Source organism: Arthrobacter sp. 9AX (assembly GCF_902506095.1).
Taxonomy (GTDB): Bacteria; Actinomycetota; Actinomycetes; order Actinomycetales; family Micrococcaceae; genus Arthrobacter.
Genome location: NZ_LR733293.1, coordinates 226,837 through 284,271, shown reverse-complemented (window position 1 = coordinate 284,271; position 57,435 = coordinate 226,837). Strand labels below are relative to the sequence as shown.

At 63.9% G+C, this 57,435-nt stretch carries 51 protein-coding genes, 3 tRNA genes and 1 pseudogene (2 of these 55 cut by a window edge); 25 read left to right on the top strand and 30 right to left on the bottom strand.

From position 1 onward, the window contains the following. From BACI348_RS01320 to BACI348_RS21040, 5 genes and pseudogenes are all read left to right on the top strand, one after another. A protein-coding gene (locus BACI348_RS01320; RefSeq protein ID WP_159823601.1) for a glycosyltransferase family 2 protein crosses the window boundary here: on the top strand, positions 1–1,433 show its 3' portion. The gene continues 439 nt to the left of window position 1, outside the view; the window shows 1,433 of its 1,872 coding nt (coding positions 440–1,872); its start codon lies beyond the left edge, outside the window; its stop codon occupies positions 1,431–1,433. Positions 1,434–1,617: 184 nt separating this feature from the next. Next, positions 1,618–2,754 (top strand): annotated as a pseudogene (locus tag BACI348_RS01315) (glycoside hydrolase family 53 protein); the annotation flags it as partial. Positions 2,755–2,882: 128 nt separating this feature from the next. Next, entirely contained in the window at positions 2,883–3,761 is an 879-nt protein-coding gene (gene galU / locus BACI348_RS01310) for a UTP--glucose-1-phosphate uridylyltransferase GalU (RefSeq protein WP_159823600.1), read from the top strand. Between the two features lie 457 nt (positions 3,762–4,218). Next, positions 4,219–4,503 carry a LacI family DNA-binding transcriptional regulator gene (locus tag BACI348_RS21045; RefSeq protein WP_159823599.1) on the top strand — a complete coding sequence of 95 codons (285 nt, stop codon included), beginning with the start codon at positions 4,219–4,221 and terminating at the stop codon, positions 4,501–4,503. Between the two features lie 211 nt (positions 4,504–4,714). Continuing rightward, positions 4,715–5,245: a substrate-binding domain-containing protein gene (locus BACI348_RS21040; protein WP_442858480.1), complete on the top strand. Its 531-nt coding sequence runs from the start codon at positions 4,715–4,717 to the stop codon at positions 5,243–5,245. A 1,423-nt stretch (positions 5,246–6,668) separates the two neighbouring features. Here the strand turns inward: BACI348_RS21040 and BACI348_RS01295 are convergent. Genes BACI348_RS01295 through BACI348_RS01280 form a run of 4 tightly spaced genes read right to left on the bottom strand, consistent with a single transcriptional unit; the run spans position 6,669 to position 10,671 of the window. Next, positions 6,669–7,646: a PDR/VanB family oxidoreductase gene (locus BACI348_RS01295; RefSeq protein ID WP_159823597.1), complete on the bottom strand. Its 978-nt coding sequence runs from the start codon at positions 7,644–7,646 to the stop codon at positions 6,669–6,671. Then, entirely contained in the window at positions 7,636–8,163 is a 528-nt protein-coding gene (locus BACI348_RS01290) for a hypothetical protein (RefSeq protein WP_159823596.1), read from the bottom strand. The genes BACI348_RS01295 and BACI348_RS01290 overlap by 11 nt, the downstream gene beginning before the upstream one ends. Positions 8,164–8,192: 29 nt before the next feature. Continuing rightward, complete coding sequence (locus BACI348_RS01285; RefSeq protein ID WP_201298349.1) at positions 8,193–9,362, bottom strand: zinc-dependent alcohol dehydrogenase; 1,170 nt, start codon at positions 9,360–9,362, stop codon at positions 8,193–8,195. Positions 9,363–9,387: 25 nt separating this feature from the next. Beyond that, positions 9,388–10,671, bottom strand: coding sequence for a Rieske 2Fe-2S domain-containing protein (locus tag BACI348_RS01280; protein WP_159823595.1), 1,284 nt, complete (start codon positions 10,669–10,671; stop codon positions 9,388–9,390). Positions 10,672–10,836: 165 nt separating this feature from the next. Here BACI348_RS01280 and BACI348_RS01275 point away from each other — a divergent pair, with 165 nt between their 5' ends. The 3 genes from BACI348_RS01275 (at position 10,837) to BACI348_RS01265 (ending at position 14,675) form a co-directional block, all read left to right on the top strand. Next, positions 10,837–12,432, top strand: coding sequence for an IclR family transcriptional regulator domain-containing protein (locus tag BACI348_RS01275; protein WP_159823594.1), 1,596 nt, complete (start codon positions 10,837–10,839; stop codon positions 12,430–12,432). A 140-nt stretch (positions 12,433–12,572) separates the two neighbouring features. Continuing rightward, positions 12,573–13,838, top strand: a complete 1,266-nt coding sequence (locus tag BACI348_RS01270) for an MFS transporter (protein ID WP_201298348.1) — start codon at positions 12,573–12,575, stop codon at positions 13,836–13,838. Between the two features lie 270 nt (positions 13,839–14,108). Continuing rightward, positions 14,109–14,675, top strand: coding sequence for a recombinase family protein (locus BACI348_RS01265; RefSeq protein ID WP_159823593.1), 567 nt, complete (start codon positions 14,109–14,111; stop codon positions 14,673–14,675). 158 nt (positions 14,676–14,833) lie between these two features. Here the strand turns inward: BACI348_RS01265 and BACI348_RS01260 are convergent, their stop codons facing one another. After that, positions 14,834–15,547, bottom strand: coding sequence for a hypothetical protein (locus tag BACI348_RS01260; RefSeq protein WP_201298347.1), 714 nt, complete (start codon positions 15,545–15,547; stop codon positions 14,834–14,836). 243 nt (positions 15,548–15,790) lie between these two features. Between BACI348_RS01260 and BACI348_RS01255 the strand changes: the two genes are divergently transcribed. Together BACI348_RS01255 and BACI348_RS01250 are read left to right on the top strand one after the other, a co-directional pair. Beyond that, positions 15,791–16,966, top strand: a complete 1,176-nt coding sequence (locus BACI348_RS01255) for a DUF3500 domain-containing protein (protein WP_159823592.1) — start codon at positions 15,791–15,793, stop codon at positions 16,964–16,966. Next, the gene (locus BACI348_RS01250; protein WP_159823591.1) at positions 16,966–18,363 is read left to right on the top strand and encodes a HupE/UreJ family protein; all 1,398 of its coding nucleotides are present in this window, start codon (positions 16,966–16,968) and stop codon (positions 18,361–18,363) included. Before BACI348_RS01255 ends, BACI348_RS01250 begins: the two co-directional genes overlap by 1 nt. A 188-nt stretch (positions 18,364–18,551) precedes the next feature. Here BACI348_RS01250 and BACI348_RS01245 read toward each other — a convergent pair whose 3' ends face one another. After that, positions 18,552–18,944: a hypothetical protein gene (locus tag BACI348_RS01245; RefSeq protein ID WP_201298346.1), complete on the bottom strand. Its 393-nt coding sequence runs from the start codon at positions 18,942–18,944 to the stop codon at positions 18,552–18,554. Positions 18,945–19,522: 578 nt separating this feature from the next. Then, entirely contained in the window at positions 19,523–20,131 is a 609-nt protein-coding gene (locus tag BACI348_RS01240) for a TetR/AcrR family transcriptional regulator (protein WP_159823590.1), read from the bottom strand. A gap of 78 nt (positions 20,132–20,209) precedes the next feature. Here BACI348_RS01240 and BACI348_RS01235 point away from each other — a divergent pair, with 78 nt between their 5' ends. Then, entirely contained in the window at positions 20,210–22,735 is a 2,526-nt protein-coding gene (locus BACI348_RS01235) for an MMPL family transporter (protein WP_159823589.1), read from the top strand. Between the two features lie 577 nt (positions 22,736–23,312). Here the strand turns inward: BACI348_RS01235 and BACI348_RS01230 are convergent. The 8 genes from BACI348_RS01230 to BACI348_RS01195 form a co-directional block, all read right to left on the bottom strand. Continuing rightward, positions 23,313–24,332: a formylglycine-generating enzyme family protein gene (locus BACI348_RS01230; RefSeq protein ID WP_503487630.1), complete on the bottom strand. Its 1,020-nt coding sequence runs from the start codon at positions 24,330–24,332 to the stop codon at positions 23,313–23,315. A gap of 105 nt (positions 24,333–24,437) precedes the next feature. Then, on the bottom strand, positions 24,438–25,481 hold the full coding sequence (locus BACI348_RS01225; RefSeq protein ID WP_159823588.1) for an ABC transporter substrate-binding protein: 1,044 nt from the start codon (positions 25,479–25,481) through the stop codon (positions 24,438–24,440). A gap of 8 nt (positions 25,482–25,489) precedes the next feature. After that, positions 25,490–26,350: a GntR family transcriptional regulator gene (locus BACI348_RS01220; protein WP_159823587.1), complete on the bottom strand. Its 861-nt coding sequence runs from the start codon at positions 26,348–26,350 to the stop codon at positions 25,490–25,492. Next, positions 26,347–27,558, bottom strand: a complete 1,212-nt coding sequence (locus BACI348_RS01215) for an MFS transporter (protein ID WP_159823586.1) — start codon at positions 27,556–27,558, stop codon at positions 26,347–26,349. The genes BACI348_RS01220 and BACI348_RS01215 overlap by 4 nt, the downstream gene beginning before the upstream one ends. Further along, a complete protein-coding gene (locus BACI348_RS01210) occupies positions 27,555–28,370 on the bottom strand; it encodes an ABC transporter ATP-binding protein (protein ID WP_159823585.1) in 816 nt (271 codons plus the stop codon). The genes BACI348_RS01215 and BACI348_RS01210 overlap by 4 nt, the downstream gene beginning before the upstream one ends. 45 nt (positions 28,371–28,415) lie before the next feature. Further along, positions 28,416–29,261: an ABC transporter permease gene (locus BACI348_RS01205; RefSeq protein WP_159823584.1), complete on the bottom strand. Its 846-nt coding sequence runs from the start codon at positions 29,259–29,261 to the stop codon at positions 28,416–28,418. Between the two features lie 45 nt (positions 29,262–29,306). After that, positions 29,307–30,125: a dienelactone hydrolase family protein gene (locus BACI348_RS01200; protein ID WP_159823583.1), complete on the bottom strand. Its 819-nt coding sequence runs from the start codon at positions 30,123–30,125 to the stop codon at positions 29,307–29,309. A gap of 3 nt (positions 30,126–30,128) precedes the next feature. Next, positions 30,129–30,863 carry an isochorismatase family protein gene (locus BACI348_RS01195; RefSeq protein WP_159823582.1) on the bottom strand — a complete coding sequence of 245 codons (735 nt, stop codon included), beginning with the start codon at positions 30,861–30,863 and terminating at the stop codon, positions 30,129–30,131. 580 nt (positions 30,864–31,443) lie between these two features. On the opposite strand from BACI348_RS01195, the gene BACI348_RS01190 reads away from it, so the two are divergent. Beyond that, entirely contained in the window at positions 31,444–31,854 is a 411-nt protein-coding gene (locus tag BACI348_RS01190) for an IS110 family transposase (RefSeq protein WP_159823581.1), read from the top strand. Between the two features lie 217 nt (positions 31,855–32,071). Here the strand turns inward: BACI348_RS01190 and BACI348_RS01185 are convergent, their stop codons facing one another. Beyond that, the gene (locus BACI348_RS01185) at positions 32,072–32,353 is read right to left on the bottom strand and encodes a hypothetical protein (protein ID WP_159823580.1); all 282 of its coding nucleotides are present in this window, start codon (positions 32,351–32,353) and stop codon (positions 32,072–32,074) included. 112 nt (positions 32,354–32,465) lie between these two features. Here BACI348_RS01185 and BACI348_RS01180 point away from each other — a divergent pair, with 112 nt between their 5' ends. Together BACI348_RS01180 and BACI348_RS01175 are read left to right on the top strand one after the other, a co-directional pair. After that, a complete protein-coding gene (locus BACI348_RS01180) occupies positions 32,466–33,593 on the top strand; it encodes an L-talarate/galactarate dehydratase (protein WP_159823579.1) in 1,128 nt (375 codons plus the stop codon). Positions 33,594–33,610: 17 nt separating this feature from the next. Further along, entirely contained in the window at positions 33,611–34,309 is a 699-nt protein-coding gene (locus BACI348_RS01175) for a FadR/GntR family transcriptional regulator (RefSeq protein WP_159823578.1), read from the top strand. 194 nt (positions 34,310–34,503) lie between these two features. Here BACI348_RS01175 and BACI348_RS01170 read toward each other — a convergent pair. Beyond that, positions 34,504–34,586 (bottom strand) — tRNA-Leu (locus BACI348_RS01170). A 375-nt stretch (positions 34,587–34,961) separates the two neighbouring features. On the opposite strand from BACI348_RS01170, the gene BACI348_RS01165 reads away from it, so the two are divergent. From BACI348_RS01165 to pknB, 7 genes are read left to right on the top strand one after another with little or no spacing between them, the layout of a single operon-like run. Beyond that, positions 34,962–35,705 (top strand): FHA domain-containing protein, encoded by a 744-nt coding sequence (locus BACI348_RS01165; protein WP_159823577.1) that lies wholly within the window; start codon positions 34,962–34,964, stop codon positions 35,703–35,705. Next, positions 35,702–36,184: an FHA domain-containing protein FhaB/FipA gene (locus BACI348_RS01160; protein WP_159823576.1), complete on the top strand. Its 483-nt coding sequence runs from the start codon at positions 35,702–35,704 to the stop codon at positions 36,182–36,184. The genes BACI348_RS01165 and BACI348_RS01160 overlap by 4 nt, the downstream gene beginning before the upstream one ends. Positions 36,185–36,243: 59 nt before the next feature. Continuing rightward, positions 36,244–37,935, top strand: coding sequence for a PP2C family protein-serine/threonine phosphatase (locus BACI348_RS01155; protein WP_159829660.1), 1,692 nt, complete (start codon positions 36,244–36,246; stop codon positions 37,933–37,935). After that, positions 37,932–39,320, top strand: a complete 1,389-nt coding sequence (locus BACI348_RS01150) for an FtsW/RodA/SpoVE family cell cycle protein (RefSeq protein ID WP_159823575.1) — start codon at positions 37,932–37,934, stop codon at positions 39,318–39,320. Before BACI348_RS01155 ends, BACI348_RS01150 begins: the two co-directional genes overlap by 4 nt. Next, positions 39,317–40,777: a peptidoglycan D,D-transpeptidase FtsI family protein gene (locus BACI348_RS01145; RefSeq protein ID WP_159823574.1), complete on the top strand. Its 1,461-nt coding sequence runs from the start codon at positions 39,317–39,319 to the stop codon at positions 40,775–40,777. The genes BACI348_RS01150 and BACI348_RS01145 overlap by 4 nt, the downstream gene beginning before the upstream one ends. Continuing rightward, positions 40,774–42,489 carry a serine/threonine-protein kinase gene (locus BACI348_RS01140; RefSeq protein WP_159823573.1) on the top strand — a complete coding sequence of 572 codons (1,716 nt, stop codon included), beginning with the start codon at positions 40,774–40,776 and terminating at the stop codon, positions 42,487–42,489. Before BACI348_RS01145 ends, BACI348_RS01140 begins: the two co-directional genes overlap by 4 nt. 15 nt (positions 42,490–42,504) lie before the next feature. Continuing rightward, positions 42,505–44,451 carry a Stk1 family PASTA domain-containing Ser/Thr kinase gene (pknB, locus tag BACI348_RS01135; RefSeq protein ID WP_328699898.1) on the top strand — a complete coding sequence of 649 codons (1,947 nt, stop codon included), beginning with the start codon at positions 42,505–42,507 and terminating at the stop codon, positions 44,449–44,451. Between the two features lie 70 nt (positions 44,452–44,521). Here the strand turns inward: pknB and BACI348_RS01130 are convergent, their stop codons facing one another. The 3 genes from BACI348_RS01130 to BACI348_RS01120 are packed head-to-tail and all read right to left on the bottom strand — an operon-like array spanning position 44,522 to position 46,121. Next, on the bottom strand, positions 44,522–45,163 hold the full coding sequence (locus tag BACI348_RS01130) for an anthranilate synthase component II (protein WP_159823572.1): 642 nt from the start codon (positions 45,161–45,163) through the stop codon (positions 44,522–44,524). Further along, a complete protein-coding gene (locus BACI348_RS01125; RefSeq protein ID WP_201298345.1) occupies positions 45,160–45,330 on the bottom strand; it encodes a hypothetical protein in 171 nt (56 codons plus the stop codon). The genes BACI348_RS01130 and BACI348_RS01125 overlap by 4 nt, the downstream gene beginning before the upstream one ends. A 2-nt stretch (positions 45,331–45,332) precedes the next feature. Beyond that, positions 45,333–46,121, bottom strand: a complete 789-nt coding sequence (locus BACI348_RS01120; protein ID WP_159823571.1) for a class E sortase — start codon at positions 46,119–46,121, stop codon at positions 45,333–45,335. Positions 46,122–46,294: 173 nt separating this feature from the next. On the opposite strand from BACI348_RS01120, the gene BACI348_RS01115 reads away from it, so the two are divergent. Together BACI348_RS01115 and BACI348_RS01110 are read left to right on the top strand one after the other, a co-directional pair. Beyond that, entirely contained in the window at positions 46,295–46,546 is a 252-nt protein-coding gene (locus BACI348_RS01115; RefSeq protein WP_159823570.1) for a cell division protein CrgA, read from the top strand. A 12-nt stretch (positions 46,547–46,558) separates the two neighbouring features. Further along, complete coding sequence (locus BACI348_RS01110) at positions 46,559–47,170, top strand: DNA-3-methyladenine glycosylase I (protein WP_159823569.1); 612 nt, start codon at positions 46,559–46,561, stop codon at positions 47,168–47,170. Between the two features lie 186 nt (positions 47,171–47,356). On the opposite strand, the gene BACI348_RS01105 is transcribed toward BACI348_RS01110, so the two are convergent. From BACI348_RS01105 to BACI348_RS01095, 3 genes are all read right to left on the bottom strand, one after another. After that, positions 47,357–47,824, bottom strand: coding sequence for a carboxymuconolactone decarboxylase family protein (locus BACI348_RS01105; RefSeq protein ID WP_159823568.1), 468 nt, complete (start codon positions 47,822–47,824; stop codon positions 47,357–47,359). 591 nt (positions 47,825–48,415) lie between these two features. Next, entirely contained in the window at positions 48,416–49,294 is an 879-nt protein-coding gene (locus BACI348_RS01100) for a rhomboid family intramembrane serine protease (protein ID WP_159823567.1), read from the bottom strand. Between the two features lie 9 nt (positions 49,295–49,303). Next, positions 49,304–49,849: a peptidylprolyl isomerase gene (locus BACI348_RS01095; protein ID WP_159823566.1), complete on the bottom strand. Its 546-nt coding sequence runs from the start codon at positions 49,847–49,849 to the stop codon at positions 49,304–49,306. Between the two features lie 154 nt (positions 49,850–50,003). On the opposite strand from BACI348_RS01095, the gene BACI348_RS01090 reads away from it, so the two are divergent. Then, positions 50,004–50,963 carry a hypothetical protein gene (locus BACI348_RS01090; RefSeq protein WP_159823565.1) on the top strand — a complete coding sequence of 320 codons (960 nt, stop codon included), beginning with the start codon at positions 50,004–50,006 and terminating at the stop codon, positions 50,961–50,963. Between the two features lie 124 nt (positions 50,964–51,087). Further along, on the top strand, positions 51,088–51,963 hold the full coding sequence (locus BACI348_RS01085; RefSeq protein WP_159823564.1) for a glycosyltransferase family 2 protein: 876 nt from the start codon (positions 51,088–51,090) through the stop codon (positions 51,961–51,963). A gap of 16 nt (positions 51,964–51,979) precedes the next feature. On the opposite strand, the gene BACI348_RS01080 is transcribed toward BACI348_RS01085, so the two are convergent. The 7 genes from BACI348_RS01080 to gyrB form a co-directional block, all read right to left on the bottom strand. Next, entirely contained in the window at positions 51,980–52,930 is a 951-nt protein-coding gene (locus BACI348_RS01080; RefSeq protein WP_159823563.1) for a DMT family transporter, read from the bottom strand. Between the two features lie 84 nt (positions 52,931–53,014). After that, positions 53,015–53,090: transfer RNA gene (locus BACI348_RS01075), tRNA-Ala, on the bottom strand. Positions 53,091–53,162: 72 nt separating this feature from the next. Beyond that, positions 53,163–53,279, bottom strand: coding sequence for a DLW-39 family protein (locus BACI348_RS20545; protein WP_236557331.1), 117 nt, complete (start codon positions 53,277–53,279; stop codon positions 53,163–53,165). A 68-nt stretch (positions 53,280–53,347) separates the two neighbouring features. Beyond that, a tRNA-Ile gene (locus BACI348_RS01070) sits at positions 53,348–53,421 on the bottom strand. 97 nt (positions 53,422–53,518) lie between these two features. Continuing rightward, positions 53,519–54,190, bottom strand: coding sequence for a DUF3566 domain-containing protein (locus BACI348_RS01065; RefSeq protein WP_159823562.1), 672 nt, complete (start codon positions 54,188–54,190; stop codon positions 53,519–53,521). Beyond that, the gene (gene gyrA, locus BACI348_RS01060; RefSeq protein ID WP_159823561.1) at positions 54,183–56,861 is read right to left on the bottom strand and encodes a DNA gyrase subunit A; all 2,679 of its coding nucleotides are present in this window, start codon (positions 56,859–56,861) and stop codon (positions 54,183–54,185) included. The genes BACI348_RS01065 and gyrA overlap by 8 nt, the downstream gene beginning before the upstream one ends. Before the next feature lie 58 nt (positions 56,862–56,919). After that, positions 56,920–57,435: the final stretch of a DNA topoisomerase (ATP-hydrolyzing) subunit B gene (gene gyrB / locus BACI348_RS01055; RefSeq protein ID WP_159823560.1), read on the bottom strand. It continues 1,557 nt past the right edge of the window; the window shows 516 of its 2,073 coding nt (coding positions 1,558–2,073); the start codon falls outside the window, past its right edge — the gene reads right to left on this strand; the stop codon is at positions 56,920–56,922.

Sequence of the window (57,435 nt, the reverse complement as noted above, 5' to 3'; positions counted from 1 at the left end):
TGACCAAGGCCCCTTCGGAACCATGGGACGTGGCCAAGAAGACCATCCAGGCGATGCTGGACCAGGACTTTCCACACGCCTATGACGTCTGGCTCTGCGATGAAGACCCCTCCCAAGAGGTGCTGGAGTGGTGTTCACAACGGGACGTGAAGGTATCCACCCGACGTGGCGTCCCCGGCTACCACCAGCCTCAGTGGCCCAGGCGGACCCGCTGCAAGGAGGGCAACCTCGCCTACTTCTACGACACCGTGGGATACCGAAACTATGATGTCGTCGCCCAACTCGACTGCGATCACGTTCCGGCCCGGCACTACTTGGCCGAGATGGTCCGGCCGTTCGCCGACTCCAGCATCGGCTACGTTGCGGCCCCGAGTATCTGTGACACCAATGCGGCTGCGTCCTGGTCCGCCCGCGGACGGGTCCACAAAGAAGGAACATTCCACGGACCCTTCCAGGCAGGGCATGTCGGCGGACTGGCGCCTCTCTGCATCGGCTCCCACTACGCGGCACGGACGGCGGCGTTGAAGGATATCGGTGGAATCGGTCCCGAACTCGCAGAGGACTTCTCCACAAGCTTCCTGCTGAACTCGGCCGGCTGGCAGGGCGCCTTCGCCCAGAACGCCGAGGCACACGGCGAGGGGCCGCACACCTTCGCCGCCAAAGCAGTCCAGGAATTTCAGTGGTCACGCAGCCTGGTCGTGTTGCTCCTGGAAACACTCCCCCGCCACCTGAACCGGTTCCCGTGGCGGCTCCGCTTCCGGTTCCTCTTCGCCCTGTCGTACTACCCGCTGCTGGCGGCGACGACTATCGCAGGGCTGACGCTGCCAGCCATCGCTGCAGTTACCGGCGTTCCCTGGGTCAACGTCAACTACCTGGAGTTCCTGGCACGATGGGCCGTGATCAGCATCTGGCTGGTCCTCATCACCTACCTGGTTCGGCGGTGGGGCCTCCTGCGCCCCCACGACGCCCCCGTCTTCAGCTGGGAAAACTGGCTCTATACCCTCGCCCGCTGGCCCTTCATCGCCCGGGGAGTCCTCGCCGCAGTCATCCAGAAAATCCGTCCCAGGACTGTGGATTTCAAAGTAACCCCCAAATCCCGGGGCACTTTCGAACGACTCGACGGCAAGCTCCTTGCGCCCTATTACGGCATCTCGGTCTTAATGAGCGCCGCAGCGCTGACGGGCGAAGCAACCACCGCCGCCTACGGATACGTCTTCCTGTGCCTGATGGCCGCCGGCTCGTACGCCGTCGTCGCCCTGGCAGTCCCCCTGCTCCACGCCAAAGAGAGCGCTGCCGCGGCGAAGGCTCCGTTCTTCACAGCCGTCAAGGCAACCATCGCTGTCCCCTTGGCCATCACAGCGGCCGTTTGGGCCCCACTGCTCGTCGCAGTCGCCCAATTCCCTCACTACATCCGACCGTTCCTCGCCCTGTAAAGAACTCACCTACCGGACGGTGGTCGCGCTTCCTCGCACAGACCTGCCCGGCGCGCCCGGCCGGACCATCCCATGACCGGAGACCGCTCTTGCCCGACTGTGTCATCAACACATTGCCGGCCCTGCCCGAGCAAATGAGATCCAGGATCATACATTGACGCCGGGCCCAGGGAAAGGGACTCGAATGAGCTCAGCCTTACAGAACTGGTGGCCGTGGCGAACGCACACCATGGTGATCGCCGCATCCGTGGTGATTCTAGGACTGATCGCCGCCACGGCCACCCTCAACCAGCCCACAACTTCCGCTGCCCTGAAAATCCGAGGTGCGGACATCTCCTTTACCCTGCAGGAGGAAAACAACAACCAAAGCCTCACCGACAACGGCCAGGCAGCGCCGATCGAAACCATCCTCGCCCAGCACGGCGCAAATTACGCCCGCCTCAGGATCTGGGTCAATCCCCCAAAAGGCACCAGCGACCTGGATTCCGCACTCACACTGGCCCGCCGCGCCCACGCAGCAGGCCTTCATATCCTTCTCGACCTCCACTACTCCGATTCCTGGGCAGATCGGACCAGCCAACAAACACCCGCAGCATGGCAAAGACTAACCGGTGCAGACCTGCGCAACACCGTCCAAACCTATACACGGGACGTCACAGCGGCATTTGCGCGGCAGGGCACTCCAGCCGACATCGTGCAGATCGGCAACGAGACCACACACGGAATGCTTTGGCCGAGCGGCCAAATTTACAAACAAACCGGAGAAGACTGGCCTGGCTATGCCGACCTGGTCAAGGCTGCAATCGCCGGGGCGAAGGAAGCAAACCCAGCTGGAACTCCCCTGATCATGCTTCACATCGACACCGGCGGCGACCAGGAAGCCTCAACCTACTACTTCGACCACATACAGCAGCAAGGAATCAGCTTCGACCTCATCGGCCTGACCTACTATCCATTCTGGAACGGCCCCCTCGCCGACCTTCAACGAAACCTCAACAACCTGGCCGGCAGATACGGCAAAGACATCCTCATCGCTGAAACGGCCTACCCCTGGACACTCTCAAGTGCCGACAACACCCCGAGCGTCGTGACCTCCCTCGAAGCGCTCCCCGACGCCGCAGCGCATCCACCCACCCCGCAGGGCCAAGCAACATATTTCGCGGCACTGAACCGAATACTCCGCGAGGTTCCCAACGGGCATGGTACCGGGTATCTCATCTGGGAGCCCGGATGGCTTCCCGGGGTTCCCGCAGACGCCCGTACCGGCAACGCCCACACCAACCTCACCTTGTTCGACTGGTGGGGCCACGGTCTACCTGCACTGGACGCTTTTCGACCCACAGGAACTACTACAGGGCATTGACCCCTGTTCGCATCGGCCACACGGGCAAACAAAGGACCGATCCACAGCCTCTACGAAAACGAGACCACCTAGACAAGGAAAGCCTCATGCGCAAAGCCATCATCCCCGCCGCTGGCCTGGGAACAAGATTTCTGCCCGCCACCAAAGCCATGCCCAAAGAAATGCTTCCCCTTATAGACCGCCCAGCCATTCAATACGTCGTCGAAGAAGCCGTCCGCGCCGGCCTCACCGACATCGTCATGATCACCGGCCGGAACAAGCGAGCCCTGGAAGACCACTTCGACCGCGAACCCTTCCTCGAACAATCTCTCGCAAACAAGGGCGATCTTTCGAAGCTGGCAGCCGTCCAGAAATCCTCAATGCTGGCCGACATCCACTACCTGCGCCAAGGCGATCCCCTGGGCCTGGGCCACGCCGTACTCAAGGCACGAAAGCACATCGGAAACGAACCCTTCGCCGTCCTGCTGGGCGATGACCTGCTCGACGAGCAGGACGAAATCCTGAATGAGATGGCAGACGTGCAAAGGCTCACTGGTGGTTCCGTAGTGGCGCTCATGGAGGTCCACCCATCAGAAATCAGCGCTTACGGCTGCGCAGACGCCACCCAGACAGCGGGGAAGCATTTGCGTATAAAGGGCCTCGTCGAGAAACCAAACCCATCGACCGCCCCCTCCAACCTCGCCGTGATCGGCCGGTACGTACTCCACCCCCGAATCTTCGACATCCTCGCCGAAACCCCTCCCGGACGAGGCGGTGAAATCCAGCTAACAGATGCCCTTCAGACCCTCGCCGTCGCCGAAGGGCCGGGCTCCGGGGTATACGGTGTGGTCTTCCGCGGAAGGCGCTTCGACACCGGAGACAAACTCAGCTACCTCAAGGCGATATTCACTCTCGCCCTCGAGCACGTTGACCTCGGCCCCGGCATACGGGAATGGCTGGACGAGTCACTGCTACCCGTCCCGTGACAGCTGGCTGCCTGCGCGCAAAAAGGAAGCGGTCAAACTGGTGCTCTGGCACGAGAAGCTCTCGTTTCCGTCGGTGCATAGCGCGCCGCCGCGTGGCTACAGCAGCTGAGGCCTGAAGGCCCTGCACAAAGGCCTTCAGACGAAGAACCGGCGCGCAGGCCGGTTGTAGCCACGCCGGGCCTGACTGGGCCAACAGGGGTGTGGGCGGAAGGACGCCGTCATTCTTCAGCCCGCACCACCACAAAGAGGATCAAAATTCATGATGATCCGATCTAGAACACTCCCGACCTATAGCGCACGCCGTGTCTCACCCGTCCGGCCTGGGAACCGCGCCAGGATGTGGCATGACGAGCAAGGGCGAACACCGCCGGTGCACAAAGCGGTCCCTCACCTCCTTGCAGACCGACACGAACCATCCAGTTAGGCTGGAGCGACAAAGCATCGAAGGAGCTGAACGATGGCGACACTGCGCGAAGTAGCCGAACTAGCTGCTGTCTTCGTGGCCACGGCATCCCGTGTCCTAAACGGGTCAGCACATCCGGTCTCCTCGGATGTAACGGCAAGCGTGAGAACGGCAACCCAAACCCTGGTATACACACCGAACGCCGCAACACAGGCCCTGAAGCAACAACACAGCAAGATCATCGGAGTCATCGCCAGCGACATCCTCGACCCGTACTTGCCGAACTCGCGCGCGGCATCGAGATCGAAGCCGCCAAGTCCGGCTACGTCACGATTCTGACCAATGCCAACCGTGATGCAGAGCAGGAGCGAACAAAGTTCAGGGTACTGCGGGAACACCAAGCGTCGGGCATCCTGTTCTGCGGCAGCGATATCGAGGGTTCACCGGCACAGCCGAACTGGCCCGTGAGGTCACGTTGCCGTCCGATCCGGAACACGGGTTGTAGCACTTGCACCCCGTGGATTCGACTCGACGAAGATCATCATCGACAATGTTGAAGCGTCATACGAACTCGCACGGTACATGCTGTCACTTGGTCATCGAAGAGTTGCCTTATCGGCGAGGTGCCGGGCCTGACTGCAGTAGAACTACGGACGGAGGGCTACCGGAGGGCGATGTTCGAAGCTCTGGCTCTCCCACATGTCGTCGGTGGAACAGGAATGGCCAGGAATCAGGGCGGGCGGCCATAGGGCAGCTCGTCACAGCGGGGCAGCTTCCGGAAGCGATCGTGTGCGCCAACTATGAAATTGCAGTGGGAGTCCTCGCCTACCTGTGGACCTCCGGATACAAGACTCCCGACGATGTCTCTGTCGGCGGCATCGGCGGCACCCGAGGCGGAGCCGTGTTTGGCCTGACAACCGTGACGCTCCCATTAGTTGACCTTGGCAGCCTAGCCGCGAGCTACATAGCAGATACCAGCGCCTCGCCGTTCGTTCCAGCGGCTCCACGGTTCGGACTCAGCGTTGGCCTGACAACCACCAAAGCCAAAGCGGCTCAGGCCCGCCTATTAGAAGTGGAATAGCGGCTCTTCGCGCCAGTAATCAGGCTCAGTGCCCGCCAGGAGAATCGAGGGAACACTACGGTTCTGCTAAAGGGTCCCATGTTCCCGCAACCCACCCCCGGCCCCGCACGACTGCAGCAGCTGCCCTCACCGAAACACTGGCTTGTCACAGGGCTTGTACTCACGGCAGTAGTGATCGGCGGGGCTGAGCGTGCAGTTCGTTCCCGGACTCAATTCAGCAGAGGTGGCAGTGGTCCAGGAATTCAGCCGGCATCATATGCCTGTGCTGATCGGGCTGGCCCTGGCTCTGAACCTGCTGTTCGGGCCTGTGGCGGGAGCGGTCATCGTGCTCGCTATAAGCCTCTACCTACTGCTTTATCGACGTTCCCCACGCAGGCTGTGCTGTTTGCCCTCACCGTGAGCTGGGGATGGGCGGCTTCTCAGCTATTCAAGATTGTCACCTGCCGGATCCGGCCTGACTCGGCCTCCTTGCTCGACTGGCTCGTGCCGGAGCCGGTGTCGAACAGTTTCCCAGCGGGCACGCAGGACTCTTCCCGTATCGTTGCCGGCCTCCGTAGTGAGCTAAACCGGAGTGGACGGTCCCGTCGATCCTGGAGGTGCCCGAGAAGGTCATGTCCCTTGTTGAGCGGTACCGGGCGGGGTGCGGCCGGGGCATTCACCTGATCCCCCACGGCGGCGTCGCTCTGGGGAACCGACCTTGGTGTATCAGCCAATCCTTTTGTCACCTGCTTCAGAGCCTCCTTCCGCTGGTTTGAGACCCCTTGTTGCGAAGTAGGACGTTGCACGCCGCAAGTCACGCGCCCCTGCCGTCTTCAGCTAAGCAGGAACACCCGTCAATCAAGCTTCCGCTGGCATCCTCTCTGAACTTTGCCTTGTGCCTGCCTTAATCTTGATCGGATCTTGAGGAACAGAAGGGACCATAAAGGCTGCACGTGAAGCAGATGCGGCACTTTGGCCTGTGAGGGACTTCTGTAGCAGAACGGAAGCCAGCCTGAGTCCGGGTAGTGTGCCGCCGTTTGCCGCTCCAATGCGGGACGGCGGCACACTATCGGTCCTCCCAGCAGCGGTGTGCAAGGACCCTGCGAAGGGTTGCACCGCGGGTAGTATGCAATCAGAGGTTCCGTCGTTGTCTTAGGGGCCTTACCAGACCCGGCCTGCCATTCGCCGCACCGGTGCCTACGTGGCCCGCGTGTTCGACGCCAACGGCAATACCACCGGCGTGCTCTTCATTGAGGACATTATCGACGGACTCGTCCAACGCATGAGAATCCGGCCTCTGCAAGCAGTGCTGGGCTGCTCCTTACTCCAATTAGGGCACCCCAACCTGACACCGGGCATGGCTTGACGGAATCACCATTATCGGCGTAGTGAATCAGGCAGGGGAGCCGCCAGGGGGCTTTCGGGCGGGGCTGCGGACCGCCTTTTAGGCGTCCAGGACCAACTTGGGGCGTTTGGAGCGGCTGACGCAGATGAACATGGTGTCGTTTTTCGCGCGCTCCTTTTCGGAGAGGATGGTGTCGCGGTGTTCGACTTCGCCTTCGAGAACTTTGGTTTCGCAGGTGCCGCAGAATCCTTCTTCGCAGGAGGACATGAAGGAGGGGTTCACTTCGAGGACGACGTCGAGAATGGACTTTTCCGGGGGCACGGTCAAGGTACAGCCGGATTTCCGCAGTTCAATTTCGAACGCAGTGTCGGCGGCCGGCTCCGGCGTTTGTCCGCCGGAGCCAGCCGGTGTGGCGGCGGCAAACCGTTCCGCGTGGAAGGCCTCTGCCCCCAGAGTTGCGGTGGTGGCGTCCTGGAGGTCGCTCAGGAGTCGTTCCGGTCCACAGGCGTAGACGGCTGTCCCCGGAGGAGCGTTTTTGATTTCGGCGAGCAGGTCGGCGCGGCCGCGCTCGTCCCGCGGGTAGAGCGCCAGGGCGGCTCCCATGATCTCTTCGAGTTCGTCGACGAACGCCATGGTCTGGCGGCTGGAGCCGCAGTACACGAGGCGGGTGCTCTTGCCTGCAGTCATGAGTTCCCGGGCCATGGCCAGGATGGGTGTGATGCCGATTCCTCCGGCCACCAGGAGGTAGTGGGCGGCCCCGTCTTCGATGCTGAAATGGTTCCGGGGGCCGCGCGCTGTCAGGATGGTGCCCAGCCGGGCCCCGGCGTGAAGCTCCTCGGACCCTCCGCGCCCGTCTGTCTCACGCAGAACCGCGAGTCGGTATTTCCGGAGGTTTCCGGGGTCCGAGCACAGGCTGTATTGCCGTACTAGGCCTGAGGGGAGGACGATGTCCACGTGGGCGCCGGGTTGCCATTCGGGCAGGGCGCTTCCGTCGGGTGGGGCCAGTTCGAGGGACATTACGCCTGTGGATTCCTGGCGCAGCCCGGTGACAACGAGGTCAAAGGTGTCAGTGGACATTGCGGGCTCCGGTGGTGGGGTGTTGGAAGAGTTTGCCGGGAACGGCTTCGCTGGTGCCGCCTTTGAGGACTTCGATGAAGTCGCGTGCGAGGTCTGTTTTCCGTACGGTGACGAGCATGTCGAGTTCGCGGCGGAGGACGGTCATTGAGGTCGAGCCGGATTCTGAGTCCCAGCCGCCGACGCCTACCAGGACGCCTGCGAGCAGGGTTCCCTGCTTGCGTCCTGCGGTGGCCATGGCCGCAACGAACCCGTCCGGGATTTCTTCGAGCCGGGATCCGAGGAAGACCATCATGTCCGTGCTGGCCGTGAGGTCGCTGACGGTTTCGGTGGTGGACTGGCCCGCGGCTTCGCCGATGCCGTGCACGAGCACGCCGTCCGGGTGGCTTGCCGGGGCTGCGACGCGGACTTCCCGCAGGCCGGCGTCCGACATGGAGGAGACGAGGGCGGCTCCTGAGGGCCCGAGAGGGACGAGCAGGATGCGTGCCTTGTAATAGGCACGCGAGGTGAGGTGTGTCATGGGTTTTCCTTAGCTTGGGTTGTCGCTGTTCAGAGCGAAGGACGCACGACGACGTGCGGGCTGCTGGGTCCTGACCGGTCCAGGAGGGTGCGGAAGAGTTCGTCGACGCCGTCGAGTCCGACTTCAACGCTGGGCACGTGTTCCAGGCCGGTGGTTCCGGCGGCAAGGAGCTCGATGCTCCTGGTGATGGCCTGGGGTGAACGCCCGCGTACGCCGACGATCCCGGACGCTCCCCGAACCAGAGTTTTCAGGTTCACTTCGGCCACGGGCGTATCGCCGAGTCCGGCCAGGACCAGCCGTCCCAGTTTCCGGAGGTGTTCTGTGGCTTGGAGGGCTGGTCCACCCAGGCCGACGGTATCGACGATGACATCGAATCCGCTGGCTTCGCCGTTACCGCCCAAAGCTGCGGAGGTCGATGCGGCGTCGTCGTTTACCACGATGGAGGCGCCCATGGCCTCGGCAATCTCCAGACGGTCGCGGCTGGTGCGCGAGTTGCGTCCGAGCACCACGATCTCGGCGGCCCCGGCGGCCCGCGCTGCTGCCACGGCGGCGATGCCGTGGTAGCCGGGCCCGATGATGGCGACGCGGGATCCGGTCGTGGCCCCGCCGATGTTGATGACCCAGTCAACCGCGTTGGCGAAGGGCTGGGTCCAGGCCGCGAGGTTCGAATCGAGGTCCCGGGGCAGCTTGTGCAGCACTGTCCGGGCCGACAACTCCATATATTCGGCGTTGCCGCCGTGAAGGCCGGAGCCTTCATGGAGTCCCAGCATTCCTACCCGGCGCTGCCCGCCCCACAGATCAGCGTCGGGGCAGAAACGGTAGACGTCCGGCTGCCGGCAGGCGGCGCAGGACGCCTGGCCGCAGGGGAGGTATTCCTCGAGCGCCACCCTGTCGCCGACCTCGACGTCCCACGACCACTGCATGACGGGGGTGATGGAGACGATTTCGCCGACGACATGGTGGCCCATCACGGTGGGGTGGCCCAGGCCCTGCTGGTACAGATCCAAGTCCGTCCCGCACAGCGCGGAGGATTCCACCTTGAGCCAACCTGCGGCGCTCGTGGCCAGTCCTGGATCAACCACTTGGACCGTGGTGGTCGAATCAGGCAGCGAAACAGCGGCCCTGACCGCGTCGGGAAGGGACCCTGTCAGCATGGCATCCGTGCCCGGCGACATAAGGACGGAACCGTGGTCTTTCATGTGGAACTCCTGGTTGGGTGTGGATCTAGATGGATACGAAGTCGGTTCCGGGGAGTACCTGGATGGCCTGCTGTGCACCCTCATGGAAGGGCACGGCCTTGGGGAGCAGCATGGACGTCGAGCGGACACGCTGGTCCGCGGTGTCGATGCCCGGGAGCGCCTCGTCCTCCATGGAGTCCAGCGCTGCGAGCAGGCGGCGCCGCGCCAGGATGATGGCGGCATCGGAGGTGCCCAACCGCTCCTTGGTGCGGTCCGCGACGTCGCCCATGCTTTCCTGCAGCGAGAAGTCCTGCGCCGCGATGCCCTCAATGCCGGAGAAGGTCTTCTTCTGCTTCTGTGCCTCACGGTCCATCAGGTAGTCATTGTCCTTGTTGGCAAGGGTCCGGTAGGTCCCGGGGATGTACTTGGCGTGGATGCCATCGCCATTGCGCATCTGCTCAAGTTCGTCCTCGCGCAGGTCGCGGGTCGGGTGGTAGTTCCAGGACCAGGCCCAGCACGTGGTGTCATCGATCGGGACCCAGGCATGCCCGCCCATAGGGTTGTGCGTGCCGAAGGGCGGAATGATCGTGTAGAACGGCATGATCCACTGCGTGATGCGCCAGTAGAACTCTTCCTCGTTCGCGTTGCGCCGGGCTCCGATCAGCAGGCCACCGTCACTTTCAGCGACTTCGAACTTCGGACGCGTGTCAGCCTTGATGTACTCGTTGCCGGCCGTTCCGGAGTGCATGGGGTCGTCGTCCAGGTTGAAACGGTGGGCGAAGGAAACGTGGCTGGAGTCGATACCGCCCTCCATCGCCTGAAGATAGTTGGTTTCCTGGAGGCGCTTGGAAATGAAGCGCTGCCCGTCACCCAGCAGGGCCCACTCAAGCTCCGGCAGTTCGGGCATCTTGTCCGAGGGACCCATGTACGCCCAAAGCACGCCGCCCCGTTCAACCAGGGGATAGGACTTCTGCTTGATGCGGCATTTGAACTTGGAGTCCTCGGGCTCGGACGGCATGTCTGTCAAGTTGCCCTCGACGTCGTACTTCCATCCGTGGTAGGCGCACCGGAGCCCGTTTTCCTCGTTGCGCCCGAAGTACAGGGAAGCGGTCCGGTGGGCGCAGAACTCGTCCAGCAGGCCCAGGCGGCCGGAAGTGTCCCGGAAGGCGATGAGCTTCTCGCCCAGAAGCTGGACGCGCACCGGGGGGCAGTCTGCCTCGGGAAGTTCCTCGGCGAGGAGGGCGGGGAACCAGTACCGCCGGAACAGGCGCCCCATGGGTGTTTCCGGGCCGGTCTGGGTCAGTAGAACGTTCTGTTCTGAAGTGAGCATGTGGGGGCCTCCCGTTGTCAGTCGAATTCCGCTTTCTATCCGATGAGCGCGCACATGCGCGCTAAACGGTCAATCGAGTGTTGCATGCGTCTCATTCGCCGGTCAAGCTGCACGGTGCCGCCGCGACCCGCTGGCCGCATAAGCGAATGGTCTAGATTCGAGAGTGTGAATGCATCAATGCCCGCGGCCGCAGAGCTCGCGGCCACAGATCCCGATTACGTCGACTCGCTGGAACGGGGACTGTCGGTCCTGCGGGCATTCAGTGCGCAGGAACAGGCCCTCTCTGTGGCGGACTTGGCCTCATTGGTGGGTATTACACGCACCGCGGCGCGCAGGTTCGCCCTGACATTGGAGTACCTGGGCTACGCGGGCCTGTCCGCGGAGGGCTACAGGCTGGCGCCGGGGGTGCTCGCCATAGGGGATGCCTACCTGCGCAGCAACCCACTCCCGGATGCCGCGTACCCGCACCTGGAAGAACTGGTGCGGGAAGTCGGTGAGACCGCTTCCCTGACGGTGCTCCACAAGCGCCGCGTCTATTACGCTGCCCGTGTGGCGGCGGACAGGATCGTCACCGCCAACATCACTGTCGGAACCAGCGTTGCCGCGCACAGCACCGCCACCGGGCGTGTTCTGCTAGGCGGCCTCGCTCCCGGGGAACTCGAGGAGTATCTTTCCTCGATGAAGCAGGAACCCGGCGTCGATCCGGGCTACGTTAGGGAGCGGATCGAAGAGGCGCGGCAGCGTGGGTGGACCATGGCGGACCAGGAGTTGACGCCGGGAATCCGGTCAGTGGCCGTTCCCTTGCATGACCCCGAAGGCCGGATCCTTGCTGCCCTGAACATCGCCGCCCATGCCACGCGCGTGGACGCCCAAGTACTCGAAAGCGACTTCGTTCCACTGCTCCAGGCCGCCGCGCAACGGACAACTGCAGCCCTCTGGCCGGCCTCCGGGGCATCTCCCCGCAGCGTCCTGGCGCCACCGGCAGCCCCCGGCCGCGCCGAAGTGCGCCCTTCGGATGTCATCCAATCGGTAGAGCGGGGCCTGTGCATCCTCACCGCCTTCGATGAAAGCCACCCGGCCATGAACCTTGCGCAGCTGTCCGAGCGGTGCCGGCTTCCGCGCTCGGCGGCCCGCCGCTTCGTCCTGACCCTGGCCTCCCTTGGCTACCTTGAACAGCAGGGCCGGAGTTACACCCCCACTCCCCTGGTCCTGGAACTGGGATACTCCTTGCTGTCCGGGCTTTCGCTGGCCGACGTGGCCAAATCCCGCCTTGAGGCACTGGCGCGGAGGCTGGGAGCCTCGGTTTCCATCGGCGTCCTGGACGGTTTGGATGTGCGTTACGTGGCCAGGGCCAGTGCACCGAGTCCGCTGATCGTCAATATCCGCCCGGGCACCCGGGTTCCGGCAGAACGCACGGCCATGGGCCAGGTGCTCCTGTCCCTCCTGCCCGCCGATGCACTCAAGGGCGTCAGGCATTCCGCGGGTAGAGACACAGCAACCAGCGGGCTTGAAGACCTCGACGACACGCTTGCGGCCGTTCGGGAGCAGGGTTGGAGCTACGTTGACCAACTACTCGAAGCGGGCATCCGCGCCGTCGCGGTCCCCCTCCGAAACCGGCGGGGTGAGGTGGTGGCCGCCATGAGCGCCTCAGTCCACGAGGCCACTACTCCGGACCGAGACATGACCACAAATTTCCTTCCCGCGCTGAGAGATGTGGCTAACGAATTCGTGACCGATTTGAGGGACGGCCTGAGCATCTAGACTATCCGCTTTACGCGCAACAGATCACCAAGCGGACAAAAATGTTGCCCTACCTCGCTAAGGGTGGTTATATTCATCACACCCTCAATTTTGTTTCGCGATGTCCCGCGGCAACGACGCCCCTTCAGAATGGGATACACATGACTACTCTCGGCACTGCCCGAATCTCCAACGCCACCGTCGATCCATCCAAGAGCCGCTACCGCTGGGTGGTCCTGCTGCTGTGCTGGTTGGCCTTCACCATGACCTCCGTTGACCGCTCCACCTGGGGTCCGGCATCCATCTTCGTCGGCGAAGACCTCGGCGTGCCGCTGGCCAGCCTGGGCCTGTTCGCCACGTTCTACTACATCGGATACGTCGTTTCGAATGCCGGAAGCGGATTCCTTACGGACAGGCTCGGCGGCCGCCTCCTCATTTCCGTGTCCCTGGTAGGTGCCGGAGCCGCCATGATATTTTTCGGTTCCACCACGTCCGCGGGGATTGGCATGGCCGTCCAGGCCCTCATTGGCCTCTTCGCCGGAGCCGAATACGCCGCCGGCATCAAGTTGATCTCAAGCTGGTTCCGGCCCGAGGAGCTCGGCAAGGCCATGGGGATCTACACTTCCGCGACGTCGCTGGGGGTCGTGGTGGCCAACACCGCCGTCCCCTACCTCATCCAGCACTACTCCTGGCACGCCTCGTATCTGCTTTTTGGTGCTATTTCCATCGCCGCCGGCGCAGTTTGCTACACCATCCTGAGGCCCGGCCCGGTGGTATCCAAGGCCACCCAGAGCGCACAAGGCCGGTCGGGCCTCATCGAATTGGCACGCAATAAGAACCTTCTCCTTCTGGCTCTCGCAGGATTCGGCGGCTTCTGGGGAACCTACGGCTTCATCACCTGGTCCAATGCCCTCATGATCAAGGGGCACGGCATAGACCCCGTAGTGGCCGGCGGCATCGTTGCCATCTATGCAACCCTCGGGGTCCTGGGCAAGCCCCTCATTGGCTGGGTAGCCGACAAATTCAACGGCGCCCGCAGGGTTCCGGCCATGGTAGTGCTCGGTTGCTTCTCGGTGATGCTCGTCGTGTTCGGCCTGCTGGACAACGCCGTCGCCTTCTTCATCGCTGCCCCGCTGCTCGGACTCGGCGCCTACTGCTACCTTCCGCTCATCGTGGCCCTCGTTCCCCGGCTCGTCAGCAGCCGTGTCCTCGGCGGAGCCGCCGGAATGACAAATGCCATGTGGCAGGTCGGAAGCGTTCTGGTCCCCCTCGCGGTGGGCGCCGTCTTCGCCGCCACGGACAACTCCTTTATGGCCGCCCTCATTACGCTCGCTGCCGGCCCGTTCCTCGGCATGATCATCATGTACTTCGTCAACGAACGCCCCGACGACGTTGAAATCGCCGTGACAAGTGAGGGCAAAGCCTAGATTCCTTCACATCGGCCCATCCCTAGTCTTCTGGAAAGGGGTGGGCCCCGGCCTTGCCGGACGAAACCCATGGCGATGAGGGACGGTAGGCAGCAGCTACGTTCAGAAACCGGCATGCTGGCGCTGTGGCCGTTCCTGTTCCCAGGAACGAGCCCCAAAAAATGTAAGGCTCGTGTACACCCCAATCTGACAACGCCTGCGGGCAGATCTTGACTTCCTTGTAGGACAAGCCTGGAACTCAACCTCACAGGCAAGGGGTTGGAGGTTACCGTGAGTGGACAGCGGATCGGGTACGTGCGGGTCGGCACCCTTGACCAGAACGAGAAGCGCCAGCTCGAAGGCCAGATTCTTGACCGGGACTTTACGGATAAGGCCTCCGGCAGGGACATTTCCCGGCCACAGCTCTCCGAGCTTCTACGTTTCGCCCGCGATGGGGACACGGTGGTGGTGCACAGCATGGACCGGCTCGCCAGGAACCTTGACGATCTGCGGGCCCTGGTTCAGGGCCTTACCCGCAAGGGTGTGCGCGTGGAGTTCGTCAAAGAGAGCCTGTCCTTCACTGGCGAGGACTCTCCCATGGCCAACCTCATGCTCTCGGTCATGGGCGCGTTCGCCGAGTTCGAACGCTCCCTTATCCGCGAACGGCAGCGCGAAGGCATCGCCCTCGCCAAGCAGCGCGGAGCCTACAAAGGGCGGAAGCGGACACTCTCGCCGGAACGGGCCGCCGAGCTGGTCCAACGCGCCGGCACCGGGGTTCCGAAAGTCACCCTTGCCCATGACTACGGGATCAGTAGGGAGACCGTCTACCAGTACCTGCGCCACGCCAACCTGGAATGAGACCACTCCCCTGCCAGCCAGCTGGTACAGGAACGCATGATGCATTCTGCCGGTAAACCGGCGCATTCGGAATCTGCCAAGACCGTTGCTTCACTTGCAGGACTTAGTCCCCGAGGACGTGGGTTGCCGCGGGGTCGGAGGCTGCGGGTTGTCAGGGGTTATGAAAGGAGTGCTGCGCGGGCGAAGGCTTGCCCTGGCGCCTTGACGGTGTTTGTTTCGGGACCGAAGGGGCGTTCGAAGATGCCGAGGTTCAGCAGGGCTTCTCGGGCGTTGAGGAGAAGTGCTTGGACGGTGTCCGGTTCGAGTTCGGCTCCGGCGGGGTCGCGCCAACCGAGTGCGCCGAGGCCGAAAGCGACGGCTTCAAGGTAGTCGGCCCAGTTGGTTCGTTTCCCTGCGGCGACTTCGAGCAGGAGTAACAACGTCGCGTCGCGCTCGGAGTCGTGGCGGTGCCGGTGAGCGATGGATCTGACGAGGAAGAGCCACAGGCCTCCGGGATCATCGAACAGCCGCTTTGCGGCGTATGTGAGGACGAGCCTGCCTTTGATTTTGCGGATCAGGCCGAGCCGTTGAGCGCTTTCGCGCAGCTGAAGGACGGGCAGGGTCTGGTCCTCACGGTTGACCTTGCCGATCAAGTCCACGGCCCACCCGAGCTCTGTCATCGCCGCCCGGACCACGACCGGCGGCAACCATCCGGCAGCGGTGAGGGATAGACCGTCAGGCCCGATGCGGCGGGTGAGCCAATGATAGGGGGCGGTCATCGCCGAGGCGATGTCTGCTTCGACCGTTGCGGGGCCGTCGAGGCCCGCGGCGTGCAGGTAGGAACGGAATTCGCGTCGCAGTCCTGGAGGCACGCCATATGCAGCCGTTGGCATCCACATCCGGGCCAATGCATCGATTCCCAAACTGAAGGGCCACTTTCGGGTGTCCGCACCGCTCCGGTTCACCGTCCAACGGCCGCTGTAGCATCGGTCCCTGTCAGCCCATTGGGGACGCCGGGGAAGCACAGAACGGTGTCGACGGTTCCCTGGCTCTGAGCCATCCTGTGCATGATGTTCACAGGAGGTTCACAGTTTTCTGAAAGTTGCCGGACAGCGGACGTCCATAATTTGGTTTGCATGACCACTTCAAACGCACCCTCATTGTCCCGCCGCACGCTCTTGGGCAGCCTGCCCGTCATGGGCCTCTTCGCCCTGGCTGCCTGCTCGTCCACTGCTTCTCCGTCCAGTACAGCGACGGCAAGCACAGCGGCGGCGACGGGCGCCGTGGGTGCTACAGCTACCGCCACGGCAGGTACAACGGCGGCGGGAGCGGGTGGAGTGGCCCGGTTGGCACAGGATTTTCAGGCCACGTTGGGCAGCGATCTGCAGGCCCAACTGCAGCAGGAGTACAGCCTGGCCAATGCCAAGCTCTGGTCTAATCTCCCGCAGGGCCTCCTCTCCGGAGGCATGGGCGGCGGCCCCGGTGGCGGCGGAGGCACTGGGCCCCGCATCGGCCTGAACCTGGCGGACCTTAACGACACTCAACTCGCCGCGTTCAACAAGCTCCTCACCGCAGCCACAGGCACCATCAAGGGCCTGGGCTACGACGAAATCCAGCAGCACCTCAACGCCGACGACTACCTCGCCGCCAACGGCGGCGGCAGCGATTACGGCCGCGCCGGCTACTACATCGCGTTCCTGGGCACCCCGGCCGATACCGGCACCTGGGAGTTCCAGTTCGGCGGACACCACCTCGCCGTCGCCAACACCTACACCAACGGCGTCCTAGCCGGCGCCACCCCCTCCTTCCGCGGCATCGAGCCCAACGGCGCATTCGACTACAACGGCAGCACCAACCAGCCCATGGCCGCCAAAGAAGCAGCATTCGCAGCAGCCCTCACCGCCCTCACCGCGGACCAGCAGGCCACAGCGAACCTCAGCAAGACCTACAGCGACCTCCTCCTCGGGCCAGGCCAGGACTGGGCCTTCCCCACCACCAAGGAAGGCCTGCAGGTCTCCACTCTGTCAGCCGACCAAAAGAACCTGGTCCTCGCCGCGATCGCCGGATACGTCAACGACATCGCTGATGACGACGCCGTGGCCATCCTCAAACGTTACGAAAACGAACTCGACGAGACCTACCTTGCCTACTCCGGCACCACGGCACTGACAGAGCGGAATGACTACATCCGCATTGACGGGCCGTCCGTGTGGATTGAGTTTTCCATGCAACGCGGCATCGTGCTCTCCGGCAACCACCCCCACTCGCTCTGGCGCGACCGCACCACCGACTACGGCGGAACCAAAGCCTGATGCCGCCTGCTCCCGCCCTGGCTGTCGCACCCAAGCCGCGTGCCGCCGTCGTACGATCCCTCCTGGCAGCGCTGCTCATCGTGCTGGCAGCCCTGTCCTTCGGGGCCGCTCCGGCCTCGGCGCATGTCCTGCCATCCTCCAGTGTGCAACTGAATGTGCGGGAGGAAGCGATCGATGCCGTGGTGAAGATCCCCGTCGATGACCTGGAGGATGCAAGCGGCATCGACCTGGGCGACGGGAAAGCCGAAGCGGTGATAGCACACGAGCAAGAAATTACAAGCTACCTGCTCGCACACTTCGCCCCATCAAGTGATGCGGGTCAGGCATGGTCTGTCACCGTCGGCGACCTGAGGGTGACCGACGCGGGAAGCATCTCCACGACCGGCATCTACGAGGAACTCGGCACCACTTTCACGCTCACCCCGCCGGCCGGGAGTGACGCCCGGTCGTTCAACCTGGGCTATGACGTGGTGGTGGACCAAGTGGTGACCCATGTGGTCCTGGTCAGCGTCGCCTCGGACTGGCCCGGAGGCGTAGTCAACGGGTCGTACCAGGTGGGAACCATCCGCCTGGACACGGCCTCAGGCGCTGTCCAGTCCCTGCACGTGGACCTGGGCGGCGCCAGCACGGCCAACGGGTTCATCAGCATGGTGAACCTGGGCATCCAACACATCCAGGAAGGCACCGACCACCAACTGTTCCTCCTCACCCTGCTGCTACCGGCACCCCTGCTGGTTGTCCGCCGCGGTTGGGCAGGTCCCGCGCCGGCGAAGAAGGCCGTGCGCCGTATCGCGGGGATCACCTTGGCGTTCACCGCGGGCCACTCACTGACGCTGGCCCTGGGAACACTCGGCGTACCGGTCGCCGCGGCACCCGTCGAGGCGCTCATCGCCTTCAGCATCCTGGTCGCCGCCGTTCACGCCGTACGGCCCCTGTTCGCCGGTAAGGAAGCCATCGTCGCCGGGTTCTTCGGCCTGATACACGGCCTGGCATTCTCCGAAACGCTGCGCGAACTCGACCTCACCGGCACACGCCTAGGGCTGTCGCTGCTCGGCTTCAACCTGGGCGTCGAGATCATGCAGCTCGCCGTGGTCGCGCTCGTCCTGCCGCCACTCATCGTCTTCGCCAAGTTAGGTGCCTACCGAGGGCTACGCGTTGTTGCCGGTTTCCTGGCAGGTGTTGCCGCCGTGGGATGGCTGGTCGCGCGGCTCGGATACCCGAACATCCTCGCCACAGCAGCGGACACCCTTGGAACAGCACCTATACCAGTGCTTGCCGGTTTGTGGATAGTGGTTGGCTTCCTGGTTGTGGTCCGGCGGCGCCAACAGCCTCGCTGCCCTAACAGTGACACGCGTCCAACGATTCAGCCAGTCGCACCCGGCACAATGAACGGCTAAACCAGTCACGGTCCGTATTGAGACGTGCCTACTAATCGGCGCTGTTCAGCGAATTTACCCGTCCCTTAGGTCCTGGCTCAGCTGACGCTCGAAGAGAGCGCGCCGCTCACTGCAGAACGACGCCCCTTTCCCGCTCCTCTGTCTGAGGAAACAGTCACTTCAGGGCTATCTGTGCCGAAGCGATGCTGCTATCCCGAGGCGCTCGGACTCGGAGTCTGCGTGCCCGAACGGTCCGGGCCCCCACGGTTGCCGCCGCGCCCGCGAACTCCCGAACCCTGATCCTCCGTCGCGGTCACCGTGAAATTCTCATCCAGCAACACCGTGGCACGGGTGCCATCGGCCTTGGTGATGTGAGCTTCGTAGGTCGCTCCATCAGCGTCAGTCTCCATCCATTCTATGGTCGCATCAGGCTGGGCGGCTTTCACCGCAGCTTCCACCTTGGCCGCGGTGTCACCTGTCAGGATCTCCTCCGTCTGACCGTTGGCTTGATGTGGGCCGCGGGGACCCTGGCCGGCGCCCGACGCCTGCCCTGAGCCGCTGGAGGGTGATGCCGAACTTGACGGGCTTTTGACCCATTCCATGCCCTCCACCCTTGGAAACCAATCAGATGAGAACAACGCTGGGGTGGGTCCAACTCAAACCGTCACAACCTACCCGGCGAGTCAAAGGTGGGCTCAAATCAAACCGTCACACCGGATCCAACTCAAACTGCCACAACCGCCCCGCGGTGGTTCTGGTCGTTGCGGCTGCTTTCTCTTGGCTTGGCTTAACGGGTCGTCGTCATCCTGCGGCTGCGCCGGCGCCAGAACGGATCCTCTCTGTTGGCCTCCGCTCCCCCAAACACGATCTTGGTCGGCCGCACGAGCCCTGGTGCCGGGTCAGCTCCCATGGCTTAGATAGCGGGCCGGTCAGCCGCGGGGTTTTTTCCGTGTGCAGTCAGGGGCCCTGCTGGGCTGAGCCTGTTCGCTGTCTCGGTGAGCTCCCGGGGGAGGAAGGGTTTGGTCAAATCCCGGATTGCTTGGTCATCTTCGATGACCGGGCAAAGTCCCCGTGAAATCAAAAGTATCCTCCGTTCCCTTGTCCTTGCTGCACAGTGTCGGGTGTTGACCTCAAGCCCGATCGAGGCAGTTGCTCGCATTCGGACGGCCCTGTACGGGCCTCAGTGCTGCCTTGTTTGCGCTTCAATGGTGGAGGGTGAGAGCACCATGTTCACCATGTCAGCGGCGAAGGTCGGTTCTATCGGGGAACGCGCGAGTACCCGAAGGAGAAGGGCTCCGATGAGCGCTTCGGCCACACGGTTCATCGGCACGTCCGGACGTAATTCTCCGGCTTTGATACCCTGCTGGATTCTGGCTTCGATCGTATGACCGCCACCGAAGCGCGCGTCGAAGTGCGCGGCGACATCGGGATCACCGGCCGCTGCGGAGATGAGCGACAGGAGCAATCGGTTATTGTTCTCGGACTGGAAATAGTCGGCGACGCCGGCGTACCAGGAAGCGATGTCATCGACGACATGTCCGGATGTAGGTGGATCGAAGCGGTCATTCGGTAGCAGGTATCCATCCGCGAGGCATTCGGCGATCAGGGCACTTTTTGACGGCCACCAACGGTAGATTGTCTGCTTTCCCACTTTGGCGGCCGAGGCTATGCCTTCCATCGCCAACCGTTCATAGCCGCTGGATACGAAGAGCGACGCGGCGGCACTGAGGATGGCGACTCGCGCTGCTTCGCTGCGCTGGGCACCGGCGCGGTGGTTGGTCAACATCATCACACCAGCCTAATTGGTCATAAGACAAGACGCACCGTATCGTCTAAGCGTCGGTGTTTCCTGAAGCAAGGATTTCTCATGGCCCTGTTCCTTTATCGTCTCGGCTCGTGGGCTGCAGCTCATGCCTGGCGGACCCTCGGAGCGTGGGCTGCCATTCTCGCCCTGGCCGTGGGTTCCTTTCTGTCCTTCGGTGGCCCGCTGGCCTCCAGCTTCGATATTCCCGGCACGGAGGCGGCGAAGGTCACCGACGAGCTCGCCGAGAAGCTGCCGGACCTCAGCGGCGGGTCAGGGGCTGTCGTTCTGCAGACCGCTAACGGTCAGCCCTTCACACAGGCTCAGAAGGACGCCGTTGCAGACCTGGTCACGGACGCGGGGAACCTCGCCGATGTGTCCGCTGTCATCGACCCGTTCGACACGGAGGCGCAGCTCGCCGAGCAGGAGAAGAGACTGACCGACGGCCGTGCGCTGATTGACGCAGGCCGTGCCGAGCTTGACGCCGGGCAGGTGCAACTCGATGCGGGGCTGAAGCAACTCCAGGCAGCGCAAGCCCAGCTGGACATATCCCGAGAGGGCGCGACAGGAGCAGCGGCCCAGGCTCTCGTGACCCAGCAGATCCAGCTCGACACTCAGGCAGCCACGCTCGACGCGCAGCAGAAGACTCTCGATGACGGAAGAGCGAAGCTCGAGGAGCAGAACCGGCAGCTCGAGGACGGTGCCGAGCTCCTTTCGTTCGCCGAGAACATCGGCTCTGTGTCCGACGACGGCACGACGGCCATCATCAATGTCAGCTTCGACGTTCCGCAGCTCAAGCTGAGCAACGAGACACGCGAGGGCGTCATCGATTACGTTGCGCAGCATCCGATCGAGGGTGTGAGCGTTGAGTACGCGAACTCCCTCGCCCAGGCCACACCCAGTATCTTCGGCCCGGGCGAGGTCATCGGCCTGATCATCGCGGCCATCGTCCTGTTCGTCATGCTTGGCACAGTCCTGGCCGCGACACTGCCGCTGGTCAGCGCCATCGTGGGCATCGTAGTCGCTTTGACGGCCTCGCTGGCATTCTCCGGGGCCGTGGAGATGGCTTCGGTGACACCGGTCCTTGGCCTGATGCTGGGCCTCGCGGTCGGCATCGACTACTCGCTGTTCATCCTCAACCGTCACCGCAAGCAACTCATCGCCGGTACGGGCCTGCACGAATCCATCGGACTCGCCAACGGTACCGCCGGCAACGCGGTGGTCTTCGCCGGCTCCACCGTCGTCGTCGCACTGCTGGCCCTGAACATCACCGGGGTGCCGTTCCTCGGCCTGATGGGCACGGTCGGTGCCGTCAGCGTCGCTGTCGCTGTCCTCGTGGCTATCAGCCTCACACCGGCATTGCTCGGACTCGTCAAGTACCGGGTCCTGTCCCGCCGCGAACAGGCCCACCGCGGGGACCCCGCACAGAACCGGGTGGACAAGCAGATCACCCCGATGCGGACCGGCCGCGCCGTGCTCAGCGTTATCGCCGGAGCCGCTATGCTGCTGCTGGTCGCCGCACCAGCCCTGTCGATGCGCCTCGGTCTTCCCGACGGCTCCTCCGAACCGCAGGACTCCACGCAGTACAGGGCTCACCAGATCACGACCGAGAAGTTCGGCGATGGCGTCAACGGCACCCTGCTCGTCACCGCCCACCTCCCAGAGGGAACGACCGACGAGACCATCCTGACAGAACAGCTCAACACCGCCCGCTCAATCGGCCGGCAGGACGACGTCACCGCCGTCGCCCCGATCGCCGTGTCCGAGGACAACACCCTCGCCGCGTTCCAAGTCATTCCCGCTGGCGGCCCTAACGACGCCTCGACCGAGGACCTCGTGCGCAGCCTCCGAGCACTGCCCGCCCCCGACGGATCACATCTGGGCGTAGCAGGTCAGGCAGCGACTAACATCGGCATCTCCGGCAACCTCGCCGACGTGCTCCCGCTTTACGTGGCCGTCGTCGTCGGCCTGTCCTTCCTCATCATGGTCGTCGTGTTCCGGTCCCTGCTCGTGCCGCTGATCGCAACCGCCGGGTTCATCCTTTCCCTCATCGCCACCTACGGGGCCCTCACCGCAGTCTTCCAATGGGGCTGGCTAGGCAACCTCTTCGGCATCCACGACCCCGGACCGATCCTGAGCTTCCTCCCGGTCATCCTCGTGGGAATCCTCTTCGGCCTCGCCATGGACTACCAGCTGTTCCTCACCGCAGGGATGCGCGAAGCCTTCGTCCACGGCTCCGCAGCCCGCCTCGCCGTCGTCCAAGGCTTCCGGGCCGGCCGCTCCGTCGTCACCGCAGCGGCCCTGATCATGGTCTCCGTGTTCAGCGGCTTCATCTTCGCGCACTCCACCATCATCAGAGCCGTCGGCTTCGGGCTCGCGTTCGGCGTCCTCGTCGATGCCTTCATCATCCGCATGCTCGTCGTCCCCGCCCTCATGCACCTGCTCGGACCCAGCGCCTGGTGGATACCGGCGTGGCTCGAACGGATCCTGCCCAACGTTGATGTCGAAGGCGCCGCCCTCGAACGCCAACACCCACCCCACCACGCCACCAGTCAAACCACTAAGCCAGCCGAACAACAGCTTTCCCGATAAAAGGACGACCCAGTCCTGACATCGGCGCACGGCCCGCGGATCCGGCCACCACCCGCGCAACAGCGAAGTGAAGGTGCGACAAAAGGATCCGCCGTGAGGTGCTGCCCTCGCGTTTGCATCAGTTTCTTCAGCTAGCCTCGTTGGCTACGAACGTGTTTGGACCAGGCAGCAGTCCAACGACCGGCAGCAGGCAGACCTATCTGCCGCTGTCGTTCGAGGCGATGACCTCTAGGTTCCCTTCGCCTTAGGTGTGACTTGGGCACACCCAAAGTTGACACACGGCGGCGGCTGTCGGGTCCTCTAAAGAACCGGAACGATTTATGTTTGGACAAGAAGTGGGTGCGCCCGCCCACAGCCGGGGACAATCCTTGTAGGTTATCCACTGCTACTGCTGCTAGGGAGCGCCAACGGCTCCCAATTTCAAGCCGTGGATAACCTGAATTGTCCCCAGCCATGGACGGTAAGAGTGGCCACCAGTTCCGGCCGCGTGATCCGCAAGCGTGGTCGCCCAGCGGCGGCAGCTAGACGGAATCTTCATTACCGCGTTCCGAAAGCACCTGACAACAGGGGCATTCGCTTATGGTCGAACGATGCAGCGGAAGCCGATGTGCGACATGCCCGAGCCTATCGGCTGCGCATGGCGTGCAGCTGGCCTGAAGCGCTGGCAGTAGTTTTCAGCGCACAGGTGTGACCCTCCTTTCAGGACCCGGCGCGGTGTTTGTGCTTCGCCTGGCAGGGTCGGGTCCTCACTGCCTGCGCTCTTGATCACCCGTGGATCGGACATGGGCGCGCAACAACTCGGACCTGTCGTCTCCCGATGATCGTTCCGGTAGAAGTCAGAGGTCCACTCCCAGACGTTGCCAGCCATGTCGTACAGGCCGTGTCCATTTGGTGGGAAGGAGCGCACCGGCATGGTCCGGCGTTCAGCGATGGGTTTGAGGTTCTGCCATGGGAATTCCCCGACCCAGTAGTTGGCCATAGCACGGCCAACCGGAGTGAGCTCGTCGCCCCACACATACTTCGCTCCCACGAGACCCCCACGCGCGGCGAATTCCCATTCGGACTCCGTCGGCAGTTCCTTTCCTGCCCACGCGGCGTAGGCGGTGACGTCTTCCCAGCACACGTGGGTCACGGGGTGAAGCAGACGACCTTCGACAGTGGATTTCGGGCCCTCTGGATGTGCCCAGTCCGCACCGGGAATGTAACGCCACCAGTTCTGCCATTGTGTGAGGTCGACCGGCCCGCGGGTCGGCGAGAAGACGAGAGAACCGGGCACCAGCAAGGAGGCATCGATCCCGGGGTAGAGCGACGGGTTAAGCGGTCGCTCAGCGACGGTGACGTAGCCGGTCGCTCGTACGAAGCGCCTGAACTGCGCTACCGTCACCGTATTTTCGTCCATCCAAAATCCACCGAGGGTGACGTCATGGACGGGTCCCTCTTCCGGGTAGTCCTCGAGGTCAGATCCCATTCGGAAAGTTCCCTCCGGGATCCAGACCATGCCCTTCTTTAGCACCTCTGGCCTCGTCATCGGCTCAACCATCGCTTGCCGATGGCGCGAGGTCGGCTTTGAATGGCGGGCAGGTGGCGGCAACGTCATGCTCGCTGCCGGACCAGCCGTGATGCGCTGGATCAGAACGCCGGCCACAGTGCTCCCCGCTTAGGGCTGGCAGGTGTTGGCGGATAGGACTCTGGCTTTGCATCGTCACTGCAGGACGATGGAGGTGTCGTAGATATCCTCGGGTGTGATCGCGCCCTCATCGACGAAACCGAGCGCGACCGTGGAGTCTATGACGCCCTGGATGCCGGCGGGGTCGGCCGCTCCGCCAGACAGGTAGTAGCCGCTGGAGATAAGACGTGCATAAATGTACTCGGCGAGCTCGACGGCAATCGCGGGGTCGAGTTTTCCGACGTCCTTGATCGTCGCGATGACATCTGCCTTGTTAGCGGGGTCGAGCATGTAGTCCAGTGCCTTCTGCTCCGCTGCGAAGACCTTCTTCAGGGTTTCGGGGTTCCTCGCGGCGTAATCGTCGGTGGTGGCCACGCCGCTGCCAAAGTACTTGTCCGCGGGGAGATGCTCGACGAGGTCGTCGAGCTCGGAGAAGCCGGCCTTTTCGGCCTGGAAGTCAAACGGGGTCGTCAAGATCGTGGCATCGACGGTTCCGGATGAGAGCGCGGCGAAGCGGTCGGTGGACGATCCGGCATATGCCACGGTGACGTCGTCCGGGAAGTTGAGGCCACCTTGCTCGGCCATCAGTCTGGTGAAGTAGAAGGTGTTGTCCTGCTGGGAGGCCACCATGATGTTCTTACCTTTGAGGTCCGCCCAGCTCGTGATCCCTTCCTTTGCGTAGACCTTGTTCGGGAGGACTGAGGCCGACGTGAAGAAGCGAACTTTGATCGGCCCGCCCGCCGCGACGGTGCAAGCAACATCGTTCGTGGAGCACTCACCGAGGTCGAGCGCGCCGGCGATCAGTTGCTGGCAGACCTTTCCTGACTGGCCTGTAACCACACTCTCGAGTTTGATGCCCTCGTCGGCGAAGAACCCCTTGGCTTCTCCGATGATGGTTGGGAGCGAGGTGACGGATTGCGAGGTGATGCCGTACTTGACGGTGATGGTACCGTCAGCCTCGGCCTGCGGCTGGCCACCGCCGCCGCAGGCGGCGAGGCTGGCGATCAGGACCGCAGCCCCGGCGCAGGTGCCGAGAGTGCGCCGGGCAATTCGCCCCGTTTTTCCATGGACTTTACTCATCGTCTTCCTCATTCTGTTGAGTCCTCGGATTTCGAGGGACTGGTGGGTGGGGTGCACGCGGCACAACCGGGGTGTGGATCCTGAGAGCAGTTAGCCGCTCTGCTCGGGCCTGGGCGTTCGTGGTCGACGGCAGGAGCCTCATGCTCGGTGTCGTAGGTGACGGCATAACGGTCCCCCCGTACCCAGGCATACCCGAGCTCTATGAAACGTCCGTCCGAGGTGAACAGGGACCGCTCGATGTGCAGAGCTGGTGTTGACGGTGGCACGCTAAGGAGTCGAGCGGTCATCGGGTCTGTTGCCCGCGCCTCTACCGTCCTGCTGGTTCGTGCCACCGATGCGCCCGAGGTCTCCTGAATGACCTCGTAGATGGACTTGTCGGTCGGCGGCGGGTTCACTAGCAGGATCGCGAACGTGCTGGCGGGAAGGTGGGAACGCCAGATCGCCTGTGGTGCCCCCTCGAGGATCGTGAGGCGTTCCCAGTAGACAAAGAACTCTTCCTCGGGTCCGAAGCGTGCTCGAAGGTAGGGCGTTGTGGGCACGATCTCCAGATCCACGTTCAGGTTCTCGATGCGGGGAGTCAATTGTGGCAGCGCAGCAGCGAATCCGGCTTCGGCGTCGTACGGCCGCGCGTGCCGATCGACGATCAATGTCGTTCCAACACCCTTACTCCTGAGCAGAATGCCTTCGTCGACGAGTAACGCCAGTGCCTCTCGCATCGTGTTACGGGAGACTTGGTATTCGCGGGCGAGGTCCTCCTCAGGGGGAAGGCGAAACCGCGGCCTGGCAGAAACGATCTGCGAACGCAGCAGATCCCTGACCCGCGTCGCCCGTCCTCGCCGTGAGCGCGGCGCCTCGGCGGAGCGACTCATCGGCCCTCCAACGGTTTCCAGGTGGCGCGCCGGCCCACCGTTTCCTTTGCGAGGAGCAGGAAGACTAACGCCATTGTCAGCGCAAGCGCCGCCGTGGCCCCTGCAGCCAGTTGGTTGCCGCTCAGGTCCACTAACGCGCCGATCGCAATCGGACCCACTAAGCCACCGAAGTCACCGAAGGTGCGATAGACGCCCACTCCTATGCCTGACATCGCCGGTGGCACGACATCGGCGAGATAAGCCGCGGGGGTCGCGCCCGAGAACCCGTTGGCCAGGCCCACGATGACGAACGCAACGAAGAACAAGAGCCAGTGATGGGAGAAGGAGAAGATGACGTAACCGACAGCCGTGATCACCAGTGAGACAACAATGGGTATCTTGCGGGTTTTATCCGAGATGCGGCCAACGAGACGCACTTGCAAAAGATTCACGACCGTCAATGCACTCAGGGCAATCCCAAGCGTCATGACCGATATGCCCGCCGATGAGTATGCGATCAGCGGCACAAGGGTCTGCATACCGCCAAAACGGAGGAAGAAGACGCTGAAGCCGACAAGAGAAGCGGAGTCGAAGCTCGGGTCGCGGAAGAGATGCATCGGCTTTACGGAGCCGCGCTCCTCCCTCTCTCGCGCTTTCACAGGCTGTCGAGGCAGTCGAACCATTGCGACGACCACCATCGCAAGACAAATGCCGCTCGCAATGAAGTACGCTCCTCGCGGACCCCAAAGAGTCGCTGTGATGCCGCCAAGCGCGGGGCCAATCGCGCCGCCAGCCAGCTGGAACGCCTGCAGTGTGGCCATCGACCGACCCCGACTCTCCACCTCGGTCATATCGGCGAGGAGTGCCTGGCCCACGGTGATGACCACGCCTCCGAACAGCCCGAGCACAGCCCGCAAGATGAAGAGCACCTCAAGGTTCTGAGCTCCAGCGGTGACCGCGAGAACGACTGCGACCCCTGCAGAGGCGGCGATAATGACGACGCGGCGGTCGGCCCGGTCCGCGAGGATCCCGGCCGGGATGTTGACGAGCAGCCGGGACATGCTAAAGGCCGCCACCACCAGCCCGAGTTGGAACGCGGACGCGCCGAACTCCTCGGCGTATACCGGCAGGACCGGGATGATCAGACCCCATGAAGCCTGGGTGAGTGCCACCAGTCCGCAGACGATGACCAGGGCGGCGGGGGTGGAGGCCGTGGAGGGGCCGCTCACGCTTCGAGCCTTGCCGACTCCCTTACCTGCGACTCGATCTCACCCCATATGTAGTCGACATACGACGTGAACCTCGGATCGCGCTTCACGTCAAGTGTCCTGGGCTTAGGAAGGTCAATATCGAGCGTCGTCGCGATCCGACCGGGACGCGCCCTCATCACGACGACGCTGTCGGCGAGGAAGACGGCCTCATCAATTTGGTGTGTGATGAATAGGACCGTGGAACCCGCCCGATTCCAGATCTCCAACAGTTCCTCCTGCATGACCTCGCGCGTCTGAGCGTCCAGCGCTGAGAAGGGCTCGTCCATCAGCAGCACCTTCGGTTCGAGTGCCAAGGAACGTGCGATATTCACGCGTTGGCGCATGCCGCCGGACAGTTGGTGCGGGTGAACATCCCCGAAACCGACAAGCCCCACGAGGTTGATCATCTCGTCGGCTTTGGCTGTGGCCGTCCTCTTGTCGACGCCACGGGCGCGAAGACCGAAGGCGACGTTCTCGCGCACCGTCTTCCACGGCAGCAGCCGGTCATTCTGAAAGACGAAGCCCATCTCCGCGTTGGGGCCTACGACCGCCTTATCCCCGACGGCGACTCCGCCTTCGTCCGGACGGATGAGTCCCGACAGGATTTTAAAGAGCGTGCTCTTGCCACAGCCGGACGGGCCGACCAACGCGACCACTTCACCTTGCATGACGGTAACGTCAATGTTTTGGAGCACTTGCAGGGGTGCCGCTTGCTTGCGTGCGAAGGCATGGGAAACACCATCGATCGACAGCGCAGGAAGCTCCCGTACGGAGGGTGTGGTTTCAGTCATCTCAGTCCTGGATCGTCGTGAATGGAATGGGGCAGCGGTCACAGATCATGCCTGCCGCCAAGGAGCGAACTTGTTCTCGACTGCCTGCGCGATCGCGGTGAGCAGCACGCCAGTCACCGCAAGCACGATGACGCACACGAACAGACCCGCCATATCGAAGGCGAGCTGGGCCTCCTGAATGCGGAGCCCAAGTCCGGCCTGGGCTCCGAATAGCTCGGCCACGACCACGCCGATGATGCACTTTCCGATCGCGAGCCGGATGCCGGTGAGAATGAAGGGGAATGCCGAGCGGATGTACACCTGGGTGAAGAGTCCGAAACCTTTGAGGCCCATGATCCGTGCCATCTCGACGAGGTCGGGTGGCGTCTCACGGGTACCCGTCTCGGTGTTGACGATAACCGCAAACACGCCGACGAGGGTGATGACTAGGACCTTGCCCATGGGGTCCAGGCCGAACCAGAGGATGAACAGCGGCGACAGGGCGATCGTTGGAGTTGCGTAGAGAGCCGAGATCCAAGGCTGGAGAACTGCCCTGATCCCCGGCGAGAGCGCGACCAGCAGGCCTACCGGGATGCCGATGACGATCGAGAGCACCATGCCGCCCCCGAACTCCTGACCGCTGACGATGACATCGTGCAGCAGGTCTTCGTCTGTGAACATCGTGCCTATGCGTTGCAAGATATCGATTGGGCCGACCAGAAATAGTTTGTTGTGAACCACATAGCGGGAGATGAGCTCCCAAGCCGTGAGGCCCAAGACAACGGAGGCGACGGACATCCAACTTAGCCCCTGAATGGCGAAGCGATTCCTCAGCGGACTCTGTTTTTGAACATTCCCAACGACAGCGGCTGGCATCGCGGCCGGTGCCGCCTCGATGATGGCATTCGTCATGTGCTTTCTCCTAGGGTGGTCAAGACTGCAAAGGGGCATGGGTTCTCATGCCAGGCGAGTGAACAGGCCGGGGTCATAATCGGGTCGCATATCACTCTGGAAATCCCACAAGACCTTGTCGGGCGGGTAGGCACCACTCCAGACTCTGTCGAGCCAGTCGAGGATCGAGATAAACGCCTCGTTGGCCTCTCGGTGGCGATATCTACCAGGCAGAGTGTCGTTCAGCCATCCGTGCGGCATATCCCGCCAGATCCGGAAGCTGTAGCTCTTTCTGTGCCTTTCGAGGCTGTCACGCAGCCGCAGCACATCCGGCACGCTGCATACCCAGTCGGCCTCAGCCCAGACACCCAAGAAAGGCGCCGTGCATGCCCCGATCATCTCTTCGTACGGCACCGGTCGCATATCGGACGGCGCAGCCCACTCACGCTCCTGGCAGCCGCCATACATGATGACGTTTGCCGTAACTTCCGGATTCACGGAGTTGGCGAGAATCGGGTACGCGCCCGATGCGCAGATTCCCACGACTGCGACCCGGTCAGGATCGCCGCCGTTCTTCTTCGCATAGTCGATCGAGGCGTTGATGTGCCGCTGGATGGTCGCGTCCGGCGCGTCGGCGCTGATGTCACCGCGCGCAAGCGCGGCCTTGTCACCGTCCCAGTCGGAGTATAGATCGGGGGCGATGCCGAGATAGCCGGCGCTGGCGAACTGCTGGGTCAGATCGCACGTGTGTTTGACCAGGCCGTATCGTTCGTGACAGAGGATGATGATCGGCTTGAGCTGATCACCGCCAGCGATGGAGACGAACGCATCGGTCTCCTCCGCGACCGACCTCATCTCGCCCGGGGCAAGAGCTGACGTGTCCAAGTCTCAGACCGCCGTCTCGACAAGTACACGGTTGTCAGCGCCGTACTTGTCGACCCACTCGAGAACCTCATCCAGCGGCAGCACATCGGCATACTTCTCATGCATGTCGAACAGGTTGATCGCGCGGCTGGCCTCATGGCGATCGTAGGTGCACTCCTCGGCCACCACCACCCGATAGCGATAGGCGGCGGCATCGACGACGCTGGCCCGCACACAGCCGGAGGCACTCTCGCCACCAACAATCAAGGTGTCCACGCCCAGCCAATTCAGCAAGGCCGGGAGCGGTGTGCCCCAAAACGCACTGGGTGCCGTCTTCTGCAGAACCACCTCAGTTGACAGCGGCGCTGCGTCGGGCATGATCTGCGAACGGGCCGTGTCGGCCGGCTTCGAGGGGACGAGCTTGCCGCGGTCGTCGCCGGCGTGGACCATCGGCGACCAGCCCATCATGTTGTTGCCATGCATGGCGGTGATGTGAATCACCGGGATATTGGCTGCGCGAGCATGCTCAAGCAGCGTCTTGACATGGGCCAGCGCCGTCCAGGCATCTTCGCCCATGGCAGACGGGTTCGACTTGATCGCTTCAAGTAGCGGCACACCCGGCTCGCTGAAGACGCCCTGATAATTGTCGATCATCAACAGTGCGGGCGTCGAGCCCCAGCCAACCGGCTTGCGCTTGTTGGCGATAGCGACGTGGTCCTGGTCGCGTTCGGTTAGGAATGTGTCCCACACTCGGGTCATGGCGAGGCTCCTCGATAACAGTGATTAGTTCGATCAGATTGCCACCCCGCTGTTTCGCACGGATTTCGCCATCGATTCCGATTGTTTCGCCACTTATAACACTTGTTTTACGCGGTGATAGCGGCACTTTCGCCAGTTATCTAGTCCCGACAGGTGCACTTCTGCTACCTACGGCCTGCAAGGCGCGCCGATAAAGTTGCCTCGAAACGATCAGTAAGAGAATTGGCGCGATATAACAAGAGTGAGTAACCGGGAAGAAGCAGATCTCGGATTAGCAGGAACCGGGTCCAGCTCTCCGGAAAAGATTTTGGAGCCCCCGACAGCAACCGCACGGTTAGCAACCGTTACCTTTTTCGTGGCCCGTTCCTATTGCAGGATGAGGGGGTGTTGGCCGGTCGGTCCCGGCATGGTTTCTGCCCCCAGTCGTTCATGATCCGGGGGTGTTGTCACCGGGGCCGGCCTTGGCGGAAGCTGATCGCTGATAGAGGCACGCCGACGGGTCCTTCGTAACGTGGATGCCTACTTCTGCCGCCATTGACCAGCCGGCATGTGACTGAACGCGCGAACAAGGGGGGCGCGTATGGCGGTGATTCTGGATCAGCAAGGTATAGATATTTTCGTGGGTTTGGACGTCGGGAAATCCGGACACCATGCGGTGGCATTGGATCGTGCGGGAAGAAGCTGTTCGATAAGGCCTGCCGAACGACGAATCGCGGTTGAAGGAGATCCTCGGTTCCTTGTTAGGGCATGGAACGGTCCTGCTCTCGTCGTGGATCAACCGGCAACCATCGGAGCACTGCCCGTTGCGGTCGCCCAGGCTGCCGGCGCGACGGTCGGCTATCTGCCGGGCTTGGCGATGCGCAGGATCGCGGATCTGCATCCGGGCCAGGCCAAAACCGATGCTCGTGATGCCGCGATCATCGCCGAAGCGGCTCGGTCCATGCCGCACACACTGCGCTCGATGATGAGCAAAACTTGGGGTGGAAGCTAGCTCCGGAGGGGGTAGGCCCGTTCGGTCCTTTTGTTAGTAACCTCAACATTTCTTATTCTTAACGGCTTCCGTGGGTTGAACTACACCCCAACCTAACGTCAGCCAAACCAGCCAACTTCGTCAGAATGGGAACGATTCATCCTTTCCTGGACAGGCTTCTCACAGAGTCATAGATCCCATCCGGACACCTTTCGGCACACGAGGCTTCAATGACGGGTCAACAATCGGATTCACGGGGGTCAGCACCGTCGACCAGAATGACAAGCACCAACCCAAAGGTAAAGCCCGGGATAAAACCTTCAGTGATCAAGCGTCCGGCCGGGACGTCAACAGGCCACAGCGGACCGAGCAGCGCTTCATCAGTGGCCGGGACACCGAGGTAATGCACAGCATGCACCGGCTCGCACCGAACCCCGACGACCCGCGCCCACTCGTCCAGACCTTGACCGGCAAAGCAGTTCGCTCGAAGAAATCTGATGCTTTCAGTTGTGGCTGCCACCAGTGCCTCCCCAACGGCTAAGGCACAGAGGAGCCAACCCTTGTAATACAAGTCCAGTACTTGTATCCTAAGAGTGCGGGCAAAGAAGCCTGGCCCCGCCTTAGGAGAATCCATGAGCACCGTCGACCTGATCCGGCACGTCAAACTGTCCACCGCCCGCCTCCCCCTCGCTGTACCCATCAGCGATGCCAAGGTCTTTACCGGCCGCCAGAAGCCCATGACCGAGGTGGTCTTCCTCTTCGCCGAGATCACCACCGAACTGGGCCATACCGGCGTCGGCTTCAGCTACTCCAAACGCGCCGGCGGCCCCGCTCAGTACGCCCACGCCAAGGAAGTGGCCGAGGGAATCATCGGCGAGGACCCCAACGACATCGCCAAGATCTACACGAAGCTCCTCTGGGCCGGCGCCTCCGTAGGCCGTTCCGGCGTCGCCACCCAGGCACTCGCCGCCATCGACATCGCCCTCTACGACCTCAAGGCCAAGCGCGCCGGCCTGCCCCTGGCCAAGTTCCTCGGCTCCTACCGCGACTCCGTCCAGACCTACAACACCTCCGGCGGCTTCCTCAACGCCTCCCTCGAAGAAGTCAAGGCCCGCGCCACCCAGTCCATCGAAGAAGGTATCGGCGGCATCAAGATCAAGGTGGGCCTCCCGGACAGCAAGGAAGACCTCCGCCGCGTCGCTGGCATCCGCGAACACATCGGCTGGGATGTCCCGCTGATGGTGGACGCCAACCAGCAGTGGGACCGCGCCACCGCCCTGCGCATGGGCCGCCAGCTCGAGGAATTCAACCTCATCTGGATCGAAGAACCCCTGGGCGCCTACGACTTCGAAGGCCACGCCCACCTCGCCAACGTCCTGGACACTCCCATCGCCACCGGCGAAATGCTCGCGTCCGTAGCCGAACACAAGGGCCTCATCGACGCCAACGGCTGCGACATCCTCCAGCCCGATGCCCCCCGCGTCGGCGGCATCACCCAGTTCCTCCGCCTCGCCGCCCTCGCGGACGAACGCGGACTGGGCCTCGCCCCGCACTTCGCCATGGAAATCCACCTTCACCTCGCCGCCGCCTACCCGCGCGAGCCCTGGGTGGAGCATTTCGACTGGCTCGATCCGCTGTTCAACGAACGCCTCGAAACCAAGGAGGGCCGCATGATTGTCCCGGACCGCCCCGGCCTCGGCGTCACCCTCAGCGACCAGGCACGCGCCTGGACCACCGAGACCGTGGAGTTCGGCGCCTAACCCGTAATCTTGGACCCATGAGCCGGAACCTCACCGCGGACCTCGCCGCTGACCTTCGCACCCGCATCGTGGACGGCGTCATCCAGCCGGGCGAGAAGCTCCCCAGCGAAAACACGCTCATCAGCGACTTCGGCGTCAGCCGGACCGTTGTCCGCGCCGCGCTCACCCGGCTCCAGGCCGAGGGACTTGTGGAAACCGAGCGGGGGCGCGGCAGCTTCGCCCTCACCCCACCATCGGACGGGCCCCTGCCAGCACCCGGGGCCCGTCCGGTCGCCACCATGGAGGACCGCCTCCACCTCCTTGAGTTCCGCATGGGTGTGGAAACCGAGGCCGCAGCCCTCGCCGCCCGCAACCACACCGAGCGCCAACTGCGCGCGATCACCGCTGCACTGGAGGAGTTCACGGCCAGCGCGGACCACCCGGCCCACGCCATGAAGTCGGACTTCGAGTTCCACCGCGCCGTAGCCGCCGCCTCCGGCAACCCCTATTACTCCGACTGCCTGGCCGCTCTGGGCCAGACGATGATCGCCATGCCGCGCACCCGCCTGATGACCGGCGTCGAGCATTATGCCCGGGACCATTTCGACCAGGTGGTCCAGGAGCACCGTTCCATTTCGGACGCCATCACCGACGGAGATGAGGCTGCCGCGGCCGCTGCCATGCGCAGCCACCTGGCCAACTCACGACGACGGTTCAAGGCTTCCGCGCGCCCGTAGCCTCTGGCGCGTGCCTGGGCCGCCGCAGTTCAGTCGTTTCCGCGCTTCCAGGACCACGGGGCACCCGCGTCTGGACGAAACACCGGCGAACTCACGGGTGAAAAGTCCGGAGCAGGGTGTGAAACCCTCAAGACGCCCGGAGGCCTTTTAAACAGAACAGCCCCGGTCCTAAGACCGGGGCTCTGTCATTTGCGTGCGCGAGGGGGGATTTGAACCCCCACACCCTTTCGGATACTGGCACCTGAAGCCAGCGCGTCTGCCGTTCCGCCACTCGCGCGCAACTTCTTCCACTGAATTCCGGCCGGTTTCCCTGATCCGCAACCCTGTAAAAGCAGCGAGATCAAGCATAACGGACATTGCCCGGAAAACACCAATTGGGGCACAAGGCGGCTCCCAATGCGCACCTCCAAGGCGCAGCCAGAGGCCTGCCGGGCCGCCGGATGCGGCGGCCGCACGCCGTGGAGCGCAGTCCGAAACTGAACTTTTGGCGGCGCCCGGCCGTTGTGGATTAAGGTCATTCGCAGGCCTGCCCAGTAGTATCGGATGTAGGAGTGGCTGCCGCGTGCAGGCACACCGGCGGCTTGGCGCTGCCACTGCAAGTGAACTTAGGGAACGAAAACTGCCCCGCAGCCGGGGGGAAAGGAGAAGAGCCATGGGTCTGCTGGACAAAGTAGAGCGCGGCATCGAAAAGGCCGTCCGCGGCGTCTTCTCCACCGGCTCGCGCGCCCAGGTGGAACCCGTGGAGATCGCCAGCCGGCTCCGGAGGGAACTGGACCACAAGTCCCTCACCGTGGCCGCCGGACGCACCCTGGTGCCCAACGTCTTTGACGTCCAGCTGAGCGATGAGGACTTCAAGCGGGCCCAGGAGTGGGGCACCGCGCTGGCCGAGGAGCTGTGCGACGTCGTTATTAACCACGTCCGCAGCCAGGGCTACATCCTGCAGGGCCCGGTGCGGATCTCCTTCCGGCGCCAAACAGAACTAAGGCCCGGCGACTTCGAGGTCGTCTCCTCCACCGAGAAATCCCAGGGTGCAGCCGGAAATGCCCCGGCCCGCCCCAATGTGCCCGCCGCACCCAGCCGCCAGCCGGTCCGCCTGCAGCCCGTCCTGGATATTGACGGCCAGCGGTATTCACTGAACGCACCGTCCATCGTTCTGGGCAGGTCCTCCGAAGCCGACATCCACATCGAGGACACCGGCGTTTCCCGCCGGCATCTCGAAATCCGGACTGCCAACGGTGTCACCAGCGCCGTGGATATGGGCTCCACCAACGGCAGCTACGTCAACGGGCATAAGGTGTCCGGCAGCACCGAACTCACCGACGGCTCCACCATCACGATGGGACGGACAAAGATCATCTTCCGCCTGCTCCCCGCCAGCCCTGGTGGCTCCGCATGAGCGAACTGACCATCACCGCCCTGCGGTTCGGCTTCCTGCTGCTGCTGTGGGTGCTGATCTTCAGCATCGTCTCGGCCATGCGCCGCGACCTCATGGTGGGCCGTAAAGCAGCCGCCGGCGCCCCCACCGCCCGCCAGGTCCGGAAGAACCCCGAACTGGCCGAAGCGCCCGCGCCGCCGGCCAAGCAGCAGGCCCGGCAGCTGGTGGTGGTTGAAGGTCCACTCAAGGGCACAACCCTTCCGCTGGCCGCCAGCCCCATCCTCCTTGGCCGCGCCCAGGAGGCCACCCTGGTCCTGGAGGACGACTACGCGTCCGGCCGTCACGCCCGGCTTTTTCCCCAGGGCAGCCGCTGGTTCATCGAGGACCTCGGCTCCACCAACGGCACCTATTTGGGCGACCAGCAGTTGACCCGCGCCCTGCCCGTTGATCCTGGCGTCCCCGTGAGAATCGGCAAGACGGTCATCGAATTGAGGCCGTAGTCGTGGCCGAACCGCAAAGTCCCGCGCCCGACCCCAAGCCGGTGGAGCGGCCCCTCATCATGCGCTTCGCGGCCCGGTCCGACGTCGGCAAAATCCGCTCCAAGAATGATGACTCCGCGTACGTCGGGCGCCATCTGGCGGTCGTCGCGGACGGCATGGGCGGGCACGCCGGCGGCGACGTTGCATCCGCCGCCACCGTGCTGGACATGATCCACCTGGACCGCGGCGATTACGCCGGCGACGCCGCCACCACATTGGCGGATGAGATCCAGACCGCGAACTCCCTGCTGTCCGAACTGGTGCACATCAATCCCAAGCTCGCCGGGATGGGCACCACCGTCACAGCGCTCCTGCTCGCCGAAGGAAAGCTCCACTTCGCCCACATCGGTGACTCCCGCGCCTACCGCCTCCGGGACGGCAAGTTCGAGCAGGTCAGCATCGACCACACCTTTGTGCAGCGGCTCATCGACGAAGGACGGCTCCGCCCCGAAGAAGCCGAGACCCACCCGCACAAAAACGTCCTGATGCGCGTGCTCGGCGACGTGGATGCAAGCCCCGAACTGGACCTGGGCACCCTTGAAGTGAAGCCGGGCGAACGCTGGCTCCTCTGCTCCGACGGACTCAACTATGTCGCAGGGCACGCCGTGGAACGCACCGTTCGTGAAACCAAGGACCTCCGCGAGTGCGTGGAAACCCTGGTGGACCTCACCCTCGAGGCTGGCTCCCCGGACAACGTCACCGTGGTGATGCTGGAAATCGTTGAAGAAACGCCCGACGACGTCAGTACGGCCGCCGTCGACGTCGTACCTTCCCTGGGCGCCACCAAAGCCTCTGCCGCGGCAGAGGACGCACGTCCAGTCCCCGCCAAGGCGCCGGAAACGGACGACGCCGGCAAGGCGACCGGTACTGCCAACCCTGCCGCCGCCCCCGCGCCGGACAGCCCGAAAGACACTTCAGAAAACCCGGCACCAGCCGAGGAACCGGAAGCTGCGGAGCCAGCCAAGGACGATGACAAAGCCGATTCGGGCGACGCCGGCACCACAGACCCGCACCTCGGCGAGCACCTGACCGCCGAAGTGCTGCGGGAAGAACTTTCCTCCCGCCCGCACGAACTGGTCGGAGCAGCGGCGGCAGCCGCGGAAACCGGATCCATCCCTACCATCGCCGGGCGCACCGTAGCTCGGCGCGCGGCGGTACTCCTCACGCACAAGGCAGAACCGCCGGCCGGCGACACTGAGGACAACCTGGTGCCGCTCAAGCCGCGCCGATGGGTCACCTGGTCCATTGCCGCCTCCGTGCTGGTGGTGCTGACGGTAGGGCTCTGGCTGGGTTATGCCTGGACCCAGACCCGCTACTACGTCGGCGAGTTCGACTCACGGGTGGCCATCTACAACGGCGTCTCCCAACGGCTCGGACCCATCCAGCTCTCCACCCTGGAAGCGGTCACCGATATCCGGATGGACTCACTGCCGCCGTTCTCGCAGCAACGCGTCCGCCAGACCGTCCCGGCCCGGGACCTCTACGACGCCCAGCGCATCGTGAAGAACCTCGAACTCACCGGTACCACGTCACCGGAAGAAGGGTGCCCCACGGCGTCGGCTTCCCCCACGGCCTCGACACCCGCGGCCAGCCCTCCCGCCACCACCTCGCCCGCACCGGCACCTGACGCGTCCGCGGCGGCGGCATCCCCGTCGCCCGCGGCCCCGTCTCCCACACCCAGTCCCACAATCACCTGCGAGGTGGGCCAATGAGCCAGCTCAGTAGCACGCCCAAGCCACGACGTAACGTCGAAGTCGCCCTTCTCCTGCTGGCCCTTGCGGTAGGCATCGGCGCCAACATGCTGGTGGGCGTCGACCAGGAAAAGGCCTTCGACTCAGACTTCTGGTTCCAGTCGAGCCTCCTCGCCGTCGCCGCCCTGGTTTTCCATGGGGTGCTCCGCTTCCGCGCTAAATATGCTGATCCGGTAATACTTCCCCTGGTGGTGGCGCTCAACGGCATTGGCCTTGCCATGATCCACCGCCTGGATGCGCCGGGCGATGACACCGGCAACAACCAGCTCCGGTGGACCCTGATCGCCATGGCCGTTGCCATCGCCGTCATCTGGTTCCTCAAAGACCACCGAATCCTGCGTCGGTTCACGTTTATTTCCCTTGCGGCCAGCGCGCTGCTGCTCCTGCTGCCGCTGATCCCCGGGATCAGCGCCGGCGAGATCCTCGGCGCACGCGTCTGGATCCGGCTGGGCCCCATGACCTTCCAACCCGGTGAGGTCGCCAAGATCACGCTTGCCATATTCTTCGCCGGGTATCTGTCATCCAACCGGGACCTGATCCTGCTGGCCGGCCGGAAGATCGGGCCGCTGCAGTTCCCCCGTTTCAAGGACATGGGCCCCATGATCACCGCCTGGCTGGTGAGCATCGGTGTGCTGATCTTCCAGCGCGACCTCGGTTCCTCGGTCCTGTTCTTCGGCCTCTTCATCGTGATGATCTATGTGGCCACCAGCCGCATCAGCTGGGTGGTGATCGGCCTGGCCCTCATCCTCGGCGGCGGGTTCGTGGCCTCCCGGGTCTTTTCGCACGTGGAGCAGCGCATCGACGGCTGGCTCAATGCCTTCACCCCGGAGGTCTACGAGAACGGCAGCCGGCAGGTGATCCAAGGGCTCTTCGGCATGGCCAATGGCGGCCTGGTGGGGACCGGGCTGGGCCAGGGCCGTCCGGACCTCGTCCCGTTTGCCAACAGCGACATGATCATCGCGTCCCTTGGCGAGGAACTCGGACTGATCGGACTGTTCGCGATCGTCCTGATGTATCTTCTGCTCTTCACGCGTGGTTTCCGGGCTGCGCTGGGCACCCGGGACGCCTTCGGAAAGCTGCTCGCCTGCGGCCTTTCCTTCGCCGTCGCGCTGCAGTGCTTTGTGGTCATCGGGGGCGTCACCCGGCTCATCCCGCTGACCGGCCTCACCACGCCGTTCCTGGCCGCCGGCGGTTCCTCGCTCCTGGCCAACTGGATCATCGTGGGCCTGCTCCTGATGATCTCCCACACTGCCCGCGGACCGGTGGATACCACCCCCCTTCCGCCGGCAAAGGGAACGGAATCCGTTGGCATTGATACTCCTACCGAGGCGGTGAAGCACCCGTGAACCAGGCAATACGGCATTCATGGGTAGCGGCAGTTGCCATGTTCGCGCTGATCTTCGGTGCCATCAGCTACGTGCAGGTGGTGGGTGCCGACGAACTGGAGGCAAACCCCTGGAACCAGCGCGCCGTCCTGCAGAACTACTGCAACGACCGCGGCGCCATCATCGTGGGCGGATCCCCGGTGGCGGAATCGGTGGAGAGCGGCTCCGAAACCTGCAAGTTCCAGCGGACCTACCCGCAGCCGGAACCGTATGCGGGTATCACCGGCTATTTCTCGCAGAACTACGGTGCAACAGGCCTCGAACAGTCCATGGACCAGCAGCTGACCGGAAACTCGGACCAGCAGTTCCTGGACCGGGTGGGCCAGCTGTTCCTCGGAAACCAGCCCAAGGGCGCCTCGGTTGAGCTCACCATCGACCCTGAGATCCAGAGGCTCGCCTACGACCTGATCCCGGACGGCCAGCGCGGCTCGATTGTGGTGACCAACCCCAAGACCGGGGCAATCCTGGCCATGGTGTCCAAACCGTCCTACAACCCCAACCTCGTGGCCACACAGAACCCTGACGAGGAATCCGCCAACATCAACGAACTCGTCAAGATTCCCGGCATTAACCTGAACCCCAACGTCAGCGGACCCACCGGCGAGCTGCTCGCCCCGGGTTCGGTCTACAAACTGGTGGACACCGCGGCGGCCCTCGCCTCCGGAAAGTACAACAAGGACAGCGAGCTCCCCAACCCGGCCGAGATGTCCTTTGACGGCATCCAGTACAAGTTGCCCAACTACGCCGGCGGCAACTGCTACACCCGGAACACGGCGGACTTTGCCTTCGCCCTTCAGCAGTCCTGCAACACCCCGTTCGCCAGCATCGCCCTCGATCTGGGCCGCGACGCCATCGCCGAGCAAGCCAGGAAGTTCGGTTTTGGCGAGGACCTCGGCGACCAGCTGAAACTCGGCTACGCCCGGGGCAACGGTTTCCCGGACAACCTGGACGCACCGGGGCTGGCCCAGTCCGCCATCGGGCAGCGGGACACCCGCGCCACGCCCCTGCAGATCGCCTTGATGACGGCAGCGATCGCCAATGACGGCGTCCAGATGCGGCCCACCCTGATCAAGGCCCTGCGTTCCCCGGACCTGCGGGTCATCGAGGAACCGCAGCCGGAGCAGCTGCGGACCTCCACCACCCCGGATATCGCCAACCAGATCACCGAATGGATGGTCAGCGCGGTCAGCCAGGGCATCGCCAACAGGGCAGCCGTCCCCGGCGTCCAGGTGGCCGGCAAGACGGGAACTGCGGAGCTTGGCAACGGCACCAACAACTCCTGGTTCACCGGGTTCGCCCCCGCAAACAACCCGCAGGTGGGTGTCACGATCGTTATGGAAGGCGTAGACATCACCACCGGCGCACAGCTAACCAGTCCGAACGCGAAGAAGATTTTTGAGGCGGTGTTGAATAAGTGAGGCCTACAACCGGAATCACCCTCGGCGGCAGATTCCAGCTGACTACGCGGATAGCGATCGGCGGCATGGGTGAAGTCTGGAAAGCCAAAGACCTCGTCCTGGGCCGCATCGTTGCCATCAAGGTACTGAAAGAGGAGTACACGGGGGACCCCGGCTTCCTTCAGCGCTTCCGTGCAGAGGCCCGCCACACCGCGCTGCTCAACCACGTGGGCATCGCCAACGTCTTCGACTACGGCGAGGAGGAGGGTTCGGCCTACCTGGTCATGGAACTCGTTCCCGGCCAGCCGCTGAGCAGCATCATCGAGCATGAGCAGGTACTGTCCCCGGACCGCACCCTGTCCATGATCGCCCAGACCGCCCGTGCGCTTGCGGTGGCCCACGCGCAGGGCCTGGTGCACCGCGACGTGAAGCCCGGCAACCTCCTGATCACGCCGGACGGGCGGGTGAAGGTCACCGACTTCGGCATCGCCCGCCTTGCGGACCAGGTGCCGCTCACGCAGACCGGCCAGGTGATGGGCACCGCGCAGTACCTGGCGCCTGAGCAGGCCACCGGGCAGACCGCCACGGGTTCCTCTGATATCTACTCCCTCGGCGTGATCGGCTACGAATGCCTCTCGGGGCACCGGCCGTTCTCCGGTGAGTCGCAGATTGCCATCGCGCTGGCCCAGGTCAACGACGCTCCGCCACCGCTGCCGGAGTCACTGCCCGCGCCGGTGCGTGCCCTGCTGATGTCCATGCTGGCGAAGGATCCCAAGAACCGTCCGGCGAACGCCATCAAGCTTGCCGAAGCAGCTGAAGCCATCCGGAACGGGGACATCAGTGCCGCCCGCGCCGCGGTTCCGGGCATGCTCCTCTTTGACGCCGATACCGGTCCCATCACCGCCCCCGTGGACACGGCCACCGCACCCACGGGCGTGATCGGCGCGCAGCGGGATTCCTCGCCCACCGCCACTTCCGCGTTACCGGTCCTCGGGGCCGGCGCCGCAGGAGCGGCGGCCGGAATGGCAGCTGGTGCCACGGCCGCATCGGCTGCGGATGAGCCCCAGGGCACGCTGGCACGCGCCAACGCCCTGGCAGCCGAGCGGAATTGGACCCCGGAAGAAACAACGTACGACGACGAGCCCTCCGATGAGCCGCTGCGCAAGGGACGCAGCCCCTGGACCTGGCCGCTGATCGCCCTGATCCTGCTGCTCCTCTTTGCCCTGGCGGGGTTCCTCGTCAGCCAGTTGGGACTCTTCTCGCCGTCCGGCAATCCATCCTCCAGCGCCAGCGCCAGCGCCAGCAGCCCGGCCACCTCGGCGAGTCCCACCCGGACTTCAGCGTCGACCACGCCTACCCCGACGCGCGCCACACCCACTACGACGCCCACTCCCACGCCGGAGACCGTGAACGTCATTCCCGAGGCCTACCTGGGGAAGGACTACCGGACGGTCCAGTCACAGCTCTCGGCACTGAACCTGGACGTCAGCGTGCAGCCCCAGGTTGATGCGAACTCGGCACCCAACACCGTAATTGCCCTGTCCCGGTCGGGCCGGATGGAAGTGGGTACGCCCATCACGGTGACCTACGCCGTGGCACCGCCCGCACCCACCTCGAAAGCACCCACGTCCGCCCCCAGCACGCCCACTGCGGCAGGACCCACGGCGCAGGCAACCCTCCCGGCTTGTGGAAACAACCAGTTGCCCGGCCTGCCCCCCACCTGCCAGCCGTAACCGCCAGGACAACCAGTGAACGAGTCAGCGCGCACACCGTTGCACCGGGAGGACAACCTCCCGGTGGATAGCCAGCGTGTCCTCAGCGGCCGCTACGAACTGGGCGGCCTGATCGGCCGCGGCGGGATGGCGGATGTCCACCGGGGCGTGGATACCCGGCTGGGGCGGACCGTTGCCATCAAACTCCTCCGGCCCGACATGGCCCGGGACCCCCAGTTCCAGGCCCGCTTCAAGCGCGAGGCCCAGTCTGTGGCCGCCCTGAACCACTCCGCAATCGTGGCCATTTACGACACCGGCGAGCATATGGTCCATGACGGCTCGGATGACAACGTCCGGGTGCCCTACATCGTGATGGAATTCGTCGACGGCAGGACCCTCCGGGACCTGATCCGCGCCAACGAGGTCAGCATCAGCCAGGCCATCGATTACTGCCTGGGCGTCCTCGGCGCCCTGGAGTACAGCCACAAAGCCGGAATCGTGCACCGGGACATCAAGCCCGCCAACGTGATGTACTGCGAAAGCACTGACTCCGTGAAGGTCATGGACTTCGGGATCGCCCGGGCCATCGCCGATTCCTCCGCCACCATGACCCAGACGCAGGCCGTGGTGGGCACCGCCCAGTACCTCTCACCCGAGCAGGCCCGCGGTGAAACAGTCGACGCACGCAGCGACCTCTACTCGGCTGCCTGCCTGCTGTACGAAATGCTGACCTCCCGCCCGCCGTTCGTCGGCGACAGCCCCGTCTCCGTCGCCTACCAGCACGTGCGCGAGATTCCGGCACCGGCCAGCAGCCTTAACCCCGAAGTGACACCTGCGCTGGACAGCGTGCTGGCCAAGGCGCTGCAAAAGAACCGCAATGACCGGTTCCAGGACGCCGCCGCGTTCCAGCGTGCCCTCCGCGCGGCGAGGGCGGGCATTCCTGTCCCGGCAGCGCCGGCCTCCGAGGCATCCACTGACCCCAACGACCACGTCCCCACGCCCTCAGCCCCCGTCACCGAGGCATTCGCCGCCAGCGGCGCGGGCTTCCTCGACGACGCGCCCACGGGGCGGCTGGCCGCCACCAGCATCAGTGCGGACGACGGCGGCCGCCCACTGTCCGCCGCCTACGAACCTTCCGCCCGGGATGAGTTACCCCTCGGCTTCCCTCCGGAGCGTGAGCGGACCGCCCGGCAGAAATCCCGCCGTCGTGCGTGGATAACTACCCTGGTGATCTTCACCCTCCTGGTCCTCGCCGGCGGCGGCCTGTGGGTGTACAACACCGTGAACCGTCCGGCCCCTCCGCCGCCCAAGGTGCAGATCCCTTCGGTCGCTTCATTGACCGAGTCCGCGGCGCTGCAGGAACTCTATGGAGCAGACCTCAAACCAAAGATCGTGCGCCTGCAGCACGACACCGTGCCCAAGGGCATGGCCATCGGAACCGATCCGGCCTCCGGGGTTTCCCTTGACCCCGGCTCCGATGTGGTCCTGAACATTTCCGAGGGGCCCAGCGCGGTGAAGATCCCGGACAGCCTGCCGGGCAAGACCGAGGCCGCGGCCCGGGATATCCTGCGCCAGAACGGACTCGTCGGGGCGCCTTCCACCACCACCGCCAACAGCGCCACTGTGCCCGCCGGCATTGTGATCACCACCAGTCCTGCCCCCGGGCAAATGGTGGGCGTCGGCACCACGGTTGAGCTGGTGGTGTCCACCGGCAAGGTGGCGGTTCCCGAACTGCGTGGACGGACCCGCGAAGAGGCGGAAGCAGCCCTGAAGGAACTCAGCCTGGTACCGGCCGTCATCGAGGTGGAGAACGCCCAGGTGGAGGCCGGTCGGGTCACCGATCAGAGCGAGCCCGTCAACGCCGCGGTGGAGCAGGGGAAGACCGTGAACATTGTGGTGGCCAAGGCGCCGCCGCCGCCTCCGCCGTCACCCAGCCCGACGCCCACACCGCCCCCTACCCGGACGTCGGACAGGAGGGGCTAGGCCCTTCACCGACGACAAAGTGGGCACCGGCTGCGGCCGGTGCCCACTTTTCGTTAAATGCTGTGTGGATTCAGTGCTGGATGAGCGGGCTCAGCTTCGCGGCCCGGGCGGCCGCACCCTTCATGCCAAGGGACTCAAGCCAGTTGCCGAGCATCTGGTAGCCGCCCTCGGTGAGGACGGATTCGGGGTGGAACTGCACGCCGCACAGGGGAGCGCTGCGGTGCTGCAGACCCATCACCACTCCTGATGCGGTCTCAGCCGTAACTTCCAGGACGTCCGGCAACGTGTCCCGCACAGCCGCCAGGGAATGGTACCGGGTGGCGGTGACGGGGGAGGGGAGCCCGGAAAAGACGCTGGTGCCAATGTGCTCCACCAGTGACGTCTTGCCGTGCATCAGTTCGGGCGCGTGGGTCACCTTGCCGCCGAATGCCTCCGCCAGCGCCTGGTGCCCCAGGCACACGCCGAACATAGGCAGGCTGTTCTCGCCGCACCATTTGATCAATTCGATGCACACGCCGGCCTCCGCCGGGTTGCCGGGCCCGGGCGAGATGAGGACGCCGTCGCGGGTGCCGGCCAGCTCGATGGCCTCGGCGAGGGTGACGTCGTCGTTGCGGACCACAGTGGTCTCGGCACCGAGTTCCTGGAGGTAGCCCACCAGGGTGTAGACGAAACTGTCGTAGTTATCCACCACGAGGATTTTGGTTGTGGTCATGGCTGGTCTGCGGAACCAATCGTTGAGTCGGTGAATTGGGTGAAGTGGGACATCCAGGGAAAAAGGAACTGAACCATCAATACCAGTGCAATGGCGATCAGCACCAGCGAGAAGACGATCCGCAGCCAGAGCGGCCCGGGAAGGTGGCGGAAGATCCAGGCGTACATGCTCAGCCCCTTCCGGTCGCTGCGGCCATCTGGGCTGCAATTTCCGTCGGAGGTCCGGCCGCTGCGGGCCGCCAGCTGTCCAGCAGTGCATAGGCAATAATGCGTTCTTCGGCGCCGAAGCGGGGGTTGCAGCTGGTCATGGTGAGGAAGCTTTCGGTGGGGGTGACGCCCGGCTGGGTGGGCACCGGCTCCAGGACGTCGGTGCGCGAGGGCATCACGATCTGGTTGTTGCGGAAGACATAGATGTAGAAGCCCTCCTTCGTCTGCACATAGATCTTGTCCCCGGGCACCAGCGTGTGGATGTTGTCCAGCACCGCGCCGTGCGTCTGCCGGTGGCCGGCAACGGCGAAGTTCCCCACCGCGCCGGGCATGGCAGTATTGCTGTAGTGGCCGAGGCCCAGGGTATCCAGGACGTCCTGACTGGTCCCTTGGACGATGGGCCGGGTGTAGGTATCGCCGAACCGGGGAATGTACATAATGCCGATGGTGCCGGCATGGCCGGGCGCGGTTCCCACCACCGGCGGGCCAAAGTCTGCAGGGGCGGCCGGTGCTGCGGTAGTTTCCGGCCCGGCAGGTGCCGGGGTGCCAAGGCCCTGGGCGAACTCCTTGATGACCTCGGTCTGCTTGGCGTCGGACTCGACGTTGGTCCACCACAGCTGCCAGGCGACGAAGAGCAGCAGGACCACCCCTGCGGTGATGAGCAGCTCACCCAATACCTGGATGGTTCCGCGCAGAAAGACGGCGCCGGTACGCGGCGCAGCGCGGGGCCTCGCCTTCTCCTGCACTACCACGCGTTCTCCTCGGGCGGTTGCGACGGGCACTGGTGCCCCATGAACTACGACTAGAATTGGCTGCTAGTAAGAATCCAGATTTGACCAAGATCGCGCAGACCGCTGGCAACTTCCTTCTTGCAGGATATCAAGCCCGGAACGCCGAGCTTGCCTCAGCCCGCCAAGGAGAGCCAGTGCCCGAGTCAAAGCCTCGCAAGAAGACCGCCAGCACCACCCGGCAGGCTTCGTCGCAGACGTACAAGCCCAACCCGGTGTGGTTCAAGCCGGTCATGTTTGGCCTGATGATCATCGGCCTGCTCTGGATCATCACCTTCTACATCAGCGAAGGCCGCCTGCCCGTCCAGGCATGGGAATCATGGAACATCGTGGCAGGCTTCGGCATCGCGATCGTCGGGTTCCTCATGACCACCCGGTGGCGTTCATAACCGGAGGTGTCCATGGCGCCTGACAGCGGCGCAGTAGTGGGCGACGACGGCTTGGCCCGACCCCTGTGGGCTTCCGTTGATCCGCTCCTGCGCGAGTACTACGACACCGAGTGGGGACTGCCCGTCACCGATGAGCAGGGGCTGTACGAGCGCATCTGCCTCGAAGGTTTCCAGGCCGGCCTGTCCTGGGCCACCATCCTCCGGAAGCGCCCGGCCTTCCGTGCTGCCTTCGCCGGCTTCAACCCCGATGCGGTGGCTCTGTTCACCGAAGCCGATGTGGAGCGGCTCATGCAGGACCCGGGAATTGTGCGTAACCGGTTGAAGATCCGCTCCGCCATCACCAATGCCCGCGCCACCCTCGAACTCCGGCAGGACGGTGGACTGGTGGACTTCGTGTGGCAGTTCAAGCCCGCTGAAACGCCACGCCCGGCATTCCATGCCGAAATCCCCACGCAGTCTCCTGAATCCGTCGCCCTGTCCAAGGCGCTGCGGAAGAAGGGATTCTCCTTCGTGGGGCCAACCACCATGTTCGCCCTGATGGAAGCCGTTGGCATGGTGGACACCCACCTGCTGGACAGCCACCGCCGCGGATCTTCGGGCATCTGGCCCGCTCCAGGCCTTTAGCGCTGCCCTTTTCCCCAACTGTTGGGAAAGTTATCCACAGTGTTGAAAACTTTGTGGCATCTGTCAGTCGGCAGGGTCGTGGGGCGCCCTGCTGCCCCGAAGTGCCAATTCGGCCAACCTGATGCGGTTATTAACATGTGTGGAAGACCTGTGGATAAACCGGGTCCTTGGTCCAAGCCAAAGGCTCTACCGGTCCTTGGTGACCGGGTGGTGGCTGATGATTGATACCCGGTTGAATGCGTTCATGGTGATGACCAGCCAGCTCACTGCCGAGAATTCCTCCTCCGAGAGGTGCTCGCGGGCGTAAGCCTCCTCCTGCCCCTGCACGCTGTGCCCAGGCAGGTCTGTAATGCTTTCGGCCAACGCGAGTGCGGCCCGTTCCTTCTCCGTAAAAAGCGCTGTCTCGCGCCAGGCCGGCAGCACGGCCAGCCGCTGCACGGTTTCGCCTGCCTCCATCGCTTCCCTGACGTGCAGGTCCAGGCAAAATGCGCAGCCGTTGAGCTGCGAGACGCGTACCCGCAGGAGCTCCACGGTCTTTTCATCCAGACCGGCCGCCTCCGCGGCCTCCCGGACCTTGAGCCCAAGGCCATTGAGGGCGCGCCAGAGCGTGGGATGCTGCTTGTCGAGGTAGATGTGCTGAGTGGTGGCGCTCAATGGATTCTCCTGGTCGAAACACAACGGGGGGAAAAACTGGCAGACGGGCGCACCCGGCCAAGCAGCAGGCGGCCGTCCGTTGCCCCCAGCTTTGCACACCCGCGCTGTTGATCTTTTCCACTTACCAACACTGCAATACCCACAAGTTATCCACAGCTGTGGAAAGGCTGGGGGAAATCCAGCGGCCGGCAGCCGTCTGGCGGTGCGATGCAGGCATATCTTCCGGCGGGAACTACATGGCTGTCAGTTATTAACACTGTGCACAACCCTGTTGAAAGCAACCGGAGGAGCCGCCTCCACGGGCCTCGATGAGCCTGTTCCCCAGCCTTTATCCACAAATACGCAGGTTGCGCCTGATTTGTCCACTTAAGCACAGCGCTATCCCCAAGAGTTATCCACAGGTGTGGATTGCGGACACGCCTCTACGGAAAATCCCTGCCAGTAGGCGGGAAAGCCACCTTTCCCACGCGAACTACAAGCATGTAAGTTACCAACACTGTGGATAACTCCTGTGGATAAAGAAGGCCCCGACATCCGTGGATGTCGGGGCCTTGCTCATGAAGAGTGTTGAGAGGGTCGGGGCGTTCGGTTCTAGAGCGAGATCCTGATCCAGCTCGCGGCAAGCAAAAGGGCACACACGGCCACGAGGCCTGCTGCCTGGATGAGGCCCTGCCGTGGGCCGCGGGGAGTGTAGGCAAGGACCGCCGCGCAGAGCGCGCCGGTCACCAGCCCGCCAAGGTGTGCCTGCCAGGCGATCTGCGGGATCAGGAAACCGATCACGCCGTTAATGGCAATCAGTACCCAGAGCTGGCGGGTGTCGCCGCCGCGGTGCCGCTGGACCAAAAGCATGGCGCCGAAGAGCCCGAAGATGGCCCCGGACGCACCGACCACCCCCACCAGTCCCTGCCCGGGCACCAGTACCGGGTTCAGGAGCAGGTATCCAACCGACCCGCCAACGGCGGAGATCAGGTACAGCGCCAGGAAGCGGACCCGCCCCAGGAGCGGCTCGAGGGCCTGGCCGAAAATCCACAGCGTGTACATGTTAAGGGCAATGTGCAGGACCGAATCCGGCGAGTGCAGGAAAGCGGCGGTCAGCATCCGCCAGGGCTCGAAGGCCCCGTACGCAGGAGTGGCGAACACATTGTTGTACGCGAACTGTTCATACACAGCCTGGCCGGGAATTATCCACTGCAGCACGTACATCACCAAACACACGGCGATGATTCCGTACGTCACCAATGGTTTGCCGGATGCGGCGGCGCCGCCGTAGACAGTCCGTACCTCCGGCGTCGTACGCCGGGTTTCGTTGACGCAGTCAACGCATTGGAATCCGACGGCGGCCGCCCGCTGGCAGTCGGGGCACGCGGGGCGCCCGCACCGCTGGCAGCGCACATAGGATGGCCGGTCCGGATGCCGGGGGCACACCGGGACCTGCGCGGACGGCTCAGCCGACGGAATTCCGTAACTCATCGAAAGGAATTACAGCTGTTCGATGTCGATGCTGTTGATGGTGACGTCCTCCACGGGGCGGTCACCCATCCCGGTGCGGACACCCTCGATGGCGTCGACGACCTTCTTGGATTCGTCGTCCGCAACCTCACCGAAAATGCTGTGCTTGCCCTGCAGCCAGTCGGTGGGGATGGTGGTGATGAAGAACTGTGACCCGTTGGTGCCCTTGCCCATCTGGATTCCGGCGTTGGCCATGGCCAGCTTGTACGGCTGGTTGAAGCTGAGCTCGGGGTGGATTTCGTCGTCGAAGCGGTAGCCCGGTCCGCCCGTGCCGCGGCCCAGGGGATCGCCGGCCTGGATCATGAAATCCTTGATGATGCGGTGGAAGATGGTGCCGTTGTACAGCGGCGTACCGGTCTTGTCCTCGCCCGTTTCCGGGTGGGTCCAGGCCTGTTCGCCCGTGGCGAGGCCAACGAAGTTCTTGACCGTCTTGGGCGCGTGGTTGCCGAAGAGGTTCACGACGATGTCGCCGAGGCTTGTGTGGATGGTTGCTTTTGCGGTTGCGATGGCAGTCATAGGCCTTATTCTTTCACGCCACCATGAGGTGGGAATGGCTGCGGGGGCAGTTCCGCGCTGGGTGAAATCGGCCTAAAATCCGCAGAGAGAATAGCCGGTGAACATCTAGCCACGTAGGCTAACCACAGACCGTCACATTAATCGGGAGGTAGTTGTGAAGAAGTCGGACCGTATTGCCCGTGACCTTGAGCAGCAAGTCACCAGCGCTGTGGAGAATGCCCGGGACTGGGCCGCCCCCCGTGTGGAAGCGGCCGTTGACTGGGCCGTTCCCCGTCTCCAGCACAGCCTGGATACCGCGTCTCCCAAGATCCAGGAGGGCCTGAAAACAGCCGCCCACAACCTGGCCGACGGCGTTGCCACCGTAACGCCGCGCATCCAGGATGGTTTGGCGCACCTCGCCCCGAAGATTAACGAGGCCGTGGAGGGCGCTTCGCCCAAACTGCATGAGGCACTGGACAAGGCCACCCCGGTCATCCTCAACGCCCGCGACCGGGTAGTGGTGGAGTACCTGCCCCGCCTGTCGGACCAGATCGGACACGCTTCCGAGGCCGTGCACCGCACCCTTGAGAGCACGCCGGCCCACGTTGACGCTGTGGCCCAGAAGCTGGGTGACGTGGGAATCATCCACGCCATCCAGGAGCAGGCCCAGGCAACCGGCACGCAGCTGAAGGCCGCCGCCACCGAGGCCGGCCGCACTGTGGGGATCCAGCTTGCCGAGCCGGAGAAGCCCAAGAAGCGCGGCTGGCTGGTTTTCGGTGTCATCGCGGCAGCCGTCGCCGCCGGTGTGGCGGCCTGGAAGGCTTCAAAGCCGGTCGAGGATCCCTGGAAGACCCCCTCGCCGGTCACGCCGACTCCCGCACCGGTTCCCGCCACCACGGTGAATGAGGTTCCCGAGGCCACCGCCGCGCCCGTGGCTGACGAGGCTTCCTCCGCAGCGGATGCGGTCAAGGAAACAGCGGATGATTCCGCAGACAAGGCTAAGCACGTGGCTGAGGACGCTGCCGGCGCCAGCGACCCGGTGGCCACCGACGCCAAGACCGCTACCAAAAACATCGCGGCCAACATCGGCAACGGGGACAAGACCGCTGTGGACAAGGACGCCACCCAGTCCTAGCATTCCTGCGTTTGGTGAGGGGCTCCGCTCCGGTGACACGTTCACTGGAGCGGGGCCCTTTATTCATCTCCGCCTGCCGCCGCGCCCCGGGGGCGGCCAGCTGATCGGTGCTAGATTTGAACTGATGTCAGCCGACCAATCCTCTGGGGATGCCTTGTACCACGCAGCAGACCAACTCCGCGTGTCCATCGTCATCCCGGCATACAACGAGGAGAGCGTCATCCGGCAGTGTCTCATAGCTGCCATCTACCAGTCGGTGCCCGCCCATGAAATCATCGTGGTGGACAACCTGTCCAAGGACCGGACCGCCAACATCGTCCGCCAGATGCAGCTTGAGTATCCGGAAAGTCCCATCATCCTGCTGAGCCAGGACCGGGAACAAGGGCTGATCCCCACCCGCAATTTCGGCCTGGACCACGCCACCGGTGACATCCTGGGCCGCATCGACGCGGACTCGGTGGTGGAACCGGACTGGGTGGAGCAGGTACGGCAGGCCTTCCATGACGCGTCGGTCCAGGCCGCCACCGGCCCGGTGGTCTACTACGACATGCCCATGCGCCGCTTCGGCCTCAAGGCGGACGACAAAATGCGCCAGCTCATGCTGAAGCTGGCCAAACACCAGTACCACTTCCTGTTCGGCTCCAACATGGCACTGCGCGCCTCCGCCTGGCAGATCATCCGCTCGGAGACGTGCCGGGACGAAAAGGACGAAATGCATGAGGACATCGATCTGTCCCTGCACCTGGCCGACCACGACCTGAAGATCAACTACTGCCCGCAGATGGTGTCCGGCATGTCCGCGCGCCGCCTGGAGGATTCCCCCCGGGACTACCGCTACTACGTCACCCGGTTCGACCGCACATACAAGGCGCACAACGTCAAGAAGATGGCCCTGAAGGCACCCATGGTGGTCTTCTTCTCGGTGTATTTCCCGGCCAAACTCCTGCGGGCCATCCACACCGTTAATACAGCGCAGCCTGCCCGCCGCGGCGGCCAGTAGCCCCGCCTACCCGGGGTCAGTCAGTCCCGAGTTCCGCCAACGGGCGGTCCGGGGGTCCGTCCTGATCCGGTGTTCCTGATGTGTTTCCCCGCCTCCCGGCCCTTCCGGGCTTTTGGCCAAGGACGACGACGGCCAGTCCCACCAGAATCAGGCCCAGCCCGGCGTACGTACCGGCAGGGAGGGTTTCGTTCAGGAACACCGCTGCCAGGAGGGCCGCGCCGGGGATTTCCAGCAGGATGATCATGGACACGAGCAACGGGCTCATCGTGGCGAGCAGATGGTTGAACGCGGTATGTCCCACCAGCTGCGCGCACACGGTGATCGCCAGGATGCCCAGCCAGCCGCCCGCCTCGAAGCCCACCAGCGGCTGTCCGCCCACTAACGCCATCACGGCCACGAGGGCAGCGCACATCCCGTAGCAGAGCGTGGTGTAAGTCCCTGTGGTCATGCTCTGCCGGGCCTTGCCGCCCGCCAATGTGTACAGTCCGGCAAGGGCGCCGCCGGCCACCGCCAGCAGGTCACCCAGGAGGGCGTCCGGGGACGATCCCATGTCGAAGCCGGTAATCGCCACCACCCCGCCAAAGGCGATGCCCAGGCCGGCGAGGACCTGCCATCGGTGCCTGGTTCCTCGGAAGAGCTGGAACACGGCGATCCACGCCGACTGCAGGCACACCAGCGCCGTGGCGGCCGCAACGGACGTCAGCTGCAGGGACGTGATGAAGCAGGCAAAGTGCAGGGCAAGTGCGACGGCGGCCAGCACCGACCAGCGGAACTCCCGTTGGGTTACCCTGCCGAACTGCGCTGGCCCGCGGACGAGTACAGGGGTGGCCATCACGGCAGCACCGATGGCGTTGCGCCAGAACGCGATCGCCAGTGCGCTGACGCTGGTTGCGCCCAGCGTGGCGGCGATCAAGGGGCCGGAGGAGGCAACACCCAGCACACCAAGGGCTGCAATGAAAAAGGCCACCATCCATCCCTCCACGTCAGGACAAACAAAAGTTCGGGACAAACAAAAGTCCCGGCCAGCGTTTCGCTGACCGGGACTTTCCTATGGTGGAGGCACGGGGACTCGAACCCCGAACCCCCTGCTTGCAAAGCAGGTGCGCTACCAATTGCGCCATGCCCCCATAAGAAGCAACCCGTCCATCATACCCTAGAACCTTGGGGCTGCTGACCAGCTCCAGGACCGGGCATCCGGGCTAGTCAACCGAATCGGTGGACTTGCTCCAGACTGTTTTCCGGGCTTCGGATTCCTGTGCTTTCCGGTAGACCAGGACGCCTGCGATTGCGGCTGCCAGTACAAGCAACTTCTTCACATGCTCCCCGTTCCGGTCCGGCCGCACTGATGCGAACCAAACCTCCACCTGAACCTGCACAGGTTCCGTGGGCGTACCAGGACTTGAACCTGGGACCTCTTCGTTATCAGCGAAGCGCTCTAACCGCCTGAGCTATACGCCCCGATACCTCATCGGGCCGAGACATGACTTTACAGCACATCCCGGCCCGATCTCAAATCGGGCGCTTTCACCGGTATCCGGCCGGTGAAAGCAAGGGCCTAATCGTCGGTGAGGGTGACGCCGATGCCACCCACCAGGGTGGCGGCAATGTTGTACAGCACAGCGGAGAGCATGGAGAGCGCAGTCAGCAGAACCACGTTCACCACAGCGATGATGGTGGCGAAGGAGGCCACCTGGCCGAGCGAGGCAACCTTCTTCAGTTCGAAGCCGCCGCCTTCGGAGCCGGCAAGGGTGCCCAGCAGGCTGTCCACCTGATCGAAGATCCCGGTGAGGTCAAGGACGGTCCACAGGACGATGGCCGCAACCACCGTCACGATGCCAAGTGCCACGGACAGCAGGAACGCCATCTTCAGGACGGACCACGGGTCCACCTTGCTGACCAGAAGCCGGGCACGGCGGACCTTGGCCTTGGGCGCCGGCTTGACCAGCCCGGGACCGCCCTGGACCGGGCGCTGGCCAGGCTGTCCCGGACGCTGGCCGGGGACCGACGGGCCCGCGGCCGTGCGCGGCGCGGCTTGTCCCGACGTCGGCCGTTCACTCTGGAGGGGACGCTGGCCCGGAACTGCCGGGCGCTGCTGCCCTGGAGCTGCTGCAGGCGCAGCAGGCCGCTGCGGCGGACGAACAGGAGCGTTCACGCGGGGTGCGGCCGCGGGCCGGCTTCCCTCGGGAACAGAAGTGTTCGGCTTGGGAAATGAGTCAGGATTACTCACTCGTTACCTCCGTGTTGTCTTCGTTCGGCTCAGCGTCGCCCGAGGCGTCCTCTGACTCAACGGCCGGTGATTCTTCTGCCAGTGCTGACTCTGCGGATTCCTCCACGGAACCGCCATCTTCAGCCAACGTTACGTCATCAGCCAGCGATTCCTCGCCCTCAAGGCCGCGTTCGCTGTTGCGTGCCACCTCGATAATCCGGTCATTTTTGTCCGGCTTGGCGAAGATGACACCCATGGTGTCGCGGCCCTTGGCGGGGACACCGGCCACCGAGGACCGGACCACCTTGCCGCCCTCCATGACCACCAGCACCTCGTCCTCTTCCTGGACGATGAGTGCTCCCACCAAATCACCGCGTTCTTCGGCGAGCTTGGCCACCTTGATGCCCAGGCCGCCGCGGCCCTGCAGCCGGTATTCCTCAACTGCCGTGCGCTTGGCGTAGCCGCCCTCGGTGACGATGAACACGAAGGAGCCGTCAGTCACCACGTTGGCTGCCAGCAGTTCGTCGTCCTCACGGAACTTCATGCCGGTGACGCCGGAAGTTGCCCGGCCCATGGGGCGGAGGGCCTCCTCGGTGGCGGTGAAACGGATGGACTGCCCCTTCCGGGACACCAGGAGCAGGTCGTCGGTCTCGGAGACCAGCTGCGCGGACACCAGTTCGTCCTCGTCACGGAGGTTGATGGCGATCACGCCGGCGGAACGGTTCGTGTCATAGTCCTCCAGCCGCGTCTTCTTGACCAGGCCACGCTTGGTGGCGAGGACCAGGTACGGCGCCTGCTGGTAGTCCTTCAGGTCCAGGACCTGGGCGATGTGCTCGTCCGGCTGGAACGCCATCAGGTTGGCCACGTGCTGGCCCTTGGCGTCACGGCCGGCTTCCATCAGCTCGTAGGCCTTGGCACGGTAGACGCGGCCAAGGTTGGTGAAGAACAGCAGCCAGTGGTGGGTGGTGGTCACAAAGAAGTGCTCCACCACGTCGTCGCCGCGCAGCTGGGCACCTTTGATGCCCTTGCCGCCGCGCTGCTGGGAACGGTAGTTGTCGCTCCGGGTCCGCTTGACGTAGCCGCCGCGGGTGATGGTGACCACCATCTCCTCTTCGGGGATGAGGTCCTCCATGGACATGTCGCCGTCGAAGCCCATCAGGATCTTCGTGCGGCGGTCGTCACCGTGCTTGTCCACGATCTCGCCCAGCTCGGTGCTGATGATTTCGCGCTGGCGCTGCTCGGAGGCAAGGATTTCGTTGTACTCGGCGATCAGGGCTTCGAGCTCTGAGTGCCGGTCCTGGATCTTCTGGCGTTCCAGGGCTGCGAGGCGGCGCAGCTGCATGTCCAGAATGGCCCGGGCCTGCAGTTCGTCGATGTCCAGCAGTTCCATCAGGCCGTCGCGTGCCGCTTCGGTGGTGTTGGACGCGCGGATCAGGGCGATGACCTCGTCCAGCATGTCCAGAGCCTTCAGCAGCGCCCGCAGGATGTGGGCTTCTTCCTCGGCCTTGCGCAGCCGGTACCGGGTACGGCGGGCAATAACGTCCATCTGGTGGGTGACCCAGTGCCGGATGAAGGCGTCCAGGCTCAGGGTGCGGGGCACCCCGTCCACGATGGCCAGCATGTTGGCGGAGAAGTTGCTCTGCAGTTCGGTGTGCTTGTAGAGGTTGTTCAGCACCACCTTGGCCACGGCATCGCGCTTCAGTACGATGACCAGCCGCTGGCCGGTGCGGCCCGAGGTTTCGTCGCGGAGGTCTGCGATGCCCTGGATCTTGCCGTCCTTGACCAGTTCGGCGATCTTGATGGCCAGGTTGTCCGGGTTGGCCTGGTACGGCAGTTCGGTGACCACGAGGCAGGTACGGCCCTGCAGTTCCTCCACGTTCACCACGGCGCGCATGGTGACGGAGCCGCGGCCGGTCCGGTAGGCGTCCTCGATGCCCTTGTGGCCCAGGATGGTGGCACCGGTGGGGAAATCGGGGCCCTTGACCCGGCGCAGGAGCTCTTCGAGCAGCTCCTCGCGGGTGGCGGTGGGGTTGGCCAGGTACCACTGCACGCCGTCGGCCACTTCGCGGAGGTTGTGCGGCGGGATGTTGGTGGCCATGCCCACGGCAATGCCGGAGGATCCGTTGACCAGCAGGTTGGGGAACCGGGCCGGCAGGATGGTGGGTTCCTGGTTCTTGCCGTCGTAGTTGTCCTGGAAGTCGACGGTTTCCTCGTCGATGTCCCGGACCATTTCCATGGCGAGGGGGGCCATTTTGGTTTCGGTGTAACGGGGAGCCGCAGCGCCGTCGTTGCCCGGAGAACCGAAGTTGCCCTGGCCCAGGGCCAGCGGGTAGCGCATGGTCCAGTCCTGGATCAGGCGGACCAGGGCGTCGTAGATCGCGGTGTCGCCGTGGGGGTGGTACTGGCCCATGACCTCGCCCACCACGCGGGCGCACTTGTTGAAGGAACGCTCGGGGCGGTAGCCGCCGTCGAACATCGCGTACAGCACGCGGCGGTGCACGGGCTTGAGGCCGTCGCGGACGTCCGGGAGGGCACGGCCCACGATGACGGCCATGGCGTAATCCAGGTAGGACCGCTGCATTTCGGTCTGCAGGTCCACCTGCTCCACGCGGTCAACCAGCACGTCGCCTTCAAGAACGGTGTCCGGGTTCCCGGCTTCGGGGGCCGGGTTCCCGGGTGTTTCGTCGCTCATTTTCTATTTCCGTTTCAGGTATATGTCGGTTCTGGAATATCTTCGGGGTCTTAAAGGCCTAGATATCCAGGAACCTGACGTCCTTGGCGTTCTGCTGAATGAAGTTGCGGCGTGATTCCACGTCCTCGCCCATCAGGACCGAGAAGATCTGGTCCGCAGCCAGTGCGTCATCCATGGTGACCTGCAGCAACGTACGGTTGTCCGGGTCCATGGTGGTGTCCCACAGTTCCGTGTAGTCCATTTCGCCAAGGCCCTTGTAGCGCTGGATACCGTTGTCCTTGGGGATGCGGCGTCCTGCTGCCTGGCCGGCGAGGAGCTTGGCGTCGCGTTCCTTGTCGCTGTATACGTAGTCGTGGGCGGCGTTGGACCACTTGATCCGGTACAGCGGCGGCTGGGCCAGGTAGACGTAGCCGTTTTCGATCAGCGGGCGCATGTAGCGGAACAGCAGCGTCATCAGCAGGGTGGTGATGTGCTGGCCGTCCACATCGGCATCGGCCATCAGGACGATCTTGTGGTACCGGAGCTTGGAGAGGTCGAAGTCCTCACCGATGCCCGTGCCGAAGGCCGTGATCAT

What these genes read in the sequence shown, in the direction of transcription:
- BACI348_RS21045 (WP_159823599.1), top strand. Translation starts at nt 4,219, where the DNA reads ATGGCGACACTGCGCGAAGTAGCCGAACTAGCTGCTGTCTTCGTGGCC.
- BACI348_RS01230 (WP_503487630.1), bottom strand. Translation starts at nt 24,332, where the DNA reads ATGACGTTGCCGCCACCTGCCCGCCATTCAAAGCCGACCTCGCGCCAT.
- BACI348_RS01285 (WP_201298349.1), bottom strand. Translation starts at nt 9,362, where the DNA reads ATGAAAGACCACGGTTCCGTCCTTATGTCGCCGGGCACGGATGCCATG.
- BACI348_RS01180 (WP_159823579.1), top strand. Translation starts at nt 32,466, where the DNA reads ATGAGCACCGTCGACCTGATCCGGCACGTCAAACTGTCCACCGCCCGC.
- BACI348_RS01210 (WP_159823585.1), bottom strand. Translation starts at nt 28,370, where the DNA reads ATGACTGAAACCACACCCTCCGTACGGGAGCTTCCTGCGCTGTCGATC.
- BACI348_RS01150 (WP_159823575.1), top strand. Translation starts at nt 37,932, where the DNA reads ATGAGCCAGCTCAGTAGCACGCCCAAGCCACGACGTAACGTCGAAGTC.
- BACI348_RS01205 (WP_159823584.1), bottom strand. Translation starts at nt 29,261, where the DNA reads ATGACGAATGCCATCATCGAGGCGGCACCGGCCGCGATGCCAGCCGCT.
- galU (WP_159823600.1), top strand. Translation starts at nt 2,883, where the DNA reads ATGCGCAAAGCCATCATCCCCGCCGCTGGCCTGGGAACAAGATTTCTG.
- BACI348_RS01295 (WP_159823597.1), bottom strand. Translation starts at nt 7,646, where the DNA reads ATGTCCACTGACACCTTTGACCTCGTTGTCACCGGGCTGCGCCAGGAA.
- BACI348_RS01165 (WP_159823577.1), top strand. Translation starts at nt 34,962, where the DNA reads ATGGGTCTGCTGGACAAAGTAGAGCGCGGCATCGAAAAGGCCGTCCGC.
- BACI348_RS01250 (WP_159823591.1), top strand. Translation starts at nt 16,966, where the DNA reads ATGCCGCCTGCTCCCGCCCTGGCTGTCGCACCCAAGCCGCGTGCCGCC.
- BACI348_RS01195 (WP_159823582.1), bottom strand. Translation starts at nt 30,863, where the DNA reads ATGACCCGAGTGTGGGACACATTCCTAACCGAACGCGACCAGGACCAC.
- BACI348_RS01175 (WP_159823578.1), top strand. Translation starts at nt 33,611, where the DNA reads ATGAGCCGGAACCTCACCGCGGACCTCGCCGCTGACCTTCGCACCCGC.
- BACI348_RS21040 (WP_442858480.1), top strand. Translation starts at nt 4,715, where the DNA reads ATGTTGAAGCGTCATACGAACTCGCACGGTACATGCTGTCACTTGGTC.
- BACI348_RS01290 (WP_159823596.1), bottom strand. Translation starts at nt 8,163, where the DNA reads ATGACACACCTCACCTCGCGTGCCTATTACAAGGCACGCATCCTGCTC.
- BACI348_RS01280 (WP_159823595.1), bottom strand. Translation starts at nt 10,671, where the DNA reads ATGCTCACTTCAGAACAGAACGTTCTACTGACCCAGACCGGCCCGGAA.
- BACI348_RS01225 (WP_159823588.1), bottom strand. Translation starts at nt 25,481, where the DNA reads ATGAGTAAAGTCCATGGAAAAACGGGGCGAATTGCCCGGCGCACTCTC.
- BACI348_RS01220 (WP_159823587.1), bottom strand. Translation starts at nt 26,350, where the DNA reads ATGAGTCGCTCCGCCGAGGCGCCGCGCTCACGGCGAGGACGGGCGACG.
- BACI348_RS01190 (WP_159823581.1), top strand. Translation starts at nt 31,444, where the DNA reads ATGGCGGTGATTCTGGATCAGCAAGGTATAGATATTTTCGTGGGTTTG.
- BACI348_RS01160 (WP_159823576.1), top strand. Translation starts at nt 35,702, where the DNA reads ATGAGCGAACTGACCATCACCGCCCTGCGGTTCGGCTTCCTGCTGCTG.
- gyrA (WP_159823561.1), bottom strand. Translation starts at nt 56,861, where the DNA reads ATGAGCGACGAAACACCCGGGAACCCGGCCCCCGAAGCCGGGAACCCG.
- BACI348_RS01125 (WP_201298345.1), bottom strand. Translation starts at nt 45,330, where the DNA reads ATGTACGCCTGGATCTTCCGCCACCTTCCCGGGCCGCTCTGGCTGCGG.
- BACI348_RS01240 (WP_159823590.1), bottom strand. Translation starts at nt 20,131, where the DNA reads ATGATGTTGACCAACCACCGCGCCGGTGCCCAGCGCAGCGAAGCAGCG.
- BACI348_RS01260 (WP_201298347.1), bottom strand. Translation starts at nt 15,547, where the DNA reads ATGCCAACGGCTGCATATGGCGTGCCTCCAGGACTGCGACGCGAATTC.
- BACI348_RS01255 (WP_159823592.1), top strand. Translation starts at nt 15,791, where the DNA reads ATGACCACTTCAAACGCACCCTCATTGTCCCGCCGCACGCTCTTGGGC.
- BACI348_RS01270 (WP_201298348.1), top strand. Translation starts at nt 12,573, where the DNA reads ATGACTACTCTCGGCACTGCCCGAATCTCCAACGCCACCGTCGATCCA.
- BACI348_RS01100 (WP_159823567.1), bottom strand. Translation starts at nt 49,294, where the DNA reads ATGAGTTACGGAATTCCGTCGGCTGAGCCGTCCGCGCAGGTCCCGGTG.
- BACI348_RS01085 (WP_159823564.1), top strand. Translation starts at nt 51,088, where the DNA reads ATGTCAGCCGACCAATCCTCTGGGGATGCCTTGTACCACGCAGCAGAC.
- BACI348_RS01245 (WP_201298346.1), bottom strand. Translation starts at nt 18,944, where the DNA reads ATGGAATGGGTCAAAAGCCCGTCAAGTTCGGCATCACCCTCCAGCGGC.
- BACI348_RS01095 (WP_159823566.1), bottom strand. Translation starts at nt 49,849, where the DNA reads ATGACTGCCATCGCAACCGCAAAAGCAACCATCCACACAAGCCTCGGC.
- BACI348_RS01155 (WP_159829660.1), top strand. Translation starts at nt 36,244, where the DNA reads ATGCGCTTCGCGGCCCGGTCCGACGTCGGCAAAATCCGCTCCAAGAAT.
- BACI348_RS01130 (WP_159823572.1), bottom strand. Translation starts at nt 45,163, where the DNA reads ATGACCACAACCAAAATCCTCGTGGTGGATAACTACGACAGTTTCGTC.
- BACI348_RS01110 (WP_159823569.1), top strand. Translation starts at nt 46,559, where the DNA reads ATGGCGCCTGACAGCGGCGCAGTAGTGGGCGACGACGGCTTGGCCCGA.
- BACI348_RS01235 (WP_159823589.1), top strand. Translation starts at nt 20,210, where the DNA reads ATGGCCCTGTTCCTTTATCGTCTCGGCTCGTGGGCTGCAGCTCATGCC.